This is a genomic window from Stenotrophomonas sp. YJH_SMC_25, assembly GCF_059369595.1.
In genome coordinates, this window is sequence record NZ_JCAFSV010000018.1 from 1 (window position 1) to 55921 (window position 55921).

The 55921-nt window shown below is 67.8% G+C and carries 52 protein-coding genes and 1 tRNA gene (1 of these 53 cut by a window edge); 26 read left to right on the forward strand and 27 right to left on the reverse strand.

The annotated features are described in order from the left end of the window. Window positions 1-161: 161 nt before the first annotated feature. On the reverse strand, window positions 162-2282 hold the full coding sequence (locus AC5P7E_RS18815) for a methyl-accepting chemotaxis protein (protein WP_043034463.1): 2121 nt from the start codon (window positions 2280-2282) through the stop codon (window positions 162-164). 182 nt (window positions 2283-2464) lie between these two features. Between AC5P7E_RS18815 and AC5P7E_RS18820 the strand changes: the two genes are divergently transcribed. Both AC5P7E_RS18820 and AC5P7E_RS18825 read left to right on the forward strand, forming a co-directional pair. Then, on the forward strand, window positions 2465-2920 hold the full coding sequence (locus tag AC5P7E_RS18820; RefSeq protein WP_114619044.1) for an Rrf2 family transcriptional regulator: 456 nt from the start codon (window positions 2465-2467) through the stop codon (window positions 2918-2920). Next, on the forward strand, window positions 2910-3815 hold the full coding sequence (locus tag AC5P7E_RS18825) for an NAD(P)/FAD-dependent oxidoreductase (protein ID WP_005411581.1): 906 nt from the start codon (window positions 2910-2912) through the stop codon (window positions 3813-3815). Before AC5P7E_RS18820 ends, AC5P7E_RS18825 begins: the two co-directional genes overlap by 11 nt. Before the next feature lie 95 nt (window positions 3816-3910). Here AC5P7E_RS18825 and AC5P7E_RS18830 read toward each other — a convergent pair whose 3' ends face one another. The 4 genes from AC5P7E_RS18830 to AC5P7E_RS18845 form a co-directional block, all read right to left on the reverse strand. Beyond that, window positions 3911-5131 (reverse strand): RtcB family protein, encoded by a 1221-nt coding sequence (locus tag AC5P7E_RS18830; protein ID WP_076739692.1) that lies wholly within the window; start codon window positions 5129-5131, stop codon window positions 3911-3913. 55 nt (window positions 5132-5186) lie between these two features. Further along, window positions 5187-6311: a slipin family protein gene (locus AC5P7E_RS18835; RefSeq protein ID WP_329761736.1), complete on the reverse strand. Its 1125-nt coding sequence runs from the start codon at window positions 6309-6311 to the stop codon at window positions 5187-5189. 357 nt (window positions 6312-6668) lie between these two features. Next, window positions 6669-6742 (reverse strand) — tRNA-Thr (locus AC5P7E_RS18840). Window positions 6743-7391: 649 nt separating this feature from the next. Further along, window positions 7392-8348 (reverse strand): aldo/keto reductase, encoded by a 957-nt coding sequence (locus AC5P7E_RS18845; RefSeq protein ID WP_049397671.1) that lies wholly within the window; start codon window positions 8346-8348, stop codon window positions 7392-7394. Between the two features lie 169 nt (window positions 8349-8517). Here AC5P7E_RS18845 and AC5P7E_RS18850 point away from each other — a divergent pair, with 169 nt between their 5' ends. The 3 genes from AC5P7E_RS18850 to AC5P7E_RS18860 all read left to right on the forward strand — a co-directional run bounded on the left by AC5P7E_RS18850 (window position 8518) and on the right by AC5P7E_RS18860 (window position 10341). Beyond that, entirely contained in the window at window positions 8518-9375 is an 858-nt protein-coding gene (locus AC5P7E_RS18850) for a class I SAM-dependent methyltransferase (RefSeq protein WP_005411577.1), read from the forward strand. A 95-nt stretch (window positions 9376-9470) separates the two neighbouring features. Further along, a complete protein-coding gene (locus AC5P7E_RS18855; RefSeq protein ID WP_012481577.1) occupies window positions 9471-9737 on the forward strand; it encodes a hypothetical protein in 267 nt (88 codons plus the stop codon). A 64-nt stretch (window positions 9738-9801) separates the two neighbouring features. Further along, window positions 9802-10341, forward strand: coding sequence for a pseudouridine synthase (locus AC5P7E_RS18860; protein ID WP_032966114.1), 540 nt, complete (start codon window positions 9802-9804; stop codon window positions 10339-10341). A gap of 89 nt (window positions 10342-10430) precedes the next feature. Here AC5P7E_RS18860 and AC5P7E_RS18865 read toward each other — a convergent pair whose 3' ends face one another. Continuing rightward, window positions 10431-10805, reverse strand: coding sequence for a hypothetical protein (locus AC5P7E_RS18865; protein WP_005411574.1), 375 nt, complete (start codon window positions 10803-10805; stop codon window positions 10431-10433). Between the two features lie 211 nt (window positions 10806-11016). Continuing rightward, entirely contained in the window at window positions 11017-13521 is a 2505-nt protein-coding gene (hrpB, locus tag AC5P7E_RS18870) for an ATP-dependent helicase HrpB (RefSeq protein WP_099473844.1), read from the reverse strand. Window positions 13522-13588: 67 nt separating this feature from the next. Here hrpB and AC5P7E_RS18875 point away from each other — a divergent pair, with 67 nt between their 5' ends. Beyond that, window positions 13589-14386 carry a TatD family hydrolase gene (locus tag AC5P7E_RS18875; RefSeq protein WP_043034484.1) on the forward strand — a complete coding sequence of 266 codons (798 nt, stop codon included), beginning with the start codon at window positions 13589-13591 and terminating at the stop codon, window positions 14384-14386. A 55-nt stretch (window positions 14387-14441) separates the two neighbouring features. On the opposite strand, the gene AC5P7E_RS18880 is transcribed toward AC5P7E_RS18875, so the two are convergent. The 5 genes from AC5P7E_RS18880 to AC5P7E_RS18900 all read right to left on the reverse strand — a co-directional run bounded on the left by AC5P7E_RS18880 (window position 14442) and on the right by AC5P7E_RS18900 (window position 19475). After that, complete coding sequence (locus AC5P7E_RS18880) at window positions 14442-15293, reverse strand: Rossmann-fold NAD(P)-binding domain-containing protein (protein WP_180882446.1); 852 nt, start codon at window positions 15291-15293, stop codon at window positions 14442-14444. 29 nt (window positions 15294-15322) lie between these two features. Next, a complete protein-coding gene (panE, locus tag AC5P7E_RS18885; RefSeq protein ID WP_114619043.1) occupies window positions 15323-16261 on the reverse strand; it encodes a 2-dehydropantoate 2-reductase in 939 nt (312 codons plus the stop codon). Between the two features lie 377 nt (window positions 16262-16638). Next, a complete protein-coding gene (locus AC5P7E_RS18890) occupies window positions 16639-17406 on the reverse strand; it encodes a hypothetical protein (protein WP_099473840.1) in 768 nt (255 codons plus the stop codon). A gap of 312 nt (window positions 17407-17718) precedes the next feature. Continuing rightward, window positions 17719-18510 carry an ABC transporter permease gene (locus AC5P7E_RS18895; protein WP_005411568.1) on the reverse strand — a complete coding sequence of 264 codons (792 nt, stop codon included), beginning with the start codon at window positions 18508-18510 and terminating at the stop codon, window positions 17719-17721. Continuing rightward, on the reverse strand, window positions 18507-19475 hold the full coding sequence (locus AC5P7E_RS18900) for an ABC transporter ATP-binding protein (protein WP_005411567.1): 969 nt from the start codon (window positions 19473-19475) through the stop codon (window positions 18507-18509). Before AC5P7E_RS18900 ends, AC5P7E_RS18895 begins: the two co-directional genes overlap by 4 nt. A gap of 84 nt (window positions 19476-19559) precedes the next feature. Between AC5P7E_RS18900 and AC5P7E_RS18905 the strand changes: the two genes are divergently transcribed. Beyond that, window positions 19560-20309: a ferredoxin--NADP reductase gene (locus AC5P7E_RS18905; RefSeq protein ID WP_024958208.1), complete on the forward strand. Its 750-nt coding sequence runs from the start codon at window positions 19560-19562 to the stop codon at window positions 20307-20309. A gap of 113 nt (window positions 20310-20422) precedes the next feature. Here the strand turns inward: AC5P7E_RS18905 and AC5P7E_RS18910 are convergent, their stop codons facing one another. The 3 genes from AC5P7E_RS18910 to AC5P7E_RS18920 form a co-directional block, all read right to left on the reverse strand. Beyond that, window positions 20423-21592 carry a lytic polysaccharide monooxygenase gene (locus tag AC5P7E_RS18910; protein WP_099473838.1) on the reverse strand — a complete coding sequence of 390 codons (1170 nt, stop codon included), beginning with the start codon at window positions 21590-21592 and terminating at the stop codon, window positions 20423-20425. A gap of 178 nt (window positions 21593-21770) precedes the next feature. Continuing rightward, window positions 21771-22943, reverse strand: a complete 1173-nt coding sequence (locus AC5P7E_RS18915; RefSeq protein ID WP_099473836.1) for a lytic polysaccharide monooxygenase — start codon at window positions 22941-22943, stop codon at window positions 21771-21773. Window positions 22944-23133: 190 nt separating this feature from the next. Further along, complete coding sequence (locus AC5P7E_RS18920; RefSeq protein WP_049403666.1) at window positions 23134-23661, reverse strand: DUF1203 domain-containing protein; 528 nt, start codon at window positions 23659-23661, stop codon at window positions 23134-23136. Window positions 23662-23876: 215 nt separating this feature from the next. Between AC5P7E_RS18920 and AC5P7E_RS18925 the strand changes: the two genes are divergently transcribed. The 4 genes from AC5P7E_RS18925 to AC5P7E_RS18940 all read left to right on the forward strand — a co-directional run bounded on the left by AC5P7E_RS18925 (window position 23877) and on the right by AC5P7E_RS18940 (window position 27779). Then, window positions 23877-24260, forward strand: coding sequence for a GGDEF domain-containing protein (locus AC5P7E_RS18925; protein ID WP_258870650.1), 384 nt, complete (start codon window positions 23877-23879; stop codon window positions 24258-24260). Window positions 24261-24328: 68 nt separating this feature from the next. Next, window positions 24329-25855: an alpha/beta hydrolase gene (locus AC5P7E_RS18930; protein WP_099473834.1), complete on the forward strand. Its 1527-nt coding sequence runs from the start codon at window positions 24329-24331 to the stop codon at window positions 25853-25855. Next, a complete protein-coding gene (locus AC5P7E_RS18935; RefSeq protein WP_005411560.1) occupies window positions 25852-26598 on the forward strand; it encodes an ABC transporter ATP-binding protein in 747 nt (248 codons plus the stop codon). Before AC5P7E_RS18930 ends, AC5P7E_RS18935 begins: the two co-directional genes overlap by 4 nt. Beyond that, window positions 26595-27779 (forward strand): ABC transporter permease, encoded by a 1185-nt coding sequence (locus tag AC5P7E_RS18940; RefSeq protein WP_012481564.1) that lies wholly within the window; start codon window positions 26595-26597, stop codon window positions 27777-27779. Before AC5P7E_RS18935 ends, AC5P7E_RS18940 begins: the two co-directional genes overlap by 4 nt. 34 nt (window positions 27780-27813) lie before the next feature. On the opposite strand, the gene AC5P7E_RS18945 is transcribed toward AC5P7E_RS18940, so the two are convergent. Next, window positions 27814-28512, reverse strand: coding sequence for a transposase (locus tag AC5P7E_RS18945; protein WP_012481563.1), 699 nt, complete (start codon window positions 28510-28512; stop codon window positions 27814-27816). A gap of 100 nt (window positions 28513-28612) precedes the next feature. Further along, window positions 28613-29410, reverse strand: coding sequence for a helix-turn-helix domain-containing protein (locus AC5P7E_RS18950; protein ID WP_076739702.1), 798 nt, complete (start codon window positions 29408-29410; stop codon window positions 28613-28615). 77 nt (window positions 29411-29487) lie between these two features. Between AC5P7E_RS18950 and AC5P7E_RS18955 the strand changes: the two genes are divergently transcribed. After that, on the forward strand, window positions 29488-29742 hold the full coding sequence (locus tag AC5P7E_RS18955) for a hypothetical protein (protein WP_059035827.1): 255 nt from the start codon (window positions 29488-29490) through the stop codon (window positions 29740-29742). An 82-nt stretch (window positions 29743-29824) separates the two neighbouring features. Here AC5P7E_RS18955 and AC5P7E_RS18960 read toward each other — a convergent pair whose 3' ends face one another. Then, the gene (locus AC5P7E_RS18960) at window positions 29825-30829 is read right to left on the reverse strand and encodes an energy transducer TonB (RefSeq protein ID WP_005414830.1); all 1005 of its coding nucleotides are present in this window, start codon (window positions 30827-30829) and stop codon (window positions 29825-29827) included. 202 nt (window positions 30830-31031) lie between these two features. Then, window positions 31032-31652: a TIGR00645 family protein gene (locus AC5P7E_RS18965; protein WP_005411554.1), complete on the reverse strand. Its 621-nt coding sequence runs from the start codon at window positions 31650-31652 to the stop codon at window positions 31032-31034. A gap of 112 nt (window positions 31653-31764) precedes the next feature. On the opposite strand from AC5P7E_RS18965, the gene AC5P7E_RS18970 reads away from it, so the two are divergent. The 4 genes from AC5P7E_RS18970 (at window position 31765) to AC5P7E_RS18985 (ending at window position 37570) form a co-directional block, all read left to right on the forward strand. Further along, entirely contained in the window at window positions 31765-32454 is a 690-nt protein-coding gene (locus tag AC5P7E_RS18970) for a glutathione binding-like protein (protein WP_076739703.1), read from the forward strand. Window positions 32455-32616: 162 nt separating this feature from the next. Continuing rightward, window positions 32617-34842 (forward strand): S9 family peptidase, encoded by a 2226-nt coding sequence (locus AC5P7E_RS18975; protein WP_076739704.1) that lies wholly within the window; start codon window positions 32617-32619, stop codon window positions 34840-34842. A gap of 25 nt (window positions 34843-34867) precedes the next feature. Next, the gene (locus AC5P7E_RS18980; RefSeq protein ID WP_088912421.1) at window positions 34868-35383 is read left to right on the forward strand and encodes a cytochrome c oxidase assembly factor Coa1 family protein; all 516 of its coding nucleotides are present in this window, start codon (window positions 34868-34870) and stop codon (window positions 35381-35383) included. 387 nt (window positions 35384-35770) lie between these two features. Then, window positions 35771-37570, forward strand: coding sequence for a DUF885 domain-containing protein (locus tag AC5P7E_RS18985; RefSeq protein WP_005411550.1), 1800 nt, complete (start codon window positions 35771-35773; stop codon window positions 37568-37570). 171 nt (window positions 37571-37741) lie between these two features. Here the strand turns inward: AC5P7E_RS18985 and AC5P7E_RS18990 are convergent, their stop codons facing one another. Beyond that, the gene (locus AC5P7E_RS18990) at window positions 37742-38200 is read right to left on the reverse strand and encodes a hypothetical protein (protein WP_005411549.1); all 459 of its coding nucleotides are present in this window, start codon (window positions 38198-38200) and stop codon (window positions 37742-37744) included. Between the two features lie 184 nt (window positions 38201-38384). Here AC5P7E_RS18990 and AC5P7E_RS18995 point away from each other — a divergent pair, with 184 nt between their 5' ends. From AC5P7E_RS18995 to AC5P7E_RS19010, 4 genes are all read left to right on the forward strand, one after another. Then, window positions 38385-38633 (forward strand): hypothetical protein, encoded by a 249-nt coding sequence (locus AC5P7E_RS18995; protein ID WP_005411548.1) that lies wholly within the window; start codon window positions 38385-38387, stop codon window positions 38631-38633. 122 nt (window positions 38634-38755) lie between these two features. Further along, window positions 38756-39673: a bestrophin family protein gene (locus tag AC5P7E_RS19000; protein WP_005411547.1), complete on the forward strand. Its 918-nt coding sequence runs from the start codon at window positions 38756-38758 to the stop codon at window positions 39671-39673. 19 nt (window positions 39674-39692) lie between these two features. After that, window positions 39693-40682 carry a porphobilinogen synthase gene (hemB, locus tag AC5P7E_RS19005; protein WP_005414824.1) on the forward strand — a complete coding sequence of 330 codons (990 nt, stop codon included), beginning with the start codon at window positions 39693-39695 and terminating at the stop codon, window positions 40680-40682. Window positions 40683-40714: 32 nt separating this feature from the next. Continuing rightward, the gene (locus AC5P7E_RS19010) at window positions 40715-40984 is read left to right on the forward strand and encodes a hypothetical protein (RefSeq protein WP_005411545.1); all 270 of its coding nucleotides are present in this window, start codon (window positions 40715-40717) and stop codon (window positions 40982-40984) included. Between the two features lie 82 nt (window positions 40985-41066). Here the strand turns inward: AC5P7E_RS19010 and AC5P7E_RS19015 are convergent, their stop codons facing one another. After that, complete coding sequence (locus AC5P7E_RS19015; protein ID WP_012481557.1) at window positions 41067-41930, reverse strand: TolB-like translocation protein; 864 nt, start codon at window positions 41928-41930, stop codon at window positions 41067-41069. A 49-nt stretch (window positions 41931-41979) separates the two neighbouring features. On the opposite strand from AC5P7E_RS19015, the gene aroE reads away from it, so the two are divergent. The 3 genes from aroE (at window position 41980) to dinG (ending at window position 45452) form a co-directional block, all read left to right on the forward strand. Next, entirely contained in the window at window positions 41980-42825 is an 846-nt protein-coding gene (gene aroE / locus AC5P7E_RS19020) for a shikimate dehydrogenase (protein WP_033833778.1), read from the forward strand. A 3-nt stretch (window positions 42826-42828) separates the two neighbouring features. Beyond that, window positions 42829-43182, forward strand: a complete 354-nt coding sequence (locus AC5P7E_RS19025; protein ID WP_005411542.1) for a hypothetical protein — start codon at window positions 42829-42831, stop codon at window positions 43180-43182. Between the two features lie 167 nt (window positions 43183-43349). Continuing rightward, entirely contained in the window at window positions 43350-45452 is a 2103-nt protein-coding gene (dinG, locus tag AC5P7E_RS19030) for an ATP-dependent DNA helicase DinG (protein ID WP_005411541.1), read from the forward strand. 130 nt (window positions 45453-45582) lie between these two features. Here the strand turns inward: dinG and ilvD are convergent, their stop codons facing one another. Then, window positions 45583-47421, reverse strand: coding sequence for a dihydroxy-acid dehydratase (ilvD, locus tag AC5P7E_RS19035; protein WP_076739706.1), 1839 nt, complete (start codon window positions 47419-47421; stop codon window positions 45583-45585). A 457-nt stretch (window positions 47422-47878) separates the two neighbouring features. Here ilvD and AC5P7E_RS19040 point away from each other — a divergent pair, with 457 nt between their 5' ends. Genes AC5P7E_RS19040 through AC5P7E_RS19050 form a run of 3 tightly spaced genes read left to right on the forward strand, consistent with a single transcriptional unit; the run spans window position 47879 to window position 50284 of the window. Beyond that, window positions 47879-48451, forward strand: a complete 573-nt coding sequence (locus AC5P7E_RS19040) for a DUF1190 domain-containing protein (RefSeq protein WP_005411539.1) — start codon at window positions 47879-47881, stop codon at window positions 48449-48451. Between the two features lie 7 nt (window positions 48452-48458). Further along, window positions 48459-49637, forward strand: a complete 1179-nt coding sequence (locus tag AC5P7E_RS19045; RefSeq protein ID WP_049397686.1) for a glutathionylspermidine synthase family protein — start codon at window positions 48459-48461, stop codon at window positions 49635-49637. Beyond that, a complete protein-coding gene (locus tag AC5P7E_RS19050) occupies window positions 49637-50284 on the forward strand; it encodes a hypothetical protein (protein ID WP_111118377.1) in 648 nt (215 codons plus the stop codon). The genes AC5P7E_RS19045 and AC5P7E_RS19050 overlap by 1 nt, the downstream gene beginning before the upstream one ends. Window positions 50285-50661: 377 nt before the next feature. On the opposite strand, the gene AC5P7E_RS19055 is transcribed toward AC5P7E_RS19050, so the two are convergent. The 5 genes in view from AC5P7E_RS19055 to AC5P7E_RS19075 are tightly spaced (each overlapping or abutting the next) and all read right to left on the reverse strand, a layout consistent with a single transcriptional unit that may run on beyond the window. Continuing rightward, entirely contained in the window at window positions 50662-51960 is a 1299-nt protein-coding gene (locus AC5P7E_RS19055; RefSeq protein WP_114619040.1) for a DUF58 domain-containing protein, read from the reverse strand. Continuing rightward, window positions 51957-52943, reverse strand: a complete 987-nt coding sequence (locus tag AC5P7E_RS19060; RefSeq protein WP_005411535.1) for an AAA family ATPase — start codon at window positions 52941-52943, stop codon at window positions 51957-51959. Before AC5P7E_RS19060 ends, AC5P7E_RS19055 begins: the two co-directional genes overlap by 4 nt. Beyond that, complete coding sequence (locus tag AC5P7E_RS19065; protein ID WP_043035567.1) at window positions 52940-54124, reverse strand: DUF4350 domain-containing protein; 1185 nt, start codon at window positions 54122-54124, stop codon at window positions 52940-52942. The genes AC5P7E_RS19060 and AC5P7E_RS19065 overlap by 4 nt, the downstream gene beginning before the upstream one ends. Further along, complete coding sequence (locus AC5P7E_RS19070) at window positions 54121-55743, reverse strand: DUF4129 domain-containing protein (protein ID WP_005411533.1); 1623 nt, start codon at window positions 55741-55743, stop codon at window positions 54121-54123. The genes AC5P7E_RS19065 and AC5P7E_RS19070 overlap by 4 nt, the downstream gene beginning before the upstream one ends. Continuing rightward, window positions 55733-55921 carry the end of a stage II sporulation protein M gene (locus AC5P7E_RS19075; RefSeq protein WP_005411532.1) on the reverse strand. The gene runs 804 nt beyond the window's last position, so the window shows 189 of its 993 coding nt (coding positions 805-993); its start codon lies beyond the right edge, outside the window; it ends in the stop codon at window positions 55733-55735. Before AC5P7E_RS19075 ends, AC5P7E_RS19070 begins: the two co-directional genes overlap by 11 nt.

Genomic DNA, 55921 nt, shown 5'->3' on the forward strand with positions numbered 1-55921 from the left:
ACCCATGTGGTGGTGGGGTTGCCGGCCAGCGGCCGGCACTACCGCAGGTTACGGTGGGTGCGGACCGTTGGTCCGCACGGCCCCTGCCATCGCCCGACCAACGGTCGGGCGCTACCCATGTGGTGGTGGGGTTGCCGGCCGCTGGCCGGCAACCGGATCAATCAGGCCGCGCGCGCCAGCGCGTCCTTCGCTGCGGCGGTGGTCGACAGATCGAACACATCCACCGCGTCGATCAACCGGTTCGCCTGCTGCTCCAGGCTGCGCGCGGCGGCGCTGGCTTCCTCCACCAGCGCGGCATTCTGCTGGGTGGTGCCGTCCATCTGGATCACCGTCTGGCTGACCTGTTCGATGCCCGCGCTCTGCTCCTGCGAGGCGGCGGAGATCTCGGCCATGATGTCGGTGACGCGCTGCACCGACGCCACGATCTCGGCCATGGTGTCACCGGCCTCGCGCACGCGCCGTGCACCGTGGCCGACCTGTTCCACCGACGCTTCGATCAACGCCTTGATCTCCTTCGCGGCTGCCGCCGAACGCTGTGCCAGGGTGCGCACTTCGCTGGCAACCACCGCGAAGCCGCGGCCCTGCTCGCCGGCGCGTGCCGCTTCCACCGCGGCGTTCAGCGCCAGGATGTTGGTCTGGAAGGCGATGCCGTCGATCACGCTGATGATCTCGGCGATCTGCCGCGACGAGGTTTCGATCGCGCCCATCGTCGTCACCACCTGGCCGACCACGCTGCCGCCGTGAGAGGCAACGGTGTGCGCGCCGATCGCCAGCTGGTTGGCCTGGCGCGCATGCTCGGCGTTCTGGCGCACGGTGGAGGTCAGTTCCTCCATCGATGCCGCCGTCTCTTCCAGGTTGGCGGCCTGTTGTTCGGTACGGCGCGACAGATCGTTGTTGCCGGCGGCGATCTCCGCCGCCGCCGTGTGAATGTTGCCGGAGGCGTGCTTGATGTCGGTGACGATGGTTGCCAGCTGCGTAGCGGTGGTGTTGGCGTCGCCGGCGATACGCGCGAACACGCCCTGGAAATCACCGTGCATGCGCGCGCCGAGGCGGCCATCGGCAATCGCGCGCAGCATGCTGGAGACCTCGCCGAGGTTCAGTTCGGTGGTCTGCATCAATCGGTTCAAGCCGTCGACCATTGCGCGGAAATCATGCTCGAAGCGTGCGCTGTCGCCGCGCTGGCCGAAGTCACCGGCGGCGGCGGCTTCGGCCAGGCGGCGGATCTCGCCGTTGATCATGCCGAGATTGGCCTTGGCCGTATCCAACGCGTTGGTGATCACGGCCTTTTCGCCGGGCAGGCGTTCCATGTCCTGGCTGAGGTCACCGACGGCATAGCGGCCCATGATCGAGATCGCGCGCATCTTCACCTGGATGTGCGCGTCAACCAGCGTGTTGCAGTCGGCCACCATGGTGCCGAACGCGCCCGGGAACGCACTGGCATCCATGCGATGGCTGATGGTGCCGGCGTCATGCGCCTGCGCCATCGTCGCCTGTGCGTCCAGTACGCCGCGCAGCGTGGACTGCACCGCCTGCATCGCCTGCGCGAGGCGACCGATCTCGTCGCGGCTGCGCACCTGCACCACGTGCTGCAGATCACCGGCGGCCACGGCACGCGCAGCGGCTTCCACCGCCAGCACCGGCTGCACCACCGCGCGCCGCAGCCACCAGGCCAGGCCCATCAGCAGCAACACGGCGGCCAGCACGGTCAGCGCCGCGCACAGCAGCAGGGTCTGCCGCGCCTGCTGCGACCGCGCCGCTACGGTTGCTTCGGCCACCTGCGTGGCATGCGTGCTCAGCGCATCCAGTGCGGTCGCCACCGGGCGGTCCTTGCCACGCACCAGGTTGTCGCCGGCGGCGGGATCGTAGCCGGCTTCCGCAAACGCCTGCAGGGCGGCGTGGTAGTCCTTCTGCAGCTGCGTGTGCAGGCCGATGAAGGACTGTGCCAGTTCGCGCGTGCGTATGTCCGGGCTGGCTACGAGGCCCCTGGCCAGCTGCTCGACCAGGCGGCCCTCGCTGTCGAAGGCGTCCAGATGGCGCTGGCGCAGCGCGTCGTCGTGGCCGCGCAGCAGCACGTTCTTCCATTCCTGCACCTGGCCGCGGAACTCGCGCTGCAGGCGTTCGGCGTCGCGGCTGTGCGCGACTTCGGGTGGAACCTCGGTGGACAGCTTCAACCAGGCGGAGGCCAGGCCCGCCAATGCGCACAGCAGGACCACGGCCAGACCAACGGAAACCGCGCCGAGCAGCTTGGACTGCAGGCGCGGAGCACGGACAGACGCTTTCATGGAAGGGACTCTCGGGAAGGGGCAATGCGGTATCGACCTGTCCCCAAGCGTCTGAAGTGCGACACTCATCACATTACCGTTTCGTTTAGTGATGTGAAGGAGATGTTTCATAGGACAAATGTGTCCATATGGAACGAAAGAAGACCCTCGACAGAGAATTTAAATGTAACTATCGTTGTTACATGAAATCCGCAAATCCACTGTCCGACGCCCTGCATGTGATGGCGCACCTGGTCGGCCATGCCGCCCCGCGTACGTCCGAGCAGCTGGCGACCTGCCTGCCGACGCATCCGGTGGTGATCCGTCGCCTGCTGGCACAGCTGCACAAGGCCGGCCTGGTGCGCAGCACCCGCGGCCACGGCGGCGGCAGCCTGCTGGCACGCGACGCCGCGGCGATCACCCTGCATGACATCTACCTGGCGGTGGGCGCACCACCGCTGGTCCAGGTCGGCGCACGCGACTCCGGCGGTGGCTGCCCGATCCAGCAGCTGGTCAACAGCGCCCTGCTCGAGGGTGCACGCGAGGCGCAGCGCCTGCTCGAACAACGCTTGCAGGCGACCACCCTGGATCAGCTCGGCGCCGACTTCGCCCGCCATCTTGCCCATCACCGTTCCCTGGAAGGTCACCATGAATCCTGACGTGCTCATCGTCGGCGGCAGCTATGCCGGCATTGCCGCCGGCCTGATCCTGGCCCGTGCCCGTCGCCCGGTCACCGTCATCGACGCCGGTTCGCCGCGCAACCGTTTCGCCAGTCATTCGCACGGGGTGCTCGGGCTGGATGGCATCAGTGGCGCCGAGCTGCTGAAGACGGCGCGCCAACAGCTGCTGGACTACCCCACGGTGCGTTGGGTGCATGCCGAAGCCGTGCAGGCCACCGCCAGCGCCGAAGGCGTGGAAGTGCGTACCGCCGATGGCCAGGTGCTGGCCGCGCGCAAGCTGCTGCTGGCCAGCGGTATTGCCGACCAGTTGCCGGCGTTGCCGGGCCTCGCCGAGCGCTGGGGCAGCACCGTGCTGCACTGCCCGTACTGTCATGGCTATGAAGTGGGTGGTGGTGCCATTGGCCTGCTTGGTGGTCATCCGATGTCCGCCAGCAAGGCGCCGCTGTTCGCGGACTGGGGCAATGTCACGTTCTTCAGCATGGGACTGGACATCACGGATGAGGAACGCGCTGCCATGCAGCAGCGCGGCGTGCAGATCGAGACGTCGCCCGTGCTGGGCGTGCAGGGCGACCAGCCGACCTGGCTGGAAGTGGAGCTGGCCGACGGCCGCCGAATCGCCCAGCGTGCGTTGTTCGTGCCGGCCACCCAGGCGATGGCCACGCCATTGGTGCAGCAGCTGGGCTGCACGTTGGTCGAGAGCCCGCTGGGCGTGCTGATCGAGGTCGATGCGATGAAGCAGACCTCGGTGCCGAACGTGTATGCCGCAGGCGATGCGACCACGGTGGGCAACATCACCCTGGCCATGGCCGAAGGCGTGCGCGCGGGCATCGGCGTGCACCATGCGCTGGTGGCCGAGGACAGCGTGCCGCGCTGAATGTGCCGGGGTCAGATCCCTTTCGCAGAAAGGGATCTGACCCCCGACGCCACGTGTTGCTCTGGTAGAGGCCGGCCTTGGCCGGCACCGCTCCATTACCCCTTCACGCACAGCACCTGCCGCAGCGTGTGCACCACGTCGACCAGGTCCAGCTGCGCGGCCATCACATCGTCGATCGACTTGTACGCGGCCGGTGACTCGTCCAGCACGCCACTGTCCTTGCGGCATTCCACGTGCGCGGTGGCCTCGCGGTGCTGGGCCAGCGTGATCTGCTGGCGCGCCGTGCCACGGCTCATCACCCGGCCGGCGCCGTGGCTGCAGCTGTGGAAGCTGTCCGCGTTGCCCTTGCCGCGCACGATGTAGCTGCGCGTGCCCATGCTGCCGGGAATGATGCCCAGCTCGCCCTCACGCGCGCTGACCGCGCCCTTGCGCGTCACCAGCAGTTCCTGGCCGTTGTGCATCTCCTTCTGCACGTAGTTGTGGTGGCAGTTCACCGCCATCGCTGCCAGCTGGAACTTCGGCAGCCGGTGGCGCATCTCGGCCAGCACGCGCGACATCATCGCCTCGCGGTTCTGCCGGGCGTAGTCCTGCGCCCACGACACCGCTTCGACGTAGTCATCGAACAGCGGCTCGCCTTCCATGAAGAACGCCAGGTCCTTGTCCGGCAGGTGGAAGCCCAGCACGCGCCGGGCCAGTTCCTCGCGCGCCTTCTCGATGAAGTAGGTGCCGATCAGGTTGCCGGTACCGCGTGAGCCGCTGTGCAGCATCACCCACACCGTGTCCGTCTCGTCCAGGCACAGTTCGATGAAGTGATTGCCGCCGCCCAGCGTACCCAGCTGGCGGTCCAGCTTGTCGGTGCGGATGCGGCGGTGCTTGTCCTTGATCTTCTCCAGGCCGGCGGCCAGCCCGGACTGCACCAGCCGGGTGTGGATGCTGTCGGGCATGCGGTGATGCTCGCCGCCACGGCCATTGCCGACCGGGATGCTGCGCTCGATGCTGTTGCGCAGCTGCCGCAGGTCATCGGGCAGGTCATCGGCGCGCAGCGTGGTACGCACCGCCGCCATGCCGCAGCCGATGTCGACGCCGACCGCGGCCGGGATGATCGCCCCGCGGGTCGGGATCACCGAGCCTACGGTCGCGCCCTTGCCCAGGTGCACGTCCGGCATCACGGCCACCCACGGCCCGACGAACGGGATCGCAGCGATGTTGCGCAGCTGCTCATGCGCCTGCGCTTCCAGCGGCACACCGTTGACCCAGCCCTTGATCGGCGTGGTGCCCTCGGCATGCAGCCATTGATAGTTCTGTTGAGTGTCCATGTCTTCCTTAATGTCATTGATGGGCCGGCGGCGCGTCCCTGCGCCACCGCTACCCCTACCTGATCGTCACCAGCTGCTTCAGCACGCCATCCAGGCCGCCGAACACGGTGAGCGTGTCGATCTTCTCGGTGACCTTCTCCAGTGCCTCCAGCTCCTTCAAGCGCATCAGCACCGGGTTGTCCTCGATCAGCTTTGCGGTGTTGAGCTGCGAACGCGTGGCGTTGGCCTCCTCGCGGCGACGGATCACGCTGGCCTGGGCCTGCTTTTCGGCCAGCACCACGCCGTTGAGGATCTCCTTCATCTCGCCCGGCAGGATCACGTCCTTGATGCCGACGCCGAGCAAGCGCACGCCGTGGCCTTCGATCGCCGCCTGCACATGCGCAGCGATCTCGCCGTCCAGTGCCGCCTTGTCACCCAGCAGCTCGTCCAAGCTGCGCGCGGCAATTGCCTGGCGCAGGCCGAACTGCAGCTGCCGGTAGACGAACTCATCGGCATTGCTGAGCGTGCGGTGCGCACGCACCGGGTCGACCACCTGCACGGTCGCGGCCAGGTTCACCCGCAGGGTCACCTTGTCGCGGCTGAGCAGTTCCTGGCCGGACACGTCCAGTGAACGTGCACGCAGTTCCACACGCTCCACCGACACGTTGCCGTTGAAGTTCCAGAACGCGTGCAGGCCGGCGTCCAGCGTCTGCCGCAGCGTGCCATCGATGAACAGCAGGCCGACCGACTCGCTCGGCACCGTGCTGATCACCGCCACACGCGGCAGCACGCCCAATTGACCCAGCCGCTGCTGCACGTCGGCCGGAATGCGCGGCTCGTCACCCAACGCCATTACCTGCACCTGGGTATCGACCGAACCGCGCCAGTACAGACGGCGGCTGCCCGGCGGCAGCACTTCATCGATGCGGCCGTTGCGCAGCAACAGGCCGACCTCGCTGGCGCCGACGTTGGCCAGCACGAAGTGCGTGTCCAGCTGTGCGCCCAGCGCTTCGATCAGGCTGTCCTGGTCGCTGCCGGTGTAGGCCGCGCCCTCCGATGCAGTGTGGATGTCCACGTGCGGCCGGCCGCCGAACGGCGACAGGCGGTGCACGCCCGGCAGCAGGATCTGCTGGAAACGACGGTTGCGATACACCAGGCCGCGCTCGCCGTCGCCGATCACGACCTTGATGGTCCAGAACATGGGAGTCTCTCCTTGTATGGCTCTGGTGGTTCGACCCGTTGCGGATGAATCGCCATGACCCGGGTCGATCCGGTCGTGGCGAGGCTGCCTGCACATCACGTGCAGGCAGCGGAAGAGGGCGGCCATCGGCGGACGGTCCGCGCGCGGAGCCTTCGATGCGCCGGCAGTGCTGCCATCGTCGTTCCCGGCAGGCAGCACCGGTGCGGAACGTGGCTGGCAGTGGCGGCGGGCCGGGGCCCGGCGTGAGGTCCGTTGCCTTCCACGTTCCTGCCCGAAGGCGATGTCGGTGGACGGCGACGATGGCCGCTGGGGCTTGCGCCCCGGGTGTTGCTTCAAGTCATGACGTGACAGGTCATGTGGTTTGGAGTGGGAATCGAACCCACGACAGACGGATTACGGATCCGTTGCTCTGACCAAGCTGAGCTATCCAGTTGGGGACCGCGCGGAATCGAACCGCGTACCGGCGAACCGGTGCCTGCCTCCAGCAGGCGATCCAGGCGATGGCATGTCCGCGACCTCCGGCATACGCCACGGCAACGCCGCGCGCACCAGCCCGTGGTTGAAACGGGACCGTTGGATAATCGAGGGTGCAGGCCACCGACATTATCGGCGAGCGATAATGTTCTGATGCGATGCAGATAATGTCCAGGCGCTGCCAGTCGCGCGAAGTAAATCCTTCGGCGGGGCGGGAAAAGCCTGGGTCAGTGAGCGGCGGGTCGCCGCGCGGGGTGCAGTTCTGGCATCGCGGGTCCTTGTGTCGACGCAAACGAAAACGCCCCCGGGACTTGCGTTCCGAGGGCGTCGTCAGGCCTCGGAGATCGGGGTGGCCGATCTCCGCAGGGCGGGTATCAGGCCGTTGTCAGCTGGTCTTCCTTGCCGAACGCGCGCGCCGGCCCGTCCATGCGCAGGCATGGCAGCAGTTTGGCGATGGCGACGGAATGCGCGTTCAAGGGAAGTTTCCAGTGGTTGTTGAAACGAGGTGCGCACGATAAACCACGATTTAGTCGTGCGCAACCATTTTGTTCAATTATTTTCTGCGGTATGTGTGCAATGCCGGCCAGCGGCCGGCACTACCGGCCCTCACGCTTCCGCGCTGGCGGCATCCAGCTGCGCGACATCGTGCACGCTCAGCGACACGTTGGCCGCCGCCAGCAGATCGTGCAGCTGCTCGACGCTGGTGGCGCTGACGATCGGCGCGGTGATCGACGGCCGTGCGATCTGCCATGCCAGCGCGATCTGCGCGGCACTGGCGTTGTGCTTGCTGGCCACGTCATCCAGTGCCTGCAGGATGCGCAGGCCACGCGGATTCAGATAGCGCTTCACCACGTTCTCGCCACGCGCCGGGCTCTTGGCCGCATCGGCCGGCGTGCGGTACTTGCCGCTGAGGAAGCCACTGGCCAGCGCGTAGTAGCCGATCACGCCGATCTGTTCGCGCTGCACCAGCGGTTCCAGTTCCTTTTCGTAGCCGGCGCGGTCATACAGGTTGTACTCCGGCTGCAGGGTTTCGTAACGCGGCAGCTTGTAGTCGGTGGACACCTTCAGCGCATCGGCCAGGCGCGTGGCGCTGTAGTTGGAAGCACCGATCGCACGCACCTTGCCAGCTTCGATCAACCGGCCGAATGCAGCCAGGGTCGCTTCCAGCGGCGTCGACTCGTCATCCTCGTGGGCCTGGTACAGATCGATCACGTCGGTCTGCAGGCGGCGCAGCGAATCCTCGACCGCCGCATTGATGTTGTCCGGGGTCAGGCCGGGGCGTTCGGCCCACTTGGCCACCTTGGTCGCCAGCACCACCTTGTCGCGCTTGCCGCTGCGGGCAAACCACTTGCCGATCAGCGTCTCCGATTCGCCGCCGGCATTGCCCGGCACCCAGGCCGAATACACATCGGCGGTGTCGACCAGGTTGAAGCCGGCGTCGACGAAGGCATCGAGCAGGGCGAAGCTGGCCTTCTCATCGGCGCTCCAGCCGAACACGTTGCCACCGAAGGCGAGCGGACGTACATGCAGGCCGGAACGGCCCAGTTCGCGGGTTGCCGTCATGGGCACGGACTCCTTGGGGGAAGTGCTCCAGAATAAAACGCGTAGTGTGACCGTGCTGCGGCGGCGACCACAAAACAGTGTTCCGCGATACGCACGCAGCTAACGTTTTGTGAACACCTGGGACGCCGCGGCTGCTAGTCTCGCCGCATCTTCCGCTGGAGTCGCTCCGATGATGCCTGCTTCGTCCCTGCGTGGTTGCCGCCTGCTGCTTGCTTCGGCCCTGTTTGCCGCTGTTCCCGCGTTCGCCGCACCGGCCACGGTGGCGCCGGCGAAGATCCAGGTGTCGCCGGCCATCGACGCGGCGGTGAAGGCACCCACCCGTGATGCCAACAACGTCAAGCGCGACGGCTTCCGCCACCCGGCGCAGACGCTGTCGTTCTTCAAGGTGACGCCGGAAAAGACCGTCATCGAGATCACCCCCGGCAACGGCTGGTACTCGGAGATCCTGGCGCCCCTGCTGCACGACAAGGGCCACTACGTTGCTGCGGTGGTCGATCCGATGGCGGTGCCCGAAGGCCGCGGCCGTGACTACCAGCAGCGCAGCCGCGACAGCCTGGAAAAGAAGTACGCCGCTGCACCGGCACAGTTCGGCAAGACTGCCGTGGTCGCCTACGATCCGGCCAAGCCGGTGTTCGGCCCGGCCGGTTCAGCCGATGTGGTGCTGACCTTCCGCAACGTGCACAACTGGCGCAAGGCCGGCCAGGCGCAGGGCATGTTCCAGGGCTTCTTCAACGTGCTCAAGCCGGGCGGCGTGCTGGGCGTGGTCGAGCACCGCGCCAAGGCCGACGTGGCCGACGACGATGACACCGGCTATGTCGGCCAGCAGCAGGTGATCGCGATGGCCGAGGCCGCCGGCTTCAGGTTGGACGCGCGCAGCGAGGTCAACGCCAACCCGCGCGACACCAAGGACCACCCGAACGGCGTGTGGACGCTGCCGCCGACTAACCAGCACGACAAGGCCGACGAGGCGAAGTACCAGGCGATCGGCGAAAGCGACCGCATGACCCTGCGCTTCATCAAGCCGTAAAGCGGGGCGCCGGGCCGTGCTTGGTGAGCGCGCAGCGCGGTGTTGGGCGGAATGGGTAGCGGCCGGGCAATGCCCGGCGCTGCCACCAATGGAGTGTGCTGTTGAAGAAAGTGCTGTACTTCGCCTTCGCATTGATGGCGCTGCCGCGGTTGTACGACTTCGTGTTCCATGCGGGTCACGTGCATGATCTCGTGGCGGCGGCAGGTTTTGCGGTGCTGCTCGTGGGCTGCCTGTGGGACGAACGTGCGCGCAGGGCCTGCCCACCGGTAGCGCGGCTACGGTATCGCGCCAACGCTGCCGCCACGTGCGGCGCCGTGGTGGTGCTCGTTGCGCTGTTGATGGAAAGGAAGGTCTTCGGCTGAGTGGTGATCGCGGCGGCGATGCGGGAATGGGACAATGCCCCACCCGCCGACTGCCGTGCCCGCAATGCTGATCGCCTTCAACAAGCCCTTCAACGTGCTCTGCCAGTTCACCGACCGCAGCGTACCGCCGCGGCCGACGCTGGCCGGGTTCGGCCTGCCGCCGCGCGTGTATGCCGCCGGTCGCCTGGACCATGACAGCGAAGGCCTGCTGCTGCTGACGGATAACGGTACGCTGGCGCACAAGCTGACCGACCCCAGGCACAAGGCCGATAAGACCTACTGGGTGCAGGTGGAAGGCACGCCCAGCGATGAGCAGCTGCAAGGGCTGCGCGATGGGGTGGAGCTGAATGACGGGCCGACCTTGCCGGCGAAGATCGAGCGCCTCGATCCGGCGCCGTCGCTGTGGACACGCGATCCGCCGGTGCGCTTCCGCAAGACCGTGCCCGATGCCTGGCTGGCGATCACGATCCGCGAGGGCCGCAACCGCCAGGTGCGGCGGATGACCGCGGCAGTGAACCTGCCAACGCTGCGGCTGGTGCGGGTGGCAATGGGGCCCTACCGGCTGGACGACCTGCAGCCGGGGCAGTGGCGGCAGATCGGTTGAAACAGAAAGGCCGGATACCTCGCGGCATCCGGCCCTGACTCGGGGTCAGATCCCTTCCGCAGGAAGGGCTCTGACCCGGTCGGTCACACTCAGGCGTCGCTGCCGATATCGCTGTGCTCGTCCACCACGGTGTCGTTGCGGCGGTCGCGTGCGTTGATGCGCTGCGCCTGCCCATTCACCACGTGGCCATTGGCAGCCTTCTTCTTCTGCTGCTTGCGGTACAGCGCATAGCCGAGCAGGCCGACGCCGACGGCAGCCGCGGCAATGGTCACGGCCGGGTTGCGGCGGGCGAACTTGGTGGCGACCTTGCCGCCGGTCTTCACTGCGCCGAGGGCGGCGCCGGTCTTGATCCAGTCCGCGTTGCGCAGGCTGCCACCGGCGCTCTTCAGGCCATCGCCGGCGGTGTGGGCCAGCTCCAAGGCGCGCTCCAGAGCGCGGTCGGTGATTACGGTCAGCTTGCTCATGCGGGGGTCCTTTGCCTCGGGTCGAAGTCCAGTGTCGCGTGTTGCCCGTAAACGGTATGTCAGTCGGGGACGCAGGCGGTGTGACTTTAGCGTAGCCATTCAGGATCAGGCAGGGTGGGTCGGATCCCTTTCCGTTGGGAAACGGCTCTGACCCCAGCGCCACGCCTGGGGTCAGAGCCCATCGCGATGCAATGGGATCCGACCCCGCCCGTCAGGTTCCGCGCGGCTTGGCCCGGTGCGTGGCCGTCGCCGTCCACGGATCATCCGGCCATGGGTGGCGCGGGTAACGGCCCTTCATCTCCTTTTTCACTTCGGCGTAGGTGCTTTCCCAGAAGTTGCGCAGGTCCTGGGTGACCTGCAGCGGGCGGCCACCGGGGGAGAGCAGGTGCAGGGTCAGCGGCACGCGGCCATCGGCGATGCGCGGCGTGTCGGCCAGGCCGAACAGTTCCTGCAGCTTCACCGCCAGCACCGGCGGCAGCGGATCGCCGCTCTCGCTGTCCAGCGCATAGGTGATCGGCCGCTCCAGTCCGGACGGCACGGTGATGCGGGTCGGTGCGTGGCGTTCGACCAGCTGCCGTTGTGACCACTCCAGTGGCGATTTCAGCGCTTCGCCGAAGCTGGATTCGTCCAGCGCATCCAGTCGCGTCTTGCCGGCGAACGCGGGCTGCAGCCACTGCGCACGGTTGGCCAGCAGGGCGTCGTCGCTGCAGTCGGGCAGGCCAAGCTCGGGCATCCAGCGGCGCAGCGATTCCACCCGTGCCTGCCACTGGCGCAGGCCTTCGGTCCACGGCAGCGCCTGCAGGCCGAGCTCGGCCACCGCATCGGTCAGCGCCTGCGCGGCGTGCTGCGGATCGACCCGGCCGGCCGAGCGGCTGTCCAACACGATCCGGTCGAAACGGGTCTCGCGCAGGGCCACCAGGGCGCGGCGCTCGCTGTCCCAGCGCACCACGTCTTCGGTGACGAAGCGCTCCGGCCACGCCCTGCGCAGCTGGCCTTCGTCCACCGGTGCGGCACGCAGCAGCAGCGCATCGCGTGCCTCAAAGCGAAGCTCGCTGGCCACCAGCCACGGTTCGCCACGCAGGTCGCTCAGCTCGTGCAGGCGCGCGCTGCGCCCATTGGCCAGCAGGTAACGCAGTGGATCGCTGGGATGCTGGAAGCCGATCCGATCAGGGAAGGCGTGAGCGAGCAGGTCGCCCAGCTCATGGGCCTCGATGCTGGCCGGCGGCGTGGCTTCGCAGCGCAGGCGGCGACGCCACTGCTTGGCGGCGGCATCGATGGCGGCCAGCCCGCTGCGGTTGGCATCGCCCGGTGTGCGGCCATTGCGGAACGCGGCCAGTGCGCGCCAGCGGCTCGCCAGCGCGTCACCGCCCTGGCGCAGCGGATCGCGCGCTTCCAGCAGCGCGGCCAGATCGGCGGCCAGCGCCTGCGAACGTGTATCGGGCGCGGCCAGCAGCATCGCCGCCATCCGTGGGTGCGTACCCAGCGCCAGTACGCGGCGGCCGAGTGCGGTGATCGCACCACTGCTGGACAATGCGCCCAACCGCTGCAGCAGTTCGCGGGCGGCGCCCATCGGGCCGGCAGGTGGCGCATCGAGGAAGCGCAGGTCGCTGCTGCCCCAGGCGGCCAGTTCCAGTGCCAGTCCGGCCAGTTCCACCTGGTCGATCTCGGCGCGGCGCTGCGGCTCCAATCGCTGCGACTGCGGCCACAGCCGCCAGGCCACGCCTTCGGCCACGCGACCGGCGCGACCGGCGCGCTGGTCGGCCGACGCCTGGGCGATGGACACCACGTCCAGCCGGGTGAAGCCGCTGTTGGGGTCGTAGCGCGGTTCGCGTGCCTGGCCGCTGTCGATCACCACGCGCACGCCGGGCAGGGTCACCGACGACTCGGCCACGTTGGTGGCCAGCACCACGCGGCGGCGGCCATCGCTGGCGGCCTGCAGCACGCGCGCCTGCTGTTCCACCGGCAGCTCACCATGCAGGGCCAGTACTTCGACGCCGGCATCCAGCGATTCCTGCAGTCCAGCCTGCACCCGCGCGATCTCGCGCTGGCCGGGCAGGAACACCAGCAGGTCACCGGGGTGATCGGCCAGGGCCTGCTGCACCGCGCGGCGCACCTGCAGCTCCAGCGTCTCATCGCGGCGCGCCGGGAAATGGCTGACCGTCACCGGGTAGCTGCGGCCCTCGCTGCTCAGCCGCGGCGCATCGAGGAAGCGTGCCAGGCGCTCGCCATCCAGCGTGGCCGACATCACTACCAGTCGCAGGTCATCGCGCAGCTGCGCCTGCACGTCCAGCGCCAGCGCCAGGCCGAGGTCACCGCTGAGATGGCGCTCGTGGAATTCGTCGAACAGGATCGCACCGACTTCTTCCAGCATCGGGTCGTCCTGCAGCATGCGGGTCAGGATGCCTTCGGTGACGACTTCAATGCGGGTGCGTGCCGAGACCTTGTTCTCGAAGCGGATGCGGTAGCCGACCGTGCCGCCGACCTCTTCGCCCAGCTGCCGTGCCATGAACAGCGCGGCGCTGCGTGCGGCGACCCGGCGCGGCTCCAGCAGGATGATTTTCCGGCCTTGCAGCCATGGCGCTTCGAGCAGGGCCAGTGGTACCTGGGTGGTCTTGCCGGCGCCGGGCGGGGCTTCCAGCACCAGCCGTGGCTGCACGGCCAGGTGCTGCTGGATCTGCGGCAGCAGCGGGGAAATCGGGAAGAGCGGGGCATTCATGGGCAAAGGATAAGGGGCCATGGCGGCCGCAGGTACAATGCGCGGGCACTTTTCCCCCGCGATGACCATGCACCTGATCGATATCGGCGCCAACCTGACCCACGACTCCTTCGACCGCGACCGCGATGCCGTGCTGGACCGCGCACGGCAGGCCGGCGTGGTGCAGATGGTCATCACCGGTGCCAGCCGCGAGCACTCGCCGCTGGCCGTGCAGCTGGCGCAGCAGCACCCGGGCTTTCTGTATGCCACCGCCGGCGTGCACCCGCATCATGCGGTGGAGTACACCGAGGAATGTGATGCCGAGATGCGCGCGCTGCATGACCACCCGGAAGTGGTGGCGGTGGGTGAGTGCGGGCTGGACTACTTCCGTGACTTCTCGCCGCGCCCGGCGCAGCACCGTGCCTTCGAGCGCCAGTTGCAGCTGGCCGCGGACAATGGCAAGCCGCTGTTCCTGCACCAGCGCGACGCGCATGCCGATTTCATGGCACAGATGAAGAACTTCGAAGGTCGCATCGGCCCGGCGGTGGTGCATTGCTTCACCGGCGAACGCGACGAGCTGTTCGACTACCTGGACCAGGACTGGTACATCGGCATCACCGGCTGGCTGTGCGATGAGCGCCGTGGCGCGCACCTTCGCGAACTGGTGAAGAACATCCCGGCCAACCGCCTGATGATCGAGACCGATGCGCCCTACCTGCTGCCACGCACGCTGAAGCCGATGCCGAAGGACCGCCGCAACGAACCGATGTTCCTCTCGCATATCGTGGAAGAACTGGCACGTGACCGTGGCGAGGACGTTGCAGTGACGGCGGCCAATGCCACTGCCGCCACGCGTGCGTTCTTCCGCCTGCCCGACGCGGGTTGATGGGAGTGCCGGTCGCTGGCCGGCAATCAACCGTGGTGCCGGCCAGCGGCCGGCACTACCGGAGCAGGTCGCGCAGGCCCTCACGGTAGCTGGGGAAGCGCGGCTGCCACGCCAGCGCTTCACGCGTGCCACGACTGTCGATGCGCTTGTTGCTCTCGTAGAAGCGGCGTAGCGTCGGGCTGAGTGCAGGGTCGTCCCAGGCCACGGCAGGTGGCATCGCAAACCCGCCCAGCTTCGCGGCGAAGGCCAGCACATCCTGCGGTGGTGCCGGCTCGTCATCGCTGGGCAGGTATATCCCCTGCGCAACCGGTCGCTGCATCGCCGCGACGATCACTGCCGCAAGATCCTCTACGTGCAGGCGGTTGAACGCCAGGCCCGGCCGAACCACATGGCGGGCACGGCCCTGTGACAGCTGCAGCAACGCATTGCGCCCCGGCCCGTACAGGCCGGGCAGGCGGAACACCGCCGAAGCGATGCCACGTACCTCTGCAAGCGCACGCCATTGCGCTTCGGCACGCAGGCGCTGCACGCCGGCTGCTTCGGTGGCATCGGCTGCGCTGTGCTCGTCAACCCAGCCGCCGGCCCGATCGGCATACACCGACGTGGACGACAGATAGCCCACCCAGCGCAGTGCCGGGCTGGCCCGCAGAGCCGGCAGCAGCAGGCGCAGTGCCGGGTCGCCCGCGGCATCTGGCGGCACGCTGCACAGCACGGCCTCGGCCTGCGCGACCTCATCGAGCAGGGCGGGCGACGGTGGGGAGTCAGCGTGCAGCTGATGCCGCAGCAGGCCATCGTCCGGCGCCGACGAGGGGCTACGCACCGTGCCGACGACGTGCACGCCCCGCGCCTGCAGATGCGGGGCCAGCACGCATCCGCTCCAGCCCATACCGAGGATCAGCACCCGCATAGGCAGCGCGCCGGCCTGCAACGGGAGGCTCACGCGCCGCGCAGTGCCTGGTAGGCCTGCAGGCTGCTGTAGGCGACCTGCAGCAGCAGGGCTTCCTGATCGGCCTTGCGTGCACGCGCCAGCATGTCGCCGACGATCTGTTCGGCCTCTACCTGCTGGCCTGCTTCCAGATCCCGCAGCATCGACGCCTTCAATGCAGAGCCGGCCTGGGTGAGGGTGCCGCGCGCGGTGTCCTGCGCGGCATCGGGAATCGGCTCACCGGCAGCTTCGGCCACGGCCAGGCATTCGTCGTACAGGCCGCGCACGATCGCCTCGCCATCATCGGTGGCGACGATGGTGCCGATATCCGCGCGAAGCAGGCAGGTAGCAGCGGCCAGCGCGGTCAGGAAGGTGTACTTGATCCACTGTTCCTGGCCGATGTGTTCGCTCGCCAGGTGATCAAGATGGGCCTGCGCGCAGGCAGCGGCGAAGGCACGCACGCGTGCGGACGCCGCGCCGCCATCGCGCTCGCCGAAGGTGAGCTTGGCCGGCTTGCCCAGGTGCAGCACCGCACCGTCGGGGGCCTTGGTGGCGCTGATGAAGCACAGGCCGCCGAGCACGGCGTCGCGGCCGAAGCGCAGGTCCAGCGCGTTGTAGTGGTGCAGGCCGTTGAGGATCGGCAGCACGGTGGTGTTCGCGCCCACGGCTGGAGCAATGGCGTCGATCGAGCCGTCGAGGTCGTAGACCTTGCAGCTGAGGATGACCAGATCGAACGGCTTCTGCGCAGCCAATGCGGGCAGCGCATCGGCGGTGACGTGCTGCACCGGGAAGCTGGCATCGCCGAGCGGGCTGCGGATGACCAGGCCATCGCGGTCCAGCTGGGCGGCGCGCGCGGGGCGCACGAGGAAGGTCACGTCCACGCCGGCCTGGGCCAGGCGACCACCGAAGTAACCGCCGGTACCGCCGGCGCCGAGGATCAGGATGCGCATTGCACGTTCACCGCTTTCTGGGGAATCAGGTCTGCGATTGTGCCGGAGATTGCGGCCAACGGCGGAGCCCCTCGTGGTGGTTCGCGCAGTTGGTTTCATGAGCTGGGTCGTGTGCGATGGGTTCGCGGGGGACGCCGTGAACCCCGCTCCGCGGTCCGGCCCAGCCGCTGGCGGCTGTGCGTTCGGGCGCTTGCGAAGCAATGCTTCGCAAGCAAAGCGCCCTCACCCCTGGGGGCTTAGCCGCGCCATCCATGGCGCGGATACCCCCGCGAGCCCATCGCACACGACCCCTGACAGTTTCCGGGTGCGGCCACCACGGAAAACAGATCAGGAGCGGAGGCGGGTCGCTCGCTGCGCTCGCTCGTGTAGAGCGGTGCTCAGGGCAGTTGTTCGCTGAAGTCTTCGGTGTAGCCCAACAGCAGTGTGGTGCGGGTGGCCAGGGTTGCAGCCAGTTTTGACCACGTGTCATGCGTTCCGGCCGCGTAGACGCGCTGCAGGTCCGCGACCAACGCATTTGCCTGTGCAGGCGACGGCGCGCTGTCGCGCTGGAAGCCGAGCCACGATGCGCCAAGCCCGAACAGGCGGTAGCCATGGTGCTCCTGCAGGTGCCGGATCAGGGCGTGATTCTGGAAGATGTCCCAGTCCGCGCTGAAGTAACCGTTGGGCAGGGCGGCGATCAGCAGGTCATCGCGGTCCACCGGCACCTGTTGCACGCAGACCACCTCGTCGACGATGAGGTCCGGCGTTGCATTGGCGGCGACCAGCGCCTCGATGTCCTCGTTGCTGCACATCAGCGTGCCCGCCAGCGCGCTCCATTCCAGCCGATGAGAGGAATGCTCGAGCTGCGCGACCACATGCGCCAGCAAACGCTCGCGTGCCGCCAATGCACCTTCGGGGGTTTCCGGATCTTCGTCCTCGTACAGCGCGATGCGCGCGTCGTCGGACGCATGCATGCTGGTGTAGCGGCATTGGCCGACATCATCGAGCGTGCACAGGTAGCGATACCGGGGATCAGCCGCGTGCCGCGAGGCCAGGTATTCCAGCACCTCATCCAGCGTGGGTGAATCGCCCAGCAACGCATGGCTGAAGGCATCGATGGGGCCGTCCGACACGGCCTTGTCCAATGGAATGGAAGTGATCTTCATCGCCACAGCCTAGCCGCAATCCCGAACGAAAAGAGCCGAGCATCGGCTTGGAACGCTTCATCCACGCATGGCGTGGATCCATCGTGTCGACCAAGGTCGACACCCACCAACAGCAGCGGCAATCTGTCGAAGGCGGGGTGGGTCCGGTTGCGGGGGTGTCCGCGGCATGGATGCCGCGGCCAAGCCCCCAGGATGGGTTTACGGCGTCCCCCGCAACCGGACCCAGCCCGCCATCCCCCGGCTAGTCAGCTTTTGCCGTTGAAGTTGACGTTGATTCAGCGGGTGCAGGGCCGCAGGCCCTGCAGGCAAAACTCAGCTGCGCATGCCCACGCCGCGACGCAGCAGCCACAGCGCCAACGCCGTCAGCACCACCACGAAACCGATCATCAGGCCGTAGGCCACCGGCAGCGGTACATCGCTGCTGCCCAGCAGGCCATAGCGGAACGCGTTGACCATGTAGAAGATCGGGTTGGCGTGCGTGGCCGCTTCGGCCCAGCCCGGCAGCAGCTTCACCGAATAGAACACGCCACCCAGGTAGGTCAGCGGGGTCAGGATGAAGGTCGGCACGATCGCCACGTCATCGAACTTCTTCGCATACACCGCGTTGATGAAGCCGGCCAGCGAGAAGATCGTCGCGCCCAGGATCACCGTGGTCAGCATCACCAGCGGGTGCGGGATGCGCACCGGGGTGAAGAACATCGCGATGATCAGCACGATCACGCCCACCATCAGGCCGCGCAGCACGGCGCCGGCCACGTAGCCCCACAGGATCACCCAGTTCGGCATCGGGCTGACCAGCAGTTCTTCCACGTGGCGGCCGAACTTGGCGCCAAAGAACGAGGAACTGATGTTGCCGTAGCTGTTCTGGATCACGCTCATCATCACCAGGCCCGGCACGATGAACTGCATGTAGGTGTAGCCCCCCATGTCACCCACGCGCGACCCGATCAGGTTGCCGAAGATCAGGAAGTACAGGGTCATGGTGATCGCCGGTGGCACCAGGGTCTGGCCCCAGATGCGCATGATGCGGGCGACTTCGCGGCGCACGATGGTCATCAGCGCGATGCGGTTGCGCTGGCCGTCGGTCAGCTCGGTGGTGCTCATGCAGGCTTCTCCAGGTTGCCGGTGAGGCGCACGAACAGCTCCTCCAGGCGGTTGCTCTTGGTACGCATCGAACGCACGCGGATACCGGCCTCGTTGAGCGTGGCGAACACGCGGTTGAGGTCCATTGCGCGCGGCATGTCGATGTCCAGCGTGTGCGGGTCCGGCGCGGTCAGCGTCGCACCTTCGATCACCGGCAGCTGTGCCGGCAGGTCACCGTCGATGTCCAGCAGGAAGCCCTCCACGTCCAGCTTGGCCAGCAGGGTGCGCATCGGCCCCTGCTCGACGATCTGGCCATGGTTGATGATCGCCAGGTGGCGGCACAGGTACTCGGCTTCTTCCAGGTAGTGCGTGGTAAGGATGATCGTGGTGCCTGCGGCATTGATCTCCTTCAGCACGCGCCACATGTCGCGGCGGATCTCGATGTCCACGCCGGCGGTCGGCTCGTCCAGGATCAGCAGGCGCGGGCGGGTCATCATCGCGCGGGCGATCATCAGCCGGCGCTTCATGCCGCCGGACAGCGTGCGGCTCATCACCTGCGCCTTTTCCCACAGGTGGGCGCGCTTCAGTTCCTCTTCGGCGCGCTGCTCGGCTTCCTCGCGCGGTACGCCATAGAAGCCAGCGTAGTTCACCAGGATGTCGAACGGCTTCTCGAACAGGTTGAAGTTGATTTCCTGAGGCACCAGCCCGATCAGGCGCATGGTGGCACTGCGGTTGCGCACCAGGTCGCTGCCGAACACTTCCACCTGGCCCTCGCTGAGGTTGACCAGGGAGCTGATGATGCCGATCAGGGTCGACTTGCCGGCGCCATTGGGGCCGAGCAGGGCGAAGAAGTCGCCCGGGGCCACTTCCAGGGAAACCCCCTTCAGGGCCTGGGTGCCGTTGTCGTAGGTCTTGCGCAGGTCGCGCACGCGCAGGGCGGGCGCCGTATCGTTCTGGGATGCCAAGCTCGAAGCCTTCGCGCCCATGGGCTGGCGCTGGAGAGGGGCGGGGAGGGGCTATTATAGAAGACCCCGAGGGCTTGCCCCGGCTACACACTGTCCCGAAAAGTCGTGCCTGTTCAATTCCCCCTCAAGCTGGTCGGCTGCCGCATGCTGGCCCCGACCGTCGGCCACTACCAGTTCGTGCGTGACGATGGGCAGCCGCTGGATTTCCAGCCCGGCCAGTTCATCCAGGTCCATTTCAGCTACGCCGACGGCACCGAAACCAAGCGCAGCTACTCGCTGGCGACCATCCACGACCACGCGCTGGGCCCAGGCGAGGCGGTGGATATCGCCGTCAGTTTCGTGCCCGGTGGCGCCGCCACGGCCCTGTTCGAGGCACTGGAGCAGGGCGGCCAGATCAGTGCGTCCGGCCCCTATGGCCGGTTCTGCCTGAATCCCGGTGACCACAACGCCCGTTACCTGCTGATCGCCACCGGTACCGGCGTTACCCCGTACCGCTCGATGCTGCCGCTGCTGGAAAAGGCCATGGCCGAACGCGGTGTGCAGATCGTGCTGTTGCAGGGCGCGCGCAGCCCGGGCGAACTGCTGTACAGCGAAGATTTTTACAGCTTCGCCGAAAAGCACCCGAACTTCCGTTATGTTCCGTGCCTGTCGCGTGAACTCCCGGCTGATCCGCACCCGGACGTACAGCACGGCTATGTGCAGCAGGCGCTGGCCGGCTTCACGCCGGACCCGGCCACCGACATCGCCTACCTGTGCGGCAACCCGGACATGGTCGATGCCTGTGCCGAGCTGCTGAAGGCCGCCGGCCTGGGCAACCCGCAGATCCGCCGCGAGAAGTACGTCAGCAGCAAGTAAGTCAGGGTAGTGCCGGCCGCTGGCCGGCAGCCCCACGAACCCTGGTAGTGCCGGCCGCTGGCCGGCAACTCCAAGAACCGGAGGCGGCGCCACGCCGCCCCCGGTGCCCTGCCTCAGTACGCGACCCAGGCATCGCGCCAGGCGAAACCGGTGCCCGGGCGATAGGCATCGGCGTTGATGTTGCACCACGCACCCTCCGGGAACGGCCGGCAGGCGTAGAGCTTGCCGTCGGTGCCCTTGACCACGGTTTCGCCCGGCGTGTAGCTGCCGATACCGGCCGGATACACGAAGTCGTAGTCGTCACCCGGCGGCGGATCGACCGGATCGACCGGGCCCGGCAGGCGGGTATCGATCTGGAACAGGTTGCCCGGCTTCAGGTAGACGCGGTTCTCGGTGGCCGAGGCGACCGGCGTGATCACGCCGTTCCTCATCACGCCCACACGCGCCTGCTGTGCACTGGCGTTGACCTTGCGGGCCAGCGCCAGCGGCCACTGGTTCGCAGCGGTCTGGCCTGCGGCCAGGGTGATCTCCGGACGCTCCAGATCATTGCCCTGGGCGTTGAACACGCGCAGCGTCAGGGTGGTGCCTTCTTCCAACGCACCGCGGGCGGTGACCGGGCCGGCGTCCTGCCACTGCGGCGGCGGTTCAACGCCACCACCGCCTTCGAAGCGCACGTCCGCGCAGGTATAGAACGCTTCACCGGAATCCGAGCGTTGCCAGGTGTTGTAGATGATGTGCTGGCCGCTGCGCTTGGGCAGCGGGCAATCCAGCTTGTAGACGTCGCCGGAGACCGGCACGTTGCCCAGCGTGCAGAATTCCTGCAGGTCGGCCCAGCGCAGCGGGCTGCCCGGCTGCCAGCCGTCGCGGGTGACGTAGAACTTCCACTCGCGGGTAGCATGCGGCGCCGGTGCCTTGAACTCGAAGGTGTAGCGCCCGCGCGAATCGGCGCGGATCGGCGAGGTCGGCCAGTCACTGCGGTTCAGATCGAGGCCGCGGTACTTGCTGTTGCCGCCGCTGCACAACTCGCCATCTGGAACCACCGCTTGATGGTTGCCGTTGGCGTTGGCCTGGTTGACACCGGCCCAGTCGTAGAACGGCTGGGCGCCGCCGATGGCCTTGGCGGCGGCGCAGGCCGGGTTGGTCGGATTCTCCGGATTGCCCTCGTGGCACTGCTTCACGCGGCTGAGCGGCTTGGACAGGGTGCCGTGGCCGAAGGCGTTGCCGGACAGTGCCAGGCCGACAACGGCGGACAGTGCGAGGACGGCCCGATGGGACAGGTGCATGCAGGAACTCCTTTGCGAAGTGTTGGAAACCTCGCGGAGTCTTCCCATGTAGCCGCCATATGCCCATCAGACAAGTTTGAAAGGCTGCTGGGTTCCTCTGTTTCTGCAACGCGCGCCCCACTGCGCGGCAGGGGAGCCAGGAGGCGGTGTGATGTGCACCGCCTCCCACATCACTGCGTCAGTACGCGATCCACGCATCGCGCCAGGCCGCGCCCACGCCCGGCCGGTAGGCCTCGGCATTGACGTTGCACCATGCACCCTCCGGGAACGGGCGGCAGGCATACAGCTTGCCGTCGCTGCTCTTCACCACGGTCTGGCCCGGCACATAGCTGCCGATGCCCGCCGGGTACACGTGGTCGAAATCACCACCCGGCGATGGCGTACCCGGGTCCGGCACCTGGGTATCGAGCTGGAAGCGGTTGCCGTCCTTCAGGTACACGCGATTGTCGGTGGCCGACGCCGACGGCGTGATCACGCCATTGGCAAGCACGCCCACGCGCGCATGCCGGGCACTGGCATTGACCTTGCGGGCCAGCGCCAAGGGCCATTGCGCGGCCGAGGTCTGGCCGCTGGTCAGCGTCGCTTCCACACGTTCGACATCGTTGCCGCTGGCATTGAACACGCGCAGTGCCAGCGTCGTACCGACCGGCAATTCACCGCGGGCGGTGACCGGGCCGGCATCCTGCCATTGCGGTGCCGGCGTCGTACCACCGCCGCTGCCCTCAAAGCGTACGTCCATGCAGGTGTAGAACGCTTCGGTCGAATCCGAGCGCTGCCAGGTGTTGTAGATCACATGCTGGCCGGTGCGCTGCGGCAGCGTGCACTGCAGCTTGTAGGTGCCATCGGCAGAGAGCGGTGTATTGCCCAGCGTGCAGAACTCCTGCAGGTCGGCCCAACGCAACGGGCTGCCCGGTTGCCAGCCGTCGCGGGTGACGAAGAAGCGCCAGTCGCGCGTGGCGTGCGGCGCGGTTGCCTTGAACACGAAGGTGAACTTGCCATTGGCATCGGCGTGGATCGGCGTGGTCTGCCAGTCACTGCGGTTCACGTCCAGGCCGCGGAAGGTGGCATTGTCGCCGCTGCACAGCTTGCCGTCGGGCACCACCGCCTGATGGTTGCCGTTGGCGTTGGCCTGGTTGATGCCGTTCCAGTCGTAGAACGCCTGCGATCCGCCCACCGCTTTCGCGGCAGCGCAGGCCGGGTTGGTCGGGTTCTCCGGATTGCCCTGGAAACAGGCATAGACGCGGCTGACCGGCGTGGTCATGGTGCCGTGGGCGAACGCGTTGCCGGCCAGGCACAGGCCTGCAGCGGCGAACGAGGTGGCCAGCAGCAGCGGTGTGGATCGGAATGACATGGCGCTTCCTTGTGGTCGTCGAAAGAGAGCGGTGACCGCAGAGTTGCGCTGCGCGGCGGACTTTCGGCGGCACCATGGCGAGTATCGAGTTGCGGTGCCGGGTGCGGAACCATGGAAATGCTGATCCGTGACTGTGGGTGTGAAGCCCTTCCCGCGGGCTTCACGTGGGCCTGAACGGATGCGCTGGCGATCACGTGTCCGGCGTGGCAACGATCACGTCGTGGAGATCCGGCCATGTCGGTGTCATGCCGACGCGATCCGCCTGGCACGAGAAGCAGCCGTGGGCCGCGTTGTGCAGCTGCACGAAGGCCACGGCAGGGTCGGCAAACAGCGCGTCCAGCCGAGCGCCGACATCCGTGCCTGCGCTGATCTCGGCGGCCAGCATCAATGCAGCCTGGTCATAGGCGCGCAACGAGATCATCCGGCGCTGCACATACGGGGGCACCTCGCCTGGCGGCAGCACGCAACGGGTCACGCCACGCTGTACGAAGATCGGGCCCGAGGCGTGATACGGCGAGTGCAGGGGCAGGTGCACATGGGACAACAGCAGCAGCTCGCTGCCACCGGGCGGATCGCTCAGGCTGATCCGGCAGGGGTGTCCTCCTGATTCGCCGGCCCAGCGACGCCGGATGCCCAGCGCAGCCAGCGCGGTGTCGCTCTTTTCGAACAGGTGCAGGAACGGGCGGTGGTCGATGCCACCGAGGTACCACGCATGCATGGGCGTCTCCTTGGTTTTCCGCGGATTCTGCGCAGGCACCGGCCGCCGTGCTCGCCGTTTTCAGACCCCGCATCTCATCGGGCCCGGCAGCGCCACGGGGATCGCAGCACAAGGCGCCAAGATGCGCGCGCCGCCCCGGCCGATGAGCGCCCCATGTCCCTGGATTTCCCCACCCTCACCGCGCTTGGCTTCCTGCTCTGCATCGCTGGGGCCATCTGGCCGGAGACGAGGTACTGCGCCACTTCGCTGCATTGATGCAGCACGGTTTGCAGGGCCATGACACGCAGCTGGGCCGCTACGGTGGCGAGGAGTTCGTGCTGGTGCTGGCCGGCAGCACGCAGGCGGAAGCGATGGCGCGGGCTGCGGCGATCCGTACCGTTCTGCAGCAGAAGCCGGCGCGGCTGGCCACCGGGCCGGTGACGTTCACTGCCAGCATCGGCCTGGCGATGGACGACGGCCAGGGCGAGCTGTCCACGCTGCTGGCAGCGGCAGACGCGGCGCTGTACCGGGCCAAGGCCGCCGGCCGCGATCGCCTGGCCTGCGCCACGCCGGCGGAGATTTCGCGTCTGCCCATCGCCGACGACGCCGTGCCCGTGTAAGTTGAGTCACATCTTCCGCGGCAGCCCGTCGTGGTTGCCAGGAACGTCCTCCAGGGGAAACGAGCACGATGCAAAGACACCACCTCGCGTTGGCCGCAGTGTTGGCCAGCCTGATGCTTGCCGGTTGCAGCCAGTCACCGTCACCCGGCGCCGAAGGCGCCAGCGATGCACCCAGCCGCCGTTTCGGCACGATCGACTTCCAGCCCTGCACGCTGTCCACGGTAGGTGCCGGTGCCAACGTGGAAGCGCAGTGCGCCACCCTGCAGGTGCCGGAGGACCGGGCCCAGCCCGCTGGCCGGCGCATCGGCCTGCGCATCGCCTGGCTGGAATCGGGCAGCAGCGGCTCCAGCCAGCCCGACCCGGTGTTCTTCCTGGTCGGTGGCCCCGGCCAGGCCGCCAGCGAAGTGGCCGTCATCGTCGATACCGCGCTGCGCCAGGTGCGCAAGCAGCGGGACATCTTCCTGGTCGACCAGCGCGGCACCGGCGGCTCCAACCCGCTCAGCTGCCTCGGCGCGGACGGAAAGGAACTGCCGATGGACGAGGACGCGGCGCCCTCCGAGGCCTTGCTGCGCGACTATGCCCAGCGATGCGCGGCTTCCCTGCAGGGACGTGCGGACGCACGTTTCTACACCACCACCGAAGCCATTGCCGACCTGGACGCGGTCCGCCAGGCCTTGGGCGTGGACCGGGTCAATCTGATCGGTGCGTCCTACGGCACCCGCGTGGCCCAGCGCTATGCGGGTACATATCCACAGCACACCCGCAGCATCGTCATCGATGGCGTGGTGCCGAATGAGCTGGTGGTGGGCGGCGATTTCGCCAGAACGTTCGAAGACGCGATCGCCCTGCAGTCGGCGCAGTGCCGCAAGGACGCTGCCTGCAGCAGGCGCTTCCCGACCGATACCCGTGCGCAGCTGCGTAGCGTGGTCGAGACCCTGCGCCGTGCACCGGTTCCGGTCGAGTATCGCGATCCCGGCACCTACGACACCCGCAAGGATGTGCTGACACCGGACAGCGTGGTGGGCCTGGCGTTTGCGTTTTCCTACGTACCCCAGTACGCCTCATTGCTGCCGCTGGTTCTTGATGAAGCCGCGCACGGCCGCTACGCGCCGCTCGCCTCGTTGGCGCGCGGTGCGAACCGCAGCATGGATTTCCAGATCAACCGTGGCATGCACTGGTCGGTGATCTGCAGCGAAGACGCGCCGCGCTACCAGGCGCCGGCCGAGGATCCCGGGCGCCTGTTCGGCAACGACGTGGCAAGTTCCTTCTTTGCCGCCTGCCCGGCATGGCCGCACCGGCCGGCACCGGCAGCCAATGCCGTGCCGCTGCGCAGTGACGTACCGGCGCTGCTGTTGTCTGGTGAACTGGACCCGGTGACCCCGCCGCGCTATGCCGAGCAGGTCCTCAAGGGCCTGCCCAATGGACGCGCGCTGGTTGCCCGTGGCCAGGGCCACGGCACGCTGACCGCCGGCTGCATGCCGCGCCTGCTTGGCCAGTTCATCGACACGACCGATGCCAAGGCGCTGGATGCCGGCTGCCTGGACACGCTGAGCTACGTGCCGGCGTTCACCTCGTTCAACGGATGGGAACCATGATCGTCGCCGACAACCTGCACAAGGCCTTCGACACCCGCACCGGCCGTATCCAGGCCGTGTCCAACGTCGGCTTCCGCGCCGAGGATGGCCGCATCACCGGCCTGCTGGGGCCCAATGGTGCCGGCAAGACCACCACCATGCGCATGCTGTACACGCTGATGACCCCCGACCAGGGCAGCATCAGCGTCGATGGTGTCGATGCTGCGCGCAATCCGGTGGAAGTGCGTCGCCATCTCGGCGTGCTGCCCGACGCGCGTGGCGTCTACAAGCGCCTGACCGCGCGTGAGAACATCGCCTACTTCGGCGAACTGCATGGCCTGTCGGCCGAGCGCATCCGCGAGCGCATCGAGGTGCTGTCGCACGCGCTGGACATGGGGGACATCCTCGACCGCCAGACCGATGGCTTCTCGCAGGGCCAGCGCACCAAGACCGCGATCGCCCGCGCACTGGTGCACGACCCGCGCAACGTCATTCTCGATGAACCGACCAACGGCCTGGACGTGATGACCACCCGCGCACTGCGCCGCTTCCTGCTGGGCCTGCGCGAAGAAGGCCGCTGCGTGATCCTGTCCAGCCACATCATGCAGGAGGTGGCTGCGCTGTGCGATCACATCGTGATCATCGCCAAGGGCACGGTGATGGCCGCCGGCAGCGCCGATGAACTGCGCGCGCAGTCCGGCGAATCCAACCTGGAGGATGCGTTCGTGAAACTGATCGGCAGCGAAGAGGGCCTGCACGCATGAGCATGATGTCGACCCTGATGACGGTGATGCGCAAGGAGCTGCGTGACCTGTCGCGCGACCGGCGTACGCTGGCGCTGACCCTGCTGTTCGGGCCGCTGCTGTACCCGCTGCTGATCCTGGGCATGGGCAAGCTGTCCGAAAGCCGCGTGCGCACGCAGATCGAGCAGCCGCTGCAGATTCCCACCATCGGCGCCGAACATGCGCCGAACCTGGTGCGCTTCCTGGCTGCCCAGGGCCTGAATACCGCTGCTGCGCCGAAGGACCTGGCCGAGGCCATCCGTTCGCAGGACATCGACGTGGCGCTGCGCATCAGCCCGGACTTCGGCAGGGACTGGGCCGATGGCAAGCCGGCGCTGGTGGAGGTGATCAGTGACAGCACACGACGTGCCGCCGAGGTGCCCACTGCGCGCCTGCAGGCGGCGTTGGCCACGTACAACGGCCAGGTAGGGGCGCTGCGGCTGATGGCGCGGGGCATCGACGCCCAGGTCGCACGGCCGCTGGACGTGGCCAGCCAGGACATGGCCAGTGCCGAAGCCAAGCGTGGCCTGATGCTGTCGGCGTTGTTGCCGATCCTGCTGACCCTCACCTCGTTCCTCGGTGGTGCCTATCTGGTAATGGACACCACCGCCGGCGAGCGTGAGCGGCAGTCGCTGGAGCCGCTGCTGGCCACGCCGGGGTCGCGCAGTGCCATTGTCAGCGGCAAGATCGCCGCCGCCTGCATGGTCGGCTTTGCGTCGCTGCTGTTGACCCTGGCCGCGTTCAAGGTGAGCGCGCAGATCGCCCCCGGCAACATTGGCCGCCAGCTCAACATGAACATCATGGCGATGGTGCAGATGCTGCTGGTGATGCTGCCGATGCTGCTGATCGGCACCTCGCTGCTGACCTTCCTGGCCGCAGCGGCCAAGAGCATGAAGGAAGCGCAGAGCCACATGACCTGGTTGATGCTTCTGCCGATGCTGCCGGGCTATGCGCTGATCGCCTACCCGGTGAAAAGCCAGCTGTGGCAGTACGCCGTGCCGTTCCTGTCGCAGAACCAGATGCTGCTGAAGGTGATCCGCCACGAGACCATCACACCCGCGGTCTGGGCCATCTACCTCGGCGCCAGCCTCGGCCTGGCCGCCGTGTTGTGGTTCGCCGCCGTGCGCCGTTATCACAACGAGCGCCTGGCCATCTCCGGCTGACCGCAAAAAGGGGACGGAGGGGATTAAGTCGTTTCTAACCCTCCGCCCCCTTCTTCTGAGGGCGCCCCCGCTTGCGCAGCATCACGGGGCGACCCAGCGTCCGTTCCACCATTCGCAGGTAGGCTGCATTTCCCAACGGATGCTGCCCGGCACTGTGCGCACGGATTGCCGGCAGGTCAGCGGACGCGTTCATGTCCTGCAGAAACTCCGCATAGAGCATTCCCCGCTGTCGCTGGGTCTGGGCGAGCGCCTGGAATGCGGGATGTTCCGTCAGCATCGGATCGTGGCGCCGCTGCAGGTTTCCATGCACGCTCGACCATGGGTGATCTTCCGGGGCGGCAGTCATGCCTGCACGAACCGGATTGAGTTCGATGTAGCGATAGACGCTGAGCAGATAGGCGTCGCTGTCCACCATCGAAGAATGGAAGCGGCCCTGCCAGAGCGGTCCGCTGCGCTGATGCCGCTGATTGAACGCCTGGACATAGTTGTTGCCCTGCATCCGCATCGCATTCGCCAAGCCAACACGCGTGGAAGGTGTGGCCAACAGATGAACGTGATTGCCCATCAATACGTAGGCATGCAGTGCGACCTGATGCTTCAGGAACGCGCTGTGCAACAGGTGCAGAAACAGCTGACGGTCGATATCGTCAACGAAGATCGCCCCCTTGTTCACACCGCGCTGGGTTACGTGGTACGGCTGTTCGGCCAACATCAGGCGTGCTTGTCGAGGCATGGCAGTTCGGGGCTTCAAGAATTCATCAGACTGCCGCCTCCGTGACCTTGAAGGGCATCAGGCGATGCCGCGAGATGGCGTGGGGGAGGGCAGAAGCGACTTAATCCCCTCCGTCCCCTTTTCCATACCGCGCAGGCGTCACCCCCATCTCGCGCTTGAACACGGCGATGAAGGCGCTGGGCGTGTCGTACCCCATCGACAGCGCGACGCTGATCACCGGCTCGCCGGACAGCAGGCGTGGCAGCGCCAGCAGCACCCGCAGGCGTTGCCGCCACTGGCTCAGCGTCATGCCGGTCTCGGCCAGCCAGTGGCGGGCCAGGCTGCGGCCGGACAGGCCACTGCTGGCGGCCCAGTCCTCGACGCTGCGGTTGTCGTGCGGCGCGCGAGCCAGCGCGGCGGCGATCCGGCCCAGGCGCCGGTCACGCGGTTGTGGCAGGGCCAGCGGCAGCGGCGTGCTGGCGGCAATCTCATCGGCGATCACGCCGGCCAGGCGTGCCTGCGCAGCATCCAGTGGCGCATGGGGCCATTGCAGCGCACGTGCTGTCGCCGCCTGCAGCAGCGCATTGGGCTGGAAGATGCGTGGTGTGGCGGGCAGACCCAGGCAGGCCTCCGCGTTGAAGTACAGGCTCCAGCCATTGAACCCGTCTGCGCCCAGCAGCGCGTGGGGCAGCAACGGCGGTATCCAGGCGACGTGACCTGCGGGCAGCAGCCAGTGCAGGTCGTCGGCGGCGATCCGCAGCAGCCCCTGGTACGCACCCAGCAGCTGCCCACGCGCATGTCGGTGGCGGGCCGTGCGACGCTTGCCGAGCTGGTGCAGCCGGGCCGCCAGCACCGACGGTCCATCGGTGGCATCGGCCAGCGCGGGGGCGAGCAATGCGGCGGTTGTCTGATCTGCCATATCGATTGGCAGTTATACGGCAGAAACGTCGCCTCCGGGCCCCGACACTGGGGCCCACTTCAACGGAGCGCTTCCCCATGCAGCCACACGACATCCTCCCCGACCATCAGAACGACGTGCAGGTGAACGGCCTCACCGTGCGCAAGGGCAGTGTCGGCGCCTTCCTGGCCAGCGTCCGTGACTGGCAGGATCCCGCCAGCGATGTTGCCACCCGTTCCGCTGCGGAAGCCGACCTGCGTGCGCTGCTGCCGGGCCTGCACGCGCTGGGCCTGTTCCAGGTGCTGACGGCGCGCGATCCGGCACTGCAACACCTGATCGATGGAGTGGCCTGAAACGGACAAGGCCCGGACATGCCGGGCCTTGGCGTCATTGCAGGGGCAGAAACGACTTAATCCCCTCCGTCCCCTTTTTCGTTCAGTTGTTGCCCGGCGCGAACACCAGCGTACGGCGGGTGGTCACCGGCGCGCTGACCGGCTCGAAGCGCCAACGCTTGACCGCGTTCAGGGCTTCACGGTCGAACACGCGTCCCGGCGTCGCGCGCAGCACGCGAGCGTTCACCACCGAGCCGTCAGTGCCGACGGTGATCTCCACCAGCACTTCGCCGGAGGTTCCCGAACGCAGCGCTTCGCCCGGATAGCGCGGCGCCGGTGTGCTGACCGGGCGCAGGGTGGGCGCTGCCGGTGCGGCGGCCTGGCGTGCGGCGCTGGCCTGCTGGGCGGCAGCCTGCTGCTGCTTCTGCTCGGCCTCGCGGCGGGCGGCGGCCTGGCGCTCGGCTTCCTGGCGCTCGTTGTCGCGGCGCGCGGCATCCTGCTGCGCGGCAATCTGCTTGGCGGCGTCGGCTTCCTTGGCGCGCTGCTCGCTCAGGCGCTGCTGCTCGGTCTGCTGCTTGCTGCGGTCCTCGGCGTCCTTCTTGGCCTTCTCGGCTTCCGCTTCGGTGCGCTTGGCTGCGTTCTGCACGCCCTTGGCCAGTCCGTCCTTCAGGCGCGGCAGGGCCGGCGCGGATGCATCCACCTTCTCGATCAGTGCCACCAGGCGCTGCGCTTCGGTGTAGTCCTCGCGGCCCAGGTGTTGCTCGGCGGCGATCAGGGTGTACGGCAGCAGGTCGGTCAGTGCGCTCTTCACCGAGGCGTCGTCCGGCGTCTTGTCACGCAGGGCGAGGTAGTACTCGATGGCGTTGTCGCCGGCCGGTGCATACATGCGGTTCTCGCGCAGCGCCTGGCTGGCCGACTCGCGCAGCTGCTCGGTGCCCATGGACTGCACCTTGGCAGCAACCGCCGGTGCGGCGGGTGCGGCAGCGGCAGGCGCCGTGGCGGCAGCAGGCGCTGCGGATTCTTCCTTGCCCGAGCAGGCGGCCAGTGCCAGTGCCAGGGCAACCGGCAGCCACCGGCGCGCGGCGGTGATCGTTGAGACGTGCGACATCCTGCTCCCCTCTAGAAGACGACGTGACGTAAATCATTGATACGCATGGCCGGGACCTGCGGTCCGGGCGCGGCAGGGTGACGTTTCCCGACGCCACCGCCGGCAACGGCGAGGGTGCAATCTAGCATCCCGGCCACCGCCGCGCACAAGGGACGGTGGCCGGAATGGGGCAGCGGCGGTCAAGCCGCTGGTGGAGGCGACCTCAGTGGTCGTGTGCCTTGTCGTGCGACTTGCTGTGGCTGTTGGACATCAGCTTGTCGGTCCAGGCGATGCCGATCGCCGACAGGATGAACACGCAGTGGATGATGGTCTGCCACAGCACGCCATCCTGGGTCAGCATCGAGCAGCGGGCGACACCGATGTTGGCAGCGGCCACGCTCATCTGCTCCGGCGTGCACAGCGGGATGCCGCCCAGCGCACCGCTGGCGATGAAGGTCTTCAGCAGATGGATCGAGGAGATGCCGATGATCGCCATCGCCAGCTTCACCTTCAGCACGCTGGCGTTGACGTGGCTCAGCCATTCCGGCTGGTCCGGGTGGCCTTCCAGGCGCAGGCGCGAGACGAAGGTCTCGTAGCCGCCGACGATCACCATCACCAGCAGGTTGGAGATCATCACCACGTCGATCAGGCCCAGCACGATCAGCATGATCTGCTGCTCGCCCATCGACACCGAGTGCGAGATCAGGTGCCACAGTTCCTTGCCGAACAGGAACACGTAGACGCACTGCGCCACGATCAGGCCCAGGTACAGCGGCAGCTGCAGCCAGCGTGAGGCGAAGATCAGCGTGGACAGGGGGGAGAGCGGCGGGCGGTTTGCACTCATGCGAGGGATGCTGCGTTGCGGGGGAGAGGCGAGGTTACCGGCCCGCCATGACGGTGCCAACCCAACTCACGCACTAGACTTCAGGTTCCTTTCCGCACCCCGAGCCGCCGCCATGATCGACCTGTATTACTGGCCCACCCCGAACGGCCACAAAGTGACCCTGCTGCTGGAAGAAACCGGCCTGGAATACCGCATCCACCCGGTCAACATCGGCTCGGGCGACCAGTTCAAGCCGGAATTCCTGGCGATCTCGCCGAACAACAAGATGCCGGCCATCGTCGACCAGGCACCGGCCGATGGCGGTGCTCCCCAGAGCGTGTTCGAGTCCGGCGCGATCCTGCTGTACCTGGCCGAGAAGACCGGCCGCTTCCTGCCCAGCGACCCCCGCGGCCGCGTCACCACCCTGGAGTGGCTGTTCTGGCAGATGGCCGGCCTGGGCCCGATGAGCGGCCAGATGGGCCACTTCAACGTATACGCGCCTGAAAAGATGCCGTATGCCATCGAGCGCTATGACAACGAAGTGCGCCGCCTGCATGGGGTGATGGACAAGCGCCTGGCCCAGCACGCCTTCCTGGCCGGCGACGAGTACACCATCGCCGACATGGCCAGCTACCCGTGGATCGGCGCCTACGACAAGCTGCCGGTGGATTTCACCGCGTTCCCGAACCTCAAGCGTTGGCATGAAGCCATTGCCGCACGCCCGGCCACCCAGCGGGCCTATGCCCTGCGCCAGCAGGTGAACCCCAACGCCGGCAAGCCGCTCAGCGACGAAGAGCGCAAGCACCTGTTCGGCCAGCGCTGACCGCCTCGGGGTCGGATCCCTTTGCAGCGCGAAGGGCTCTGACCCCAGCACCGCGGCATGGGCAGAAGGTCATGCTGCCTTCCCGCACGGGCTTGGTTAGGATGGGGGACGACCGCTCCGCGTCCATCGCGGGGGCGGACCTGCCGTTTGCCGGGATCCTCCATGCGCCACCTGTTCGCTTCGCTCGCCCTCATGCTCGCCACCAGTACCGCCGCCCACGCTGAAAAGCTGACCCTGGAAGCCATCACCGGCCCGTTGCCGTTGTCCGGCCCAACCCTGATGAAGCCGAAGGTGGCGCCCGACGGTTCGCAGGTCAGCTTCCTGCGCGGCAAGGACAGCGACCGCAACCAGCTGGACCTGTGGACCTACGACATCGACAGTGGCCAGACCCGGTTGCTGGTTGATTCCAAGGTGGTGCTGCCCGGCACCGAGACCCTCAGCGACGAGGAGAAGGCCCGCCGCGAGCGCCAGCGCATCGCCGCGATGACCGGCATCGTCGATTACCAGTGGTCGCCGGACGCGCAGCGCCTGCTGTTCCCGCTGGGCGGCGAGCTGTACCTGTACGACCTCAAGCAGCAGGGCCAGGCGGCGGTGCGCCAGCTGACCCATGGTGAAGGCTTCGCCACCGACGCCAAGCTGTCGCCCAAGGGCGGCTTCGTCAGCTTCATCCGCGGCCGCAACCTGTGGGTGATCGACCTGGCCAGCGGCAGGCAGCTGCAGCTGACCCGCGACGGCAGCACCACCATCGGCAACGGCGTTGCCGAGTTCGTCGCCGATGAAGAAATGGACCGCCACACCGGCTACTGGTGGGCACCGGACGATTCGGCCATCGCCTTCGCCCGCATCGACGAGGCACCGGTGCCGGTGCAGAAGCGCTACGAGGTCTACGCCGACCGCACCGATGTGATCGAACAGCGTTACCCGGCCGCCGGCGACGCCAACGTGCGCGTGCAGCTGGGCGTGATCGCACCGGCTTCCGGCGCGCAGCCGCGCTGGGTCGATCTGGGCAAGGAACAGGACATCTACCTGGCCCGCGTGGACTGGCGCGATGCGCAGCACCTGAGCTTCCAGCGCCAGTCGCGTGACCAGAGGCAGCTGGACCTGGTGGAAGTGGCACTCGATTCCAACCGCCAGCGCGTGCTCGCCCACGAGACCAGCCCGACCTGGGTGCCGCTGCACAACAGCCTGCGCTTCCTCGATGACGGCAGCGTGCTGTGGTCGTCCGAGCGCACCGGCTTCCAGCACCTGTACCGCATCGACAGCAAGGGCAAGGCCACCGCGCTGACCCACGGCAACTGGCCGGTAGACGAGCTGCTGGCGGTCGATGAAAAGGCTGGCAAGGCCTACTTCCGCGCCGGCATCGAGACCTCGCGCGAAAGCCAGATCTACGCGGTGTCGCTGCAGGGCGGTGAGCCACAGCGCCTGTCGAAGGCGCCGGGCATGCACAGCGCCAGCTTCGCCCGCAACGCCAGCGTCTACGTGGACAGCTGGTCCAACAGCACCACGCCGCCGCAGATCGAACTGTTCCGCGCCAATGGCGAGAAGATCGCCACCCTGCTCGAGAACGACCTGGCCGATCCCAAGCATCCGTATGCGCGCTACCGCGATGCGCAGCGCCCGGTGGAGTTCGGCACGTTGATGGCTGCCGACGGCAAGACCCCGCTGAACTACAGCCTGATCAAGCCGGCCGGCTTCGATCCGTCCAAGCGCTACCCGGTGGCCGTGTACGTCTATGGTGGCCCGGCCAGCCAGACCGTCACCGACAGCTGGCCCGGCCGTGGCGACCACCTGTTCAACCAGTACCTGGCCCAGCAGGGCTACGTGGTGTTCTCGCTGGACAACCGTGGCACCCCGCGCCGTGGCCGCGACTTCGGTGGTGCGCTGTATGGCAAGCAGGGCACGGTGGAAGTGACCGACCAGCTGCGCGGCGTGGCCTGGCTGAAGCAGCAGCCATGGGTGGACCCGGCGCGCATCGGCGTGCAGGGCTGGTCCAACGGCGGCTACATGACCCTGATGCTGCTGGCCAAGGCTTCGAACCAGTACGCCTGTGGCGTGGCCGGTGCGCCGGTGACCGACTGGGGCCTGTACGACAGCCATTACACCGAACGCTACATGGACCTGCCGGCGCGCAATGAAGCGGGTTACCGCGAAGCGCGCGTGCTGACCCATATCGATGGCCTGCGCTCGCCGCTGCTGCTGATCCACGGCATGGCCGACGACAACGTGTTGTTCACCAATTCGACCAGCCTGATGAGCGCGTTGCAGAAGCGTGCACAGCCGTTCGAGCTGATGACCTACCCGGGTGCCAAGCATGGCCTGTCCGGCGCCGATGCCCTGCATCGCTACCGCGTGGCCGAAGCCTTCCTGGGACGTTGCCTCAAGCCCTGATCCAGCAACGGGAAGGAGCCCGCCGATGACCCTGCCACCGCCGATTCCCGCCCATGACCCGGCATCCGCCGGTTGGTGGTGCCGCCACTGGCGCTGGGCGATGCCGTTGACGGTGGTGCTGGTGCTGGGTGGTGCAGGGGGTGTGGTGACCTGGAGCGTGCTGCGCTGGAGCGAGGCGGCACGCGAGAGCCCGCCGATGCGCGAGGCGCTGCGGCGGGCGGGCTGCAGTATTGAACTGGTGGAAGCGTTCGGTGAGCCGTTGAACATCGAGTCGATGCCGCTGGGCAGCATGCAGACTGCGATCAACGGCCAGCGTGATGTCGGCCTGACCGTAGCCCTCGAAGGACCGCATGCGCACGGGCGGTTGTTCGTGCAGGGTACCCGTCGCGATGACGTGTGGGACTACCCGGTGATGTACGTGTTGGGCGAGGACAAGCAGACCTTCGACCTGACGGCGCTGGATGACGACGAGGCCGCGCAGGAGTGTGAGCTGAAGGCCTGCCGTGATCGCGGCGAATGCCCGCTGACCGCCGTGCTCTGACCTCCGAGCGCAGGCGACTGCGGGACGTCGACTGGGTAGAGTCGACTGTCAGTCGACTGCTCTTCGATCAGACAGCGAAAAACCCCGCGCTGCGCGCGATGGTCGACCGGGGTAGAGTCGACTGTCAGTCGACTGCTCTTCGATCAGACAGCGAAAACCCCCGCGCTGCGCGCGATAGTCGACCGGGTAGAGTCGACTGTCAGTCGACTGCTCTTCGATCAGGTAGCGAAACCCCGCGCTGCGCGCGATAGTCGACTGACAGTCGACTCTACTCCCGCCAGGTTTCCGCAGAGCCCGGCTGCACAACCAGCCCGCCATGACTTCCCACCGATTGTCGCCATCGCCGTGAGCGCGTAGGGTGCGGGCAACCCTTTGCTGGAGTGTCCCATGAAGCCGATTGCGCTCGCCGTTGCCCTGGCCCTGACTGCCGCACCGCTGCTGTCCGCACCACCGGCGCTGGCGGCACCCTCCGCCAAGGCCGCCACCCCGGCCAGCCCGGCCTGGGTCGCCCGCAGCAATGCGCTGGCGCAGATTCTGCTGGACGCCCAGGGCCCGTTCCAGCCGGAGGAAACCGGCTTCTTCGGCGTGCCCGGCTACGACGACAAGGTGGCCGATCTCGGCCCGGACAACGGCAAGCGCTACCGCGCTGCCATGGCCAAGGCACGTGACGAACTGAAGGCAAAGCTGGCCGTCGAGAAGGATCCCAATGTCCGCCAGGACTTGGAAATCATGATCCACGCCGCCAGCCAGAACATCGAAGGCAGCGAGCTCAACGAGAAGTACCTGCTGCCGTGGAGCGATGCGCCGCAGACCGTGTTCAGCGGCCTCAACCTGCTGCTGTCCGACCAGGTGCCGGCCGAGCGCCGGGCCAAGGCGGTCGACCGCCTCAAGGCCTATGCCGGCCTGCAGCCGGGCGGCACCGCCTTCACCACGCTGGCGCGCCAGCGCTACGAGGAACGGCTGAAGGACAGCAGCCTGTTGCAGCCGACGAAGATTGAAGTGCAGCAGTCGCTGGACAACGTCGAGACCTACATCACCGGTATCGAGTCGCTGCTGAAGAAGTACCAGATTGCCGGCGCCGATGAAGCAATGAAGGCGCTGGCCGGGCAGATGAAGGACTACGCCGCCTGGACCCGCAAGGAGGTACTGCCGAAGGCACGTGCCGACGCACGCCTGCCGGCGCCGTTGTACGCCTACCAGCTCAAGCAGGTCGGCATCGACATCGACCCGAAGCTGCTGATGCAGCGCGCGCAGCTGGAGTTCATGGAAACCCGCTCGGCGATGCAGCAGCTGGCACCGCTGGTGGTGAAGGACAAGGGGCTGAAGGTGGCCGACCCGAGCGATCCGGTGGCGGTGATCCGCGCGCTGAAGGCCGACAAGATCGCCGACGACCATCTGGAAGGTCACTACCGCAAGGTGATCGATGCGATCGATCCGCTGATCCGCGAGCACGCCATCGTCGACGTGCCCAAGCGCGCCATGCAGATGCGCCTGGGCTCGGCCGCCGAGAGTGCGGCCAGCCCGGCTCCGCACTTCCTGCCGGCCCCGCTGGTCAACAACACCGGGCAGCAGGGCACCTTCGTGCTGCCGCTGGGCAACCCGGCAGCGGGCCCGGGCGCGCAGTACGACGACTTCAACTTCGGTGCGGCAGCATGGACGCTGAGCGCGCATGAAGGCCGCCCCGGCCACGAGCTGCAGTTCACCGCGATGGTCGAGCGTGGTGTGTCGCTGGCACGCACCATGTTCGCGTTCAATTCGGTGAACGTGGAAGGCTGGGCGCTGTACGCCGAAGCCGAGATGGTGCCGTACGAGCCGTTGGACGGGCAGATGATCGCCCTGCAGTTCCGCCTGCTGCGCGCCGCGCGCGCGATGCTCGACCCGATGCTCAACCTCGGCCTGACCGACCGTGCCAACGGCGAGCGCGTGCTGATGGAGCAGGTCGGCCTGTCCAAGGCGATGGCCACCCAGGAACTGGACCGCTACATGGTGCGGATGCCGGGCCAGGCCGGTAGCTACTTCTACGGCTACACCCGCATCCTGGAACTGCGCATGCAGACGGAACTGGCGCTGGGTGCGAAGTTCGACCGCCTGGCGTTCAACAACTTCCTGCTCGACCAGGGCCTGCTGCCGCCGGACCAGCTGGCCGACGCGGTGAACAAGGTATTCGTGCCGAAGTACAAGCGCTGAACACCCTCCGGTAGTGCCGGCCGCTGGCCGGCAACCGGTGTTGGTAGATGCCGACCTTGGTCGGCGCTGTGGGTTCGTGCCAACCAAGGTTGGCACCCACCAGAGCGATGTGTTGGCTGTTGCAGGGATGTGCCGGCCAGCGGCCGGCACTACCCCGGTGACGCTGCTGCGTCACCGCTGCGGGGTAATCACCTGTGTCGGCAACCGCGCCGGCGGTGCCGGATTCGGCACCCAGATCGCGACGCCCGCGGCGCGCTTCTGCGTGGTCGGAATCCCGATGCCGACGCCACCACCGACGTGCGAGCCGAACGTGCCCGCGCCCACCGACATGCCTACCGGCGAACCGCTGCTGCCCACGCCCATCAGCACCACGCCGTTGGCGCCCAGCGCTGCGGCTTCACGCTTCAGGCGGGCCACGGCGGCGTCGGTCTGGCCCTGGGTGCCGAAGCCGACGGCGGAAGACGATTCCAGCTGGGCGATTTCCTGGGAGCCGGCCGGTGGCGTCGAATAGATCTGCACCAGCGCCGGATCGATCGGTGCGCGCGCGCGGCCCAGCATCACCTTGGAGGTGCTGGCACAGCCGGCGGCGACCAGCAGCGTGGCCGCCAACGCGGCCCAACGGATGTTCATGGCACTTCCCCTGCAGGACTGGTTGCGATGATCGGCGGGCCACTCTGAATCGGCGCCAACACCCGGGCCGGGGCACGCACGACAGCACGCTAGCACGGGCCGGGTGACAGCCCCGCCAATGGCAGTAGGCGGCGGCAACGGGAACGATTATGGTGGGGCCAGGAACCAACTGCGGGAGAGCGGCATGGGTGTGATCAGTCTGTTGTGGGGCGTATTGGCGCTGTTGTGGATGATCCTGGCGTTGATTCCGCTGCTGGGCTGGGGCAACTGGTTCCTGATCCCGTTCGCCGCGGTCGGTGCGGTCATCGCCGCGCTGGGCATCCTGTTCACCCACCCGAGCAAGCGTGGCCGGGCGTGGGCCGGGTTGGTCCTGAACGGTATCGTGGTGGTGGTCGGCATCCTGCGTCTTGGCCTGGGCGGCGGCGTGGTCTGAGCCCGGTCCCGGGTGCGACAGGGCGTCGCAGGCACACGGCCGATGGCCGGGCGGGGGCGTACAATGAATGGCTGCGCGAGCCCCCCGCGTGCCTGTGAATCCGCGCCCCGCGCGGCTGCCCCATGATCATCCGACCCCGTCCCCACGGCTGGCAACTTCTGTACATCCTGCGCGGTTCGATCGTCAAAGCGATCGCGCCGAAGGTGCTGGCCATCCTGATCCTGTCCATCGCCGTGGCTGCGGTGGTCGAACTGGCGCCCCCCACCGGCATCGAACGCGTGTCGGTGACCCCGTTCACCCTGCTTGGCCTGGTGCTGTCGATCTTCCTCAGCTTCCGCAACAGCGCCTGCTACGACCGCTGGTGGGAAGGACGCAAGCTGTGGGGCCAGCTGGTCTACGAATCGCGTTCGCTGGCGCGCCAGGTAAACCTGCTGCTGGCCGACGACGCGGGCCGTCGTCGTCGCGTCGCCTACCTCACCACCGCGTTCGCCCATGCGCTGGCGGCGCGACTGCGTGGTCGCATCGTCGCCCTGGCAGCACTGCCGTGGCTGGACAAGCGCCAGCGCGAACAGCTGGGCCAGCGCGAGAACGTGCCCGATGCACTGCTGGCGATGATCGCGGCCGAACTGGCGCATGCGCTGCGCGCCGGCCAGCTCGAGCCCATCCTCTACACCCAGCTGGAAGAGCGCCTGCACGCGATGTCGTCGATCCAGGCCGGCTGCGAGCGCATCCTCACCACGCCGCTGCCGTTCGCCTACACCCTGCTGCTGCACCGCTGCGCGTGGATGTTCTGCGTGCTGCTGCCGTTCGGCCTGGCCAGTTCGCTGGGCTGGGGCACGCCGGTGCTGTCGGCGGTGCTGGCCTATGCCTTCTTCGGCCTGGACCAGCTGGGCGAAGAAATGGAAGACCCGTTCGGCCTGGAGCCGAACGACCTGCCGCTGGACGCGCTGGTGCGCACGATCGAGATCGACCAGCTCGATGCGCTCGGCGAACGCCCGTTGCCCGAACCCCTGCTGCCGCAGGGCTACCTGTTGCAATAGCCACTCCTCGGAGCCTGCCATGTCCCACCCGCTGTACCGCCCGCGCCGCATGCGCCACGACGAGTTCTCGCGCCGCCTGATGCGCGAGAACACGCTGACCACCGACGACCTGATCTACCCGGTGTTCGTGCACGAACTGGCCGGCCGCACCGCAGTGCCGTCGATGCCGGGCGTGGAGCGGCTGTCGATCGAAGAACTGCTGAAGGTGGCCGAAGAGGCGCTGGAGCTGGGCATTCCGGTGATCGACCTGTTCCCGGTGATCGACCCGTCGCTGAAATCGCTGGATGCATCGGCGGCGTGGGCCGAGGACGGCCTGGCGCAACGCGCGATCCGCGCGCTGAAGTCGCGCTTCCCGGAACTGGGGGTGATGACCGATGTGGCGCTGGACCCGTACACCACCCACGGCCAGGACGGCATCATCGACGACAAGGGCTATGTACTGAACGACATCACCGTCGAAGCGCTGGTCAAGCAGTCGGTGTCGCATGCCGAAGCCGGCGTCGACATCGTTTCGCCGTCGGACATGATGGATGGCCGCATCGGCGCGATCCGCCGTGCGCTGGATGCCGACAACCACGTCAACGTGCGCATCATGGCTTACTCGGCCAAGTACGCCTCGGCGTTCTACGGTCCGTTCCGTGATGCGGTGGGCAGCGCGGCCAGCCTCGGCAAGGCCGACAAGAAGACCTACCAGATGGACCCGGCCAACGGCGACGAGGCCCTGCGCGAGATCGCGCTGGACCTGGAAGAGGGCGCCGACATGGTGATGGTCAAGCCGGGCATGCCGTACCTGGACCTGGTGCGCCGGGTGAAGGAAAAATTCGGCGTGCCGACCTTCGCCTATCAGGTCAGTGGCGAGTACGCGATGATGAAGGCCGCCTTCGCCAACGGCTGGCTGGACGAGCGCGCCTGCGTGCTGGAGTCGCTGCTGGGCTTCAAGCGGGCCGGTGCCGATGGCGTGCTGACCTATTTCGCGCCGCAGGTGGCGCGATGGCTGCGCGAGCGCTGACAATAGCGCCACGATAGACGGAGGACTGCGCGATGGGACCCGAACTGGGATGGATGCAATGGCTGATCTGGGGCACCGGCACGCTGGTGTTCGGCGCCATCATCGTCGGTGTCTTCATCGCCGCGTGGCGCGCGGGCAAGCGCCCACCGGAGCAGCTCTCCGCCGCCCGCCACGTGGCCCGTGAGCAGGCCCTGCCGGACAGCGTGCAGGCCGAGCTGGCCGCGCTGAACCAGCGCAAGGACAATGGCCAGCTGAGCGAGATGGAGTACGAGCAGTTGCGCGCCAAGGTGTTGTCGCGCTGACGGGCAATGCCCGGGGTCGGATCCCTTTCCGCAGGAAAGGGCTCTGACCCCTTCGCGGGCGCCATCCACGCGCGGCGTGGATCTACCGCACGCACCCGGCCACCGCCGCCACCTTCGGCACCGCCAACCGGTACACGTCCACGCCACCGGCACGCGGTGCCCTGGCCGCGCTGCTGGCCACCATCATTTCGCCTGGCTTGGCGTTGTCGATCACCGGCGCGCCGGTCCAGCCGCCGGTCTGGTTGAACGACAGTCCCAACGGTTGCAGGGCCGCGCCACTCCACGCGCAGCCGCTGCTCCACACCTGTGCGGTCGTGCCGTTGCCGCGGCTGAACACCACCGCGCCATCGTTGCCCAGCCAGTCGCCGTCGGTCTCGTCATCGGCGCTGTTCAACGCTGTCAATGCGGTGGCAGGGCCGCGCATGCCCTGCGCATCCAGCGTCGCCACGAACAGGTTCCAGCCGGCGCCACGGCCCTGTTGGCGGGCAAACAGCAGCCGCGTGCCGTCCGCGCTCAGGGCCGGCCCGCGCTCTTCGTGGCGTCCACCGTCGCCGGCCATGGGGTGCGCCTTGCCCAGCCGGCCATCGGCTTCCACTGCAGCCCGGTACAGCGCCAGCGCGCCTTCGCGGCCGGCGGCGAACAACAGCCAGCGGCCGTCGCGGCTGAAGTACGGATCGCGGGCCTCACCGGCCACGCCCACCGCCAGGGCCTGCGCCTGCTGCCAGCGGCCATCGACCACGCGCGCCTCCCACAGGCCCCAGCCGGCTTCGCCGCGGCGGGCGAAGACGATGCGCCGGCCATCGGCACTGATCGTGGCGCGGCCCTCGTCGGCACGGGTCGAGACCACGCCCATGCCTTCGATGCCGTACTCGTTCAACGCCATCGCCACGGGGGCAGAGAGTAGACTGGCGGCAAGCACCAGCAGGGGCAGGGTGATGCGCATCATCCGGTTCCATGCACGAACAGAGCATCAGTCTAGCCAGCTTGAGGATTCCATGACCGACCGTTACGCCGTCTTCGGACACCCCGTTGCCCACTCGAAGTCGCCGCAGATCCACGCGACGTTCGGTCGCCAGGAAGGCATCGCGGTGGATTACCGCGCGATCGACCTGGCCCCGGAGGCGTTCCTGGCCGGCCTGGAGGCCTTCGCCGCCGACGGCGGTGTCGGCGCCAACGTCACCTCGCCGCACAAGGAGGCCGCGTTCTCGGTGTGCACCACCCTGACCGCACGCGCGCGCCGCGCCGGTTCGGTCAACACGCTGCTGCGCAAGGGCGACCGCTGGCATGGCGACACCACCGACGGCATCGGCCTGGTGCGTGACCTGACCGACCGCCATGGCCTGGACCTGCGTGGCCGCCGCATGTTGCTGATCGGTGCCGGTGGCTCCGCGCGCAGCGTCGCCCCGGCGCTGCTTGATGCCGGCATCACCGAGCTGGTGGTGGTCAACCGCACGCCGGAACGCGCCGATGAACTGATCGATGCGATGGGTGAGCCGGGTCGCGCGATCAGCCGCTACTGGGAAGACCTGCGTGATCTGGGTGACTTCGAACTGATCGTCAACGCCACCTCGGCCGGCCGCGACCGCGACGTCGAGTTCAAGCTGCCGCTGTCGCTGGTCAACTCGATGACCACCGCCGTCGACCTCAACTACGGCGAAGCGGCGATCGCCTTCCTGGCCTGGGCGCGCGCCGCGGAGTGCCGCAATACGGTCGATGGCCTGGGCATGCTGGTCGAGCAGGCCGCTGAGAGTTTCCTGCAGTGGCACGGTGTGCGCCCGCAGACCGACGAGGTCTACCAGTCGCTGCGCCAGGGCTCGGCCGTGCTGGCCGGCGAGGACTGATCGATGGACGGCACAACCCTGCTGGTCACGGTGCTGAGCATGGTGGGCGTGCGCCTGCCGGTGCTGATCGCGCTGTGCGTGGGCCTGGTCTGGGTGGTCGGCGCACCGCGCGATGCCACCCGCACCGGTGCCCTGGTCGGCCTGCTGCTGTTGCTGCTGGCCAGCCTCGGCGGCATGGCGGCGGGCATCCTGCCGATGTGGATGGTCCGCAGCGGTGATTTCAGTGCCGTGTCGAGCTTGAGTGCCATCCTCGGCGTGCTGCATTTCGCGCTGGCGATGGTCGAGGCCATCGGTGTGGTGCTGGTGGTGTGGGCGCTGGTGCGCCTGCTGCGTACCCGTACGCTCCCGGCCGCCTGACCGGTCGCGCCGGGCCATGCCCGGCGTATCTGCCCCTGGGATGGTCCGGTCATTGGACCGGGACCGCCAGCGGGCGTCGTCGCTGGCCCGTTCAGGGTCCCAGCGGCGGTGAATGCGGCCGGCCATGCGACAATGCCCGGCCTGATCCAGCTACGGTAATTCCCGGCGTGACCGAAACCGTCGCCGCTCCGCGCACCCTCGATGACACCTTGAAGGACGCGATCCGCAAGGCGTACACGACGCTGCAGGCCAATACCCCCGGCTTTTCCACCCGTCGCTCGCAGAGCCAGATGATCGGCGTGGTGTCGCGTGCGCTGTCGAAAAGCGGTGGCGTCGGCGTGGTCGAGGCGCCCACCGGCGTCGGCAAGAGCCTGGGCTACCTCACCGCAGGCGTGCCGATCGCATTGGCCAGCAAGAAGAAGCTGGTGATCAGCACCGGCACCGTGGCGCTGCAGTCGCAGCTGGTCGAGCGCGATATCCCGAATTTCCTGAAAGCCACCGGCCTGGAGGCGACCGTGGCGCTGGCCAAGGGCCGTACCCGCTACCTGTGCACGCGCAATGCCGCCGAGGCGCAGGGCGAGGGCTCGCAGGGCGGCATGTTCGAGGATGACGCGCCGCTGTTCGACCGGCCGCTGGCGCCGATCGAAATGGACATCGCCAAGCGCCTGACCGACGCCTTCACCAGTGGCAGCTGGGATGGCGATATCGACAACGCACCGGAGACCATCAGCCCCGGCCTGCGCAGCCGCATCACCACGCCGGCTTCGGGTTGCGCCGGGCGCCGTTGTGCGTACTCGGCACAGTGCGCGGTGCTGCGTTCGCGCAACACCGTGCGTGACGCGCAGATCGTGGTCACCAATCACGCGCTGCTGCTGTCGGCGCTGTCGATCGGCGACAGCGACAACGGCCAGCCGTTGATCGCACCGCCGTCGGACATGCTGCTGGTGCTGGACGAAGGCCATCACATCGGCAACGTGGCGATCGACCAGGGCGCGGCCAGCCTGGCGCTGGACGAGATGGCCAAGCGTACCGGCCGCCTGCAGATCCTGATCGCCGGCGCCTACCGCGCGGTCGACAAGGATCGCCTTGGCAACCTGCTGCCGAACGAAGCGATCGAGGTGGCCAGCAACGTGGCCAAGCAGCTGCGCGCGTTCCGCGATCATATCGAGCGGGTGTGGATGCCGGCGCCGGCGGACGAAGAGCCGATGTGGCGCGCGGCCAATGGGCGACTGCCCGAGGCCTGGCGCGAGCCGATCGAGGCGTTGGCTGACGATACCCGCAGCCTCTACAACTGGGCGCACGCCGCCACCGCGCAGGTGGCCAAGGGCAAGCCGGACGATGCCGCGCGCGAGCGCCTGCAGCGCAACCTGGGCATGGCGCTGGAAATGATCGAGCAGCAGTACAACCTGTGGCAGGCCTGGCGTCGCGAAGACAAGGACGGTGCGCCGCCGATGGCGCGCTGGGTCACCGCCACCCGCGACGGCGACCTGGTGCTGCACGGCTCGCCGGTTTCGGCCGCGCACGTGCTGCGCAAGCTGCTGTGGGATGAAGTGGACTCGGTGGTGATGACCTCGGCGACGCTGACCGGCGGCGGCGATTTCCAGTCGCTGGCGATCGACAACGGCATTCCGGAAGAGGCCGAGATGGTCTCGCTGTCGTCACCGTTCGACCTGCCCAACCAGGCCGAACTGATCGTGCCGAAATTCCCGGTCACTCCGGACGACCGCGAAGGCCATCCGCGCGAAGTGGCGCGCTATCTCGACACCGAGCTGGACTGGGCCAAAGGCTCGATGGTGCTGTTCACCTCGCGCTGGAAGATGGAGAAGGTGGCCGGGCTGATGTCGGCCGCGCGCCGCAAGCAGGTGCTGGTTCAGGGCGAGATGTCCAAGACCCGCCTGATCGACGAGCACCTGCGCCGCGTGGCCGCAGGCGAGGGTTCGGTGCTGTTCGGACTGAACTCGTTCGGCGAAGGCCTCGACCTGCCCGGTGAAGCCTGCACCACGGTGGTGATCACCCAGGTGCCATTCGCGGTGCCGACCGATCCGCAGACCGCCACCCTCAGCGAATGGTTCGAGGGGCGTGGGCTGAATGCCTTCAACCTGATCGCCATTCCGCATGCGTTGCGCACGCTGACCCAGTTCGCAGGCCGCCTGATCCGCACTTCCACCGACACCGGCCGCGTGATCATCCTCGATTCGCGGCTGCTGACCCGCCGCTACGGCAAGCGCATCATCGACGCGCTGCCGCCGTTCAAGCGCGTGATCGGCTGACCGGTAGTGCCGGCCGCTGGCCGGAAAAAAGGGGACGGAGGGAATTAAGTCGTTTTAGGCACAAACGACTTAATTCCCTCCGTCCCCTTTTCCCAGATGCCGGCCAGCGGCCGGCATTACCGTATGGCGGTCAATCGCCCAGAAGCGCGGTGTTGCGTACGGCGCCCTTGTCGGCGCTGGTGGCGAGCAGGGCGTAGGCCTTCAGCGCGCTGGTGACCTTGCGTGGGCGCGGTGCGCGCGGCTTCCAACCACGCGCATCGGCGTCGGCGCGGCGCTGGGCCAGCGTGGTCTCATCCAGCAGCAGGTCGATGCGGCGGGCCGGAATGTCGATGCGGATGCGGTCGCCATCTTCCACCAGGCCGATGACACCGCCGCTGGCGGCTTCCGGCGAGACATGGCCGATCGACAGGCCGGAGGTGCCGCCGGAGAAGCGGCCATCGGTGAGCAGTGCGCACTGTTTGCCCAGTCCCTTCGATTTCAGATAGCTGGTCGGGTACAGCATTTCCTGCATGCCGGGGCCGCCCTTCGGGCCTTCGTAGCGGATCACCACCACCTCGCCCGGCTGCACTTCGTCGGCGAGGATGCCGGCCACGGCGGCGTCCTGGCTTTCATAGACACGCGCGGGACCTTCGAACACGTGGATCGATTCGTCCACGCCGGCGGTCTTCACCACGCAGCCATCCACGGCCAGGTTGCCGCGCAGCACGGCCAGCCCGCCTTCCAGCGAATACGCATGCTGCAGCGAGCGGATGCAGCCCTCGGCGCGGTCCACGTCCAGCGTCGGCCAGCGCGTGGCCTGGCTGAAGGCTTCCTGGGTGGGGATGCCGGCCGGGCCAGCCTTGAAGAACGTGTGCAGGGTGTCGTTGTCACTGCGCACCACGTCCCAGCGTTCCAGTGCTTCGGCCAGGCTGGCGCTGTGCACGGTCGGCACCGTGGTTTCGAGCAGGCCGGCGCGGTCCAGCTCACCGAGGATGCCGAACACACCGCCGGCGCGATGCACGTCCTCGATGTGGTACTTCGGCGTATTCGGCGCCACTTTGCACAGCTGCGGTACGCGCCGCGACAGCGCGTCGATGTGGGTCAGGTCGAAGTCGACCTCCGCTTCCTGCGCGGCGGCCAGCAGGTGCAGGATGGTGTTGGTGGAACCGCCCATGGCGATGTCGAGGGTCATCGCATTGGCAAACGCCGCCTGGGTGGCGATGCCGCGCGGCAGCGCGCTCGGGTCTTCGCCGCCATACCAGCGATGGCAGAGTTCGACGATCAGGCGGCCGGCACGGCGGAACAGCGCCTCACGGTCGGCGTGGGTGGCCAGCGTGGTGCCGTTGCCGGGCAGTGACAGGCCCAGTGCTTCGGTCAGGCAGTTCATCGAGTTGGCGGTGAACATGCCCGAGCAGGAGCCGCAGGTGGGGCAGGCGCTGCGTTCGAACGCTGCCACCTTCTCGTCGGAAGCGCTGTCATCGGCAGCCACCACCATCGCATCGACCAGATCCAGCTTGTGCTCGGACAGCTTGGTCTTGCCCGCTTCCATCGGCCCGCCGGAAACGAACACCACCGGGATGTTCAGGCGCAGCGCGGCCATCAGCATGCCGGGGGTGATCTTGTCGCAGTTGCTGATGCACACCAGTGCGTCGGCGCAATGCGCGTTGACCATGTACTCCACGGCGTCGGCGATGATCTCGCGGCTGGGCAGCGAATACAGCATGCCGTCGTGGCCCATCGCGATGCCGTCGTCCACGGCGATGGTGTTGAATTCCTTGGCGACGCCGCCGACCTGCTCGATCTCGCGCGCGACCAGCTGGCCGAGGTCCTTCAGGTGCACGTGGCCGGGCACGAACTGGGTGAAGGAGTTGGCGATGGCGATGATCGGCTTGTGGAAGTCGCCGTCCTTCATGCCGGTGGCACGCCACAGGGCGCGGGCGCCGGCCATGTTGCGGCCGGCGGTGGAGGTGCGGGAACGGTATTCGGGCATGGCTGGCGGAACGGGCAGGCCGTACGACGTGGGGGTCAGCCGATCATGGCCAATTTTTTCGGTTGCTGCTGCAACCACCGGGGAGAGAGCGGCAGGGCTGCGCCCTGCACCCGGGGTAGTGCCGGCCGCTGGCCGGCAACCTCAACAGCAACAGCTGGGCTATCCGTGGGATGGCGGGGTGGGTCCGGCTGCGGGGGACGGCGCAAGTACGTCCATGTAGCCTCGGTCGCGCCATCCATGGCGCTCACGCCCCCGCAACCGGACCCACCCCGCCTTCGACAGTTTCCTGCGATCTGACGGGGTCGGATCCCGTTGCTGCGCGACGGGCTCTGACCCCCGATTCCTGATTGGAGCGACGAAAATGAAAGTCCGTTCATCTTTCGGACTTTGCCGATTCCGGTTGCTGGTCCGGATTTGGCATCATTGGGGCATTGATCCGTCGACAGGGCATGAGGCCATGAAACGTTCCCGCACCACCGCGCTGCTGCTGATGAGCGCCGCGCCGCTGCTGTTCACCGCCTGCCAGAAGGAGCCGGAGGTGAAGGTGCAGGAAGGCCTGTACACGTCGGTCGAGGCCTGCACCGAGGCCACCGGCGATCCGTCGTCGTGCCGCAATGCCTTCGCCGAAGCGCAGAAGCAGGCCGCCGATGCGGCGCCGAAGTACGCCAGCAGGGAAGCCTGCGAGAAGGATTACAAGCCGGAGCAGTGCGTGCAGCAGCACACCTCGGCCGGTACCTCGTTCATCGGCCCGATGATGATGGGCTTCTTCATGTCGCAGATGCTGAGCAACCGCGGAGGCCTGGCACCGCAGGCACCGGCATCGGCGCCGGCCTACCAGGACAAGAATGCGGGTTGGGCGCGCCCGGCACCGGGTGGCACTGGTGGCCTGAACACCGCCAGCGGCATCGGCGCGGGCAAGGCCGGCCTGGCCCCGGTCACCAGCGAACCGAACCGTGCGGTCACTGCCAGCCGTGGTGGCTTCGGCAACACCAGCGCGCGTCGCAGCAGCAGCGGCAGCTACGGCGGCTGATCGACCCATGCAGCGCATCCGGATTGCCGAGCGTGCCCAATGGCGGGCGCGCGCGGAAGAGGCAGGTTTCCGCTTCCACACCATCGACGGCCAGCCGTACTGGGACGAAAGCGCGTACTACGCGTTCACCCTGCGCCAGATCGAGCAGGACATCGAAGACCCCAGCGCCGAGCTGCACCAGATGGCGCTGGACCTGGTCGGCGATGTCATCGCCAGCGAACGCTTGATGGACCAGCTCGCGATTCCGTCGCATTACCGCGACTGGATCGCCGACAGCTGGCGCCAGCGCCAGCCGCATCTGTACGGTCGCCTGGACCTGGCCTACGACGGTACTGGCCCGGCCAAGCTGTACGAACTGAACTACGACACGCCGACCTCGCTGTTCGAGGCCAGCTTCTTCCAATGGCAGTGGCTGGAAGACCAGCGCAACGCCGGTCGCCTGCCGCAGCACGCCGACCAGTTCAACGCGATTCACGAAGCGCTGGTCGAGCGTTTCGGCGAACTGGCCACGCAGCTGCCGCCGCCGCTGTACTTCAGTGCCGTGGGCAGCTCCGAAGAAGACCGCGGCACCGTCGACTATCTGCGCGACTGTGCATCGCAGGCCGGCCTGCATGGCCAGGCCATCGCCATCGAGGACATTGGCCTGTCCGAGGACGGCCGCTTCACCGCGCTGGACGATTCGGTGATCGGCACGCTGTTCAAGCTGTATCCGCTGGAAGACCTGATGGCCGAGGAATTCGGTCGCGCGCTGCCCGGCTCGGGCGTGCAGCTGCTGGAGCCGGCGTGGAAGGCGGTGTTGAGCAACAAGGGCATCCTGCCGCTGCTGTGGCAGCGCAACGTGGGCCATCCGAACCTGCTGGAAGCGCATTTCGATGACGGCAGCACGCTGGCGTCGGGCTGGGTGCGCAAGCCGCTGTTCTCACGCGAAGGGGCCAACATCGAGATGCACTTGGCCGATGGCAGCACCCAGCGCAGCGACGGTCCCTACGATGGCCCGGCGATCATCCAGCGCGCCCATCCGCTCACCCGCTTCGAAGGCGGCTACCCGCTGATCGGCAGCTGGGTGGTGGGTGACCACGCCTGCGGCATCGGCATCCGCGAAGACGACAGCGCGATCACCCGTGACAGTGCGCGCTTCGTGCCGCATGCGATCGTGGACGAGGCGCCGACGCGGATCTACGTCTGATGGCGGTGCGGCGTTGGCCTGGCCGGCATGGGCGTTCTTCGCCCGTGCCTGGCCGGCACTTCGATGACGGGCGCAGCCTGCAGGCCTTCGCGGACCGCGTCGCGGTGCGTTGCCATCGCTGCGACACCCCCGGCTGGGTGGTCGCCAGCTGGGAACCCTACCGGTGGACCGCGCGATTCCGCTGCACCGGCTGCAGTTCTGCACTGGACAGTGGTGACTGGGTCGGTGCGGTCTACATGCTGGGCCGCCAACCTTGTGGATTCTGTGGGCATCAGTGGCTGCACGTGCGTCGTCGGGTTCCCGCTGGCGTTCCTGCACCGGCGTCCTTCGCTGCTCGATGCGCGCAATGTGATCGCAGTACCGATGTTTCGGTCTCGGTGCGTCCGTTGCGTGATGCCGAGCCTGCCGATCCGCACTTCGGATTGCCGCTGCGCCTGGTTGAACCGACCCGCGCGGGCCTGCTCTGGGCCTACAACGCTGAGCATCTGCAGGCACTGCACGAGTACGCGAGCGCAACACTGCGGGAAAGCCGCGGCCATCACCGATCCATGTTCTCGCGCCTGCCGCAGTGGATGAAGCTGGCCCGCAACCGGGTGTTGCTGCAGCGCGCGGTGGAGCGATTGCAGCGGCGGTTGTTGCAGGGGTAATGCCGGCCGCTGGCAGGCAACCGCCGTTGGTAGATGCCGACCCTGGTCGGCGCTGTGGGTTTCGTGCCAACCAAGGTTGGCACCCACCAGAGCGATGCACCGGTTGTTGCAGGGGTAGTGCCGGCCGCTGGCCGGCAACCGCCGTTGGTAGGTGCCGACCCTGGTCGGCGCTTTGGGTTTCGTGCCAACCAAGGTTGGCACCCACCAGGGCGATGCACCGGTTGTTACAGGGGGGGTAGTGCCGGCCGCTGGCCGGAAGCCGGTGTTGGTGGATGCCGACCCTGGTCGGCGCTGTGGGTTTCGTGCCAACCAAGGTTGGCACCCACCAGAGCGATGTGTCGGTAGTGCCGACCGCGGGCCGGCAACCGTTCCTGGTATCAGAGCAGCCCTTCGCGCTTCACCGCCAGATAGCGCTCCACCAGTGCACCGGGCAGGGCGTCGGCGGTCACGTCCAGCACCATCACCTTCTCGCTGCGCAGCGCTTCATGCGCTTTCGCGCGCTGCTGCAGATACAGCGCCGCAGCGCCGGCCTGGGCCGCGTCCTCCAGCGACTGCACCTCATCATCGAGGACAGCATCCAGTTCGCGCTCGCGCAGGCTGGCCACGCACACCAGGTGGCGTTTCTGCAGCAGGCGCACCGCCGCCAGCAGATCCTCGATGTCTTCGTCGCGCACGTTGCTGACCAGCATCACCAGCGCGCGCCGGCGCTGGCGCAGCGACACTTCGGTGGCGGCGGCCAGGTAGTCGGTGGCCACCGCGCGCGGCTGCAGGTCGTAGCTGGCGCGCAGCAGGTGCTCGACGGTGCCCATCCCGCGCTGCGGTGCCACCCAGCGGCGCTCGCCACCGGTGGCGAACAGGCCGGCAGCATCGCCCTGGCGCAGCGCCAGGTAGGCCACCACCAGCGAGGCGTTCAATGCGTGATCGAAGTGCGAGAGCCCGCCCTCGCTGGCCAGCATGCGGCGGCCACTGTCGAGCATCAGCAGCAGCTGCTGGTTCTTCTCGTCCTGGTACTCGCGCGAGACCAGCTTGCGCGCACGCGCGGTGGCCTTCCAGTCCAGCTGGCGCAGACTGTCGCCGATGCGGTACTCGCGCATCTGGTGGAAGTCGGTGCCTTCACCGCGGCGGCGCTTCACGTGTGCACCGACCAGCCGCGAGGCCTGGTCGGCACTGAACAGGGCGAAGCGAGTGAGCGGTGCGAAGTTCGGATAGACCCGCACGTCCAGCACGGGAGGCAGCGTGCGTTGCTGCCACCACAGGCGCCATGGCGAGCGCATGCGCAGATGCACGCCGTCGAAGCGGAAGCGCCCGCGCTGCAGCGGCTGCAGGTGGTAGTGCAGGGTGGACGCGCTGCCGGCCTTCAGGCGCACGCGCTGCGGCAGCGACTCCAGCGGCCAGCCGCCGGGGACCAGGTCGAACACCTGCACCGTCATCGATGCGTCCGCCTGCAGCCGCAGCGCGGCCTCGCGGCGCACGCCCAGTGCCAGCGCTTCGGGCAGCTCACGCTGGATCTGCGGCGATGGACGCCGCGTCTGCCGCCACAGATCCATCAACGCTGGCACGGCAATCGCCACCGCGGCCAGCGCCCAGCTCCAGCGCGGCAGCAGGCCGCCCAGCACCAGGCCACCCAGGGCGGCCCAGGCCAGCAGCAGCGCCAGCAGCAGCGGGGCCGGCCTCATCGGCGCGGTGCTTCCACCTTGGCCAGCAGTGCACCCAGCACGTCGTCGGCGTCCTGGCCTTCGATCTGCAGTTCCGGTGCCAGCGCGATGCGATGGCGCAGCGCGGGGCGCGCGATGTCGCGCACGTCGTCGGGGGTGACGAAGTCACGGCCGGCCAACACCGCCTGCGCGCGCGAGGCACGTACCAGCGCGATGCTGCCACGCGGGCCAGCGCCGACCGCGATACCCGGCCACTGCCTCGTGGCCGCCACAATCCGCACCGCGTAGTCGATCACTTCGTCATCGACGGTGATCGCCGCCGTGGCGCGCTGCAGTTCCAGCAGCTCACCGGCACCGAGCACGCGCGGCACCTGGCTCAGGTCGAAATCGCTGGCGGCGCGGCCGCTGGTGATCGCGGTCACCATGCGCTTCTCGTCCTCCAGCTGCGGGTAGTCGATCAGCACCTTCAGCAGGAAGCGGTCCAGCTGCGCTTCCGGCAGCGGGTAGGTGCCTTCCTGCTCCAGCGGGTTCTGCGTGGCCAGCGCCATGAACGGCGGCGCCAGGGTGAAGGCCTTGCCTTCGATGGTCACCTGGCCTTCCTGCATCACTTCCAGCAGCGCCGACTGGGTCTTGGCCGGTGCGCGGTTGATCTCGTCGGCCAGCAGCAGATTGGTGAACACCGGGCCGCGACGGATCTTGAAGCTCTCGCTCTTCGGGTCGTACACCGCGTGGCCACTGACGTCGCTGGGCATCAGGTCGGGGGTGAACTGCACGCGACCGTAGTCCAGCTCAAGTGCCTGGGCCAGCGCGCGCACCAGCAGGGTCTTGCCCAGCCCGGGCACGCCCTCGATCAGCACGTGGCCACCGGCCAGCAGGGCCACCAGGATCTGGTCCAGCACATCAGCCTGGCCGATGAAGGCGTGGCCGACGGCATCGCGGATGGCATCGACGCGTTCGATCAGGCGGGCGTTGGCGGCCGCCGGCAGCTCGGGGACTTCGGTCATAGCAGGGATCTCATCTGGAGCAGCAAGCGGATGCGCTCGCGCAGGGCGGAGGAATCGTGCGGCGGAGGGGGCGTGAGCGCGCTGGCAACGCGGCCTTGCGGCCACTTCAGCAGCTCGGCGATGGCCTGATCGCGCGGCGCGCCATCGAGTGCGGCGGCAATCGGTGCGCGCAGGCGCAGGCGGTGCAGGAACAGGGCGAGTACGGCCTCGTACAGGCGCGCGCCGTGGCCGAAACGCAGCAGCAGTTCACCACTGGCGCGCACGTGCTCCAGCAGCGAACGGCGTTCCAGAACCGGCGACGGCAGCAGGCTGCCGAAGCGCTGCGAGCGGCCCCACAGCCAACCCAGCAGGGCCAGCAGCAACGGTGCCCACAGCGGCCAGCCCTGATAGAACATGCGCGACCACAGCGACGGCGGGCGGCTGGCATAGACCAGCCAGACCGCACCCTTGCCGTAGTTCGGATCGAGCAGGTAGCGGGTCAGGTCGCGATGCGACGCGTCGTGCAGGCCGTCGCTGGCCTTGCCCCCTGCGGAGGCCAGGCGCGCCGCCGGTGAGTCCACCTCGCTGCGCATGAACTCAATGTCGGCCAGCACGCTCACCTTGCCCTGGCCATGGCGCAGGCGCGCGAACACCAGGTCGCGATCCGTGCCCCAGCGACGTTCGGCCTGCGCACTGGCGGCAAAACCCAGGGTGAAGCGGCGGCCACCGCAGAATTCGACGTGGCCAGGATCGTCGTCGACATGGAATGGCTGGCAGTCGCTGCGCTGGAACAGGCTGTCCACGCCCAGCCGGTCCAGCAAGGGGCCCTGCGTGCTGCCGGCATCGTCCTCGGCCGGCGGCGGTGTACGTACCAGCAGGTGGCCGCCACCGTCGACCCAGTCCAGCAGCGTGCTGGCAACGGGCGGCGGCAGTTCGCTGCTGTCCTGCAGCAGCACCACCGTATCGTTCGGCCCCAGTGCCATCTGCTGCAGTTCCAGCCGCGGCCGCGAGTGCACGTCAATGCCATCGGCGCGCAGCGCCTGGCCGAGTACGTACAGCGGGTTGTAGGCGGCCTCGCCCTGTGGCGGCAGCCGGATCGTCTCGGTCACCCGTTCGTGCGTGCGCAGGTAGAGGATGGTCAGCGGTACACCGAACAGCACCAATGCACCGAGCAGCAGCGACCAGAACAGGCGCGGACTCATGCCTGCCACCCGTACTGCTGGCGCAGGGTATCGGCCAATGCATCGAAATCGGCGCGGCTGGGCAGGCGGCCACCGTAGGCGGCGTACTGCCACATGCGCACGATGCGCGCGAACAGGTCACGGTCGCTGGCCTCGGGCATGCGTCGCGACGCGCGCAGGCATTGCGCTTCGGTAGCCCCGGGTGGAAGCGCGATACCGCTGCGCTCGCCCACCGTGCGCACACTGGCGCGGTACAGCAGGGCCAGCGCCTGCCGCGGCCGGCCCTGGTCCCAGAGCAGGCCAGCCTGGGTGGCCACGTCCGGCGGCAGCACCACCGGCAACTCCACCTGTTCCTCCAGCACCTCCGGTGCAGCGTCGGCCTTGCGCCGGCCACTGCCACGCAGCCATGGCAGCCACAGCCGCGCGGTCAGCAGCAGCACCAGCAGCAGGATGCCGAGCAGGCCCCACAGGCCCCATTCGGCCAGCCGTGCCAGCCAGGCGATGCCGTCCCTGCGCGCTTTGCGTTCACCTTTGCTGTTGGTGTCACGCTGCAGCTGCTTGTCTTCCTTCTTCTTTTCCTCGGCCTGCTCGATCGGCTTCCAGCGGGTGACCTCGCGGGTCGGGCGCTGCAGCGGGTCCTCATAGGCGCGGTTAACCGCTTGACGGAAACCGGCGGTGTCCACCGGCGTGCCACCGAAGATGGTGGCCGGCGTGTTGGCCGGGTCGATGGTCGGTTCATCGTCGTCGTCTTCGGCGGCGATGTCACTGGCGTTGGGCTTGCCCATTGCGCGCCCGGGCTCGGCATCTGCGTCCTGCGCATGCACCGGGGCGGAGACCAGTGGCAGTGCCAGGCACAGCAGCAGCGCCAGCGTCGATGCCGCCGGCAGCAGGCGATCGCGCAGGCGGCGCAGGGCGATTTCGACGTCCCAGGCTTCCATCTGCGTACGCCGGTTCAAGTACAGGCCAAAGCCCGCACCGACGAAGAACGGGCCGATCAGCGCCGACGCCAGCCAGCAGGCCAGATTGAAACCGAAGCGTGCCCATGCCGGCGTGTCCTTGCCGATCATGTCCCAGGCCGCACGCCAGGATTCGGACATCAGGTCCAGTGGCATGAACATGAACACTGCACCGATGGCACCAGATACCAGCACCGCTTCGAACGCCATGCAGGTCACGGTCAGCACTGTCGCCGCACCTGCGGCGCCGGCAGCCACCGCACGGCGGCGTGGACCGCGCTGGCCCGGTGCGTTGCCTTCCAGCAGGTTCACCGGCAGGCACAGGCTGCGCAGCACGCTGAAGCGACGCCAGCCCAGGTAGCCCCAGGAACCAGTGTTGCCCCAGTGACGCTGCGCACGCAGGGCCGAAAGTGTGCTGACCGGTTCGCCGAAGATGCCGCGCGACAGCACATACAGCGGCGCACGCTCGAACAGTGGCTTGCACCACCACATCGCCAGCCAGGCCCAGCCGAAGGCATCCAGCCACCATCCCAGCGCGTTGAAGATCACGAACAACGGAGCACTGGCCAGCAGCCAGCTGCCCCACACGGCGCGCGCATGGCGGCGGGCGAGGGCACTGCCCAGCTCCATAGCTTCCCAGCCGCTGCGTGCACGCAGCACCACGTCCAGACGGTCAATGCGCATGGCCGCCTCCACGCCCGCCACGCCACAGCCACAGCAGCACGCCGGCCCAGAGCACTCCGGCGACGCCGAACTTGGTCCATGCGGGGACTTCAGCGATCGACGACCAGAACGCTTCGATGAAGGCTGCGACCAGCAGCATGAACGCCACGCCCAGGCACAGCCGCGCACCGATGCGGCC

Coding starts and splice junctions, on each gene's coding strand:
- AC5P7E_RS18815 (WP_043034463.1), bottom strand. CDS start 2,282: ATGAAAGCGTCTGTCCGTGCTCCGCGCCTGCAGTCCAAGCTGCTCGGC.
- AC5P7E_RS18820 (WP_114619044.1), top strand. CDS start 2,465: ATGAAATCCGCAAATCCACTGTCCGACGCCCTGCATGTGATGGCGCAC.
- AC5P7E_RS18825 (WP_005411581.1), top strand. CDS start 2,910: ATGAATCCTGACGTGCTCATCGTCGGCGGCAGCTATGCCGGCATTGCC.
- AC5P7E_RS18830 (WP_076739692.1), bottom strand. CDS start 5,131: ATGGACACTCAACAGAACTATCAATGGCTGCATGCCGAGGGCACCACG.
- AC5P7E_RS18835 (WP_329761736.1), bottom strand. CDS start 6,311: ATGTTCTGGACCATCAAGGTCGTGATCGGCGACGGCGAGCGCGGCCTG.
- AC5P7E_RS18845 (WP_049397671.1), bottom strand. CDS start 8,348: ATGACGGCAACCCGCGAACTGGGCCGTTCCGGCCTGCATGTACGTCCG.
- AC5P7E_RS18850 (WP_005411577.1), top strand. CDS start 8,518: ATGATGCCTGCTTCGTCCCTGCGTGGTTGCCGCCTGCTGCTTGCTTCG.
- AC5P7E_RS18860 (WP_032966114.1), top strand. CDS start 9,802: ATGCTGATCGCCTTCAACAAGCCCTTCAACGTGCTCTGCCAGTTCACC.
- AC5P7E_RS18865 (WP_005411574.1), bottom strand. CDS start 10,805: ATGAGCAAGCTGACCGTAATCACCGACCGCGCTCTGGAGCGCGCCTTG.
- hrpB (WP_099473844.1), bottom strand. CDS start 13,521: ATGAATGCCCCGCTCTTCCCGATTTCCCCGCTGCTGCCGCAGATCCAG.
- AC5P7E_RS18875 (WP_043034484.1), top strand. CDS start 13,589: ATGCACCTGATCGATATCGGCGCCAACCTGACCCACGACTCCTTCGAC.
- AC5P7E_RS18880 (WP_180882446.1), bottom strand. CDS start 15,293: ATGCGGGTGCTGATCCTCGGTATGGGCTGGAGCGGATGCGTGCTGGCC.
- panE (WP_114619043.1), bottom strand. CDS start 16,261: ATGCGCATCCTGATCCTCGGCGCCGGCGGTACCGGCGGTTACTTCGGT.
- AC5P7E_RS18890 (WP_099473840.1), bottom strand. CDS start 17,406: ATGAAGATCACTTCCATTCCATTGGACAAGGCCGTGTCGGACGGCCCC.
- AC5P7E_RS18895 (WP_005411568.1), bottom strand. CDS start 18,510: ATGAGCACCACCGAGCTGACCGACGGCCAGCGCAACCGCATCGCGCTG.
- AC5P7E_RS18900 (WP_005411567.1), bottom strand. CDS start 19,475: ATGGGCGCGAAGGCTTCGAGCTTGGCATCCCAGAACGATACGGCGCCC.
- AC5P7E_RS18910 (WP_099473838.1), bottom strand. CDS start 21,592: ATGCACCTGTCCCATCGGGCCGTCCTCGCACTGTCCGCCGTTGTCGGC.
- AC5P7E_RS18915 (WP_099473836.1), bottom strand. CDS start 22,943: ATGTCATTCCGATCCACACCGCTGCTGCTGGCCACCTCGTTCGCCGCT.
- AC5P7E_RS18920 (WP_049403666.1), bottom strand. CDS start 23,661: ATGCATGCGTGGTACCTCGGTGGCATCGACCACCGCCCGTTCCTGCAC.
- AC5P7E_RS18930 (WP_099473834.1), top strand. CDS start 24,329: ATGCAAAGACACCACCTCGCGTTGGCCGCAGTGTTGGCCAGCCTGATG.
- AC5P7E_RS18935 (WP_005411560.1), top strand. CDS start 25,852: ATGATCGTCGCCGACAACCTGCACAAGGCCTTCGACACCCGCACCGGC.
- AC5P7E_RS18940 (WP_012481564.1), top strand. CDS start 26,595: ATGAGCATGATGTCGACCCTGATGACGGTGATGCGCAAGGAGCTGCGT.
- AC5P7E_RS18945 (WP_012481563.1), bottom strand. CDS start 28,512: ATGCCTCGACAAGCACGCCTGATGTTGGCCGAACAGCCGTACCACGTA.
- AC5P7E_RS18950 (WP_076739702.1), bottom strand. CDS start 29,410: ATGGCAGATCAGACAACCGCCGCATTGCTCGCCCCCGCGCTGGCCGAT.
- AC5P7E_RS18955 (WP_059035827.1), top strand. CDS start 29,488: ATGCAGCCACACGACATCCTCCCCGACCATCAGAACGACGTGCAGGTG.
- AC5P7E_RS18960 (WP_005414830.1), bottom strand. CDS start 30,829: ATGTCGCACGTCTCAACGATCACCGCCGCGCGCCGGTGGCTGCCGGTT.
- AC5P7E_RS18965 (WP_005411554.1), bottom strand. CDS start 31,652: ATGAGTGCAAACCGCCCGCCGCTCTCCCCCCTGTCCACGCTGATCTTC.
- AC5P7E_RS18970 (WP_076739703.1), top strand. CDS start 31,765: ATGATCGACCTGTATTACTGGCCCACCCCGAACGGCCACAAAGTGACC.
- AC5P7E_RS18975 (WP_076739704.1), top strand. CDS start 32,617: ATGCGCCACCTGTTCGCTTCGCTCGCCCTCATGCTCGCCACCAGTACC.
- AC5P7E_RS18980 (WP_088912421.1), top strand. CDS start 34,868: ATGACCCTGCCACCGCCGATTCCCGCCCATGACCCGGCATCCGCCGGT.
- AC5P7E_RS18985 (WP_005411550.1), top strand. CDS start 35,771: ATGAAGCCGATTGCGCTCGCCGTTGCCCTGGCCCTGACTGCCGCACCG.
- AC5P7E_RS18990 (WP_005411549.1), bottom strand. CDS start 38,200: ATGAACATCCGTTGGGCCGCGTTGGCGGCCACGCTGCTGGTCGCCGCC.
- AC5P7E_RS18995 (WP_005411548.1), top strand. CDS start 38,385: ATGGGTGTGATCAGTCTGTTGTGGGGCGTATTGGCGCTGTTGTGGATG.
- AC5P7E_RS19000 (WP_005411547.1), top strand. CDS start 38,756: ATGATCATCCGACCCCGTCCCCACGGCTGGCAACTTCTGTACATCCTG.
- hemB (WP_005414824.1), top strand. CDS start 39,693: ATGTCCCACCCGCTGTACCGCCCGCGCCGCATGCGCCACGACGAGTTC.
- AC5P7E_RS19010 (WP_005411545.1), top strand. CDS start 40,715: ATGGGACCCGAACTGGGATGGATGCAATGGCTGATCTGGGGCACCGGC.
- AC5P7E_RS19015 (WP_012481557.1), bottom strand. CDS start 41,930: ATGATGCGCATCACCCTGCCCCTGCTGGTGCTTGCCGCCAGTCTACTC.
- aroE (WP_033833778.1), top strand. CDS start 41,980: ATGACCGACCGTTACGCCGTCTTCGGACACCCCGTTGCCCACTCGAAG.
- AC5P7E_RS19025 (WP_005411542.1), top strand. CDS start 42,829: ATGGACGGCACAACCCTGCTGGTCACGGTGCTGAGCATGGTGGGCGTG.
- ilvD (WP_076739706.1), bottom strand. CDS start 47,421: ATGCCCGAATACCGTTCCCGCACCTCCACCGCCGGCCGCAACATGGCC.
- AC5P7E_RS19040 (WP_005411539.1), top strand. CDS start 47,879: ATGAAACGTTCCCGCACCACCGCGCTGCTGCTGATGAGCGCCGCGCCG.
- AC5P7E_RS19045 (WP_049397686.1), top strand. CDS start 48,459: ATGCAGCGCATCCGGATTGCCGAGCGTGCCCAATGGCGGGCGCGCGCG.
- AC5P7E_RS19050 (WP_111118377.1), top strand. CDS start 49,637: ATGGCGGTGCGGCGTTGGCCTGGCCGGCATGGGCGTTCTTCGCCCGTG.
- AC5P7E_RS19055 (WP_114619040.1), bottom strand. CDS start 51,960: ATGAGGCCGGCCCCGCTGCTGCTGGCGCTGCTGCTGGCCTGGGCCGCC.
- AC5P7E_RS19060 (WP_005411535.1), bottom strand. CDS start 52,943: ATGACCGAAGTCCCCGAGCTGCCGGCGGCCGCCAACGCCCGCCTGATC.
- AC5P7E_RS19065 (WP_043035567.1), bottom strand. CDS start 54,124: ATGAGTCCGCGCCTGTTCTGGTCGCTGCTGCTCGGTGCATTGGTGCTG.
- AC5P7E_RS19070 (WP_005411533.1), bottom strand. CDS start 55,743: ATGCGCATTGACCGTCTGGACGTGGTGCTGCGTGCACGCAGCGGCTGG.